This window comes from Rhodopirellula islandica (genome assembly GCF_001027925.1).
Classification (GTDB): domain Bacteria; phylum Planctomycetota; class Planctomycetia; order Pirellulales; family Pirellulaceae; genus Rhodopirellula; species Rhodopirellula islandica.
In genome coordinates this window covers 1-57,671 of the sequence record NZ_LECT01000019.1, presented here as the reverse complement: position 1 = coordinate 57,671, position 57,671 = coordinate 1, and the positions used below count along the sequence as shown (strand labels likewise).

Below are 57,671 nucleotides of genomic sequence, written 5' to 3'. Positions count from 1 at the left end.
GCGTGGGGCAAACCTTGGACGGTGTCGGAGCCGTGTCCAAACTCGCTCTCCACGATTCACTAAACGATAGCGGTCAGCTAGCTTTCTGGGCAAAAGGTAGTCTCGGCGAGGGCCTAGTTATCGCAAACGGTATTTCAATAGGTTTTCTCAATGCAAGCACTAACGACTTGATAAACACTGCAGCCGACGCACTGAAGGTCAGCCAGTATGTAACAACAACAGATCTGCCAGAACCCTCCATCACTGCATTTGAGACCCTAACCACAGACCCAGACAACTTTCGACTTGAGGTTTTCGATCCAACCAATTTTTCGGAGTCCATTGATGTGCTATTGCAGGTAGTTTCTGATGGCTCAGTAAAAAGCAGTGCTTCTTATACATTGAGGTACACTTCCGAAAACCGTTACAGAGGTGATGTTCTCAGGCTCGTAAGTAATGGGGTGGACGACGAGGCGAGTGGCGATCAAACAATTTTGGTGGAGCTCGGTGACACAATTCAGCTGATGTACCATAGTGCTCTAGGGAAGGAAGTTGCGACCTCGATTGAGGTTGGTAGGCCGGCTGGAGAAGATCATCGAAAGGCGATTCGTGAGGTTCGTGTGCGCCCTGTTACATTTTGCTCGGAAAGCGTGCCACCGGAGACTTGTGCCGCAGATCCATCAAGTAGGTTCTACGACAATGCAAGAATACTAGAAGAGTTGCAGATGGCAAATATTGCCTGGGCGCAAGCAAACATACGCTTCGTTAACGTTGAAGGTGGAGTCTTCACGAACGACAATATTGAATTGGCGACGGCGTCTGATTCGATTTCCGAGATGCTTGAATTTGGGATCCCTGATTTCGGCGAATCGTATCAGTCATTCGTGAGAGAGTTGGTGGACGCTGACAGTGATACTGTTGATGTCTTTTTTGTGGGTGACATTTTGAGCATCAATAGCGTCAACACGACTCCCGCATTTACCACGCCGGGTGACCCGTATGTCATTGTTGGAAAAGCAGCAAAGAGCACGATTTTGAACCAGCGAGAGCCGGATCTTTTTTTCGCTTTAGCGCACGAGCTCGGCCATTCATTGAGTCTCCCGCATTTCGATTCTGAAATTGACCCCATTGGTTTACCGAATAACAACTTGATGCTAGAGGAGATAGGCTTTGTAAATACCGTGGCTGGCGTTGAGAATGCGCGTCGGCTTACGCCCAAGCAGGTGTCGGATGCTCGTGAACACAGTTTCCCGGTTGAGCTTTTTCAGGGTCGGCAACCAGCATTGAGGGTGTCTTTGATCAATTCAGAAAGAGTGATTTCGTTGGAAACTGCTTCTTCACTTTGGCTAGGTAATGATAGCAGCAGCGCGCTGCCATCGGTTAGCTCGAGCTTTTTTTCCTCTGATACTCGGGCTCTGAACTCAAATACAACATGGCAATTCAGGGGCAATGCGAGTGTTGTTGATACTACCGTTCGGCTGGATGAGCATCCGCAGTTGATCTCAGGTGCGAGTCGCGATTACGCGATTGATCCGGACCGAGGCACGTTCACGTTTCGGGTCCATGATCTGTTTCTGGAGGACAACGGCGTCGATCAGGCTCCCGATGCTTTCGAGGCGGCTTTGCATCTTGATTCGGGTGCGTTTGTCAGTCCGATCACCGATCTTGCCAACACGGATGCTCTGTTCAATATCCAAGCCGACGGCAGCTTCTTCGCTGGGGCTGGCGTCACGGTGAGTGGCGACGTTCTATCGCCGGGCGTTTTGGATCTGACTCAGCCGATTGAGGTTTCGGTCGACGTGAGTGGCTTGCCTACTGATGCAATCGCTACGCTCTCGTTCGACTTGCTCGGATTTGGCGTCGCCCGAAGTACCGTCCAAATCGATGTGCTCGATGCCAATTCAATCCCAGGCAATTCGATCGGCGGGTTCGTTTACCTGGACGCCAACGACAACGGGCTCTTCGATACCGGCGAACAGCCGATCAGCGGTGTGACGGTCGAGCTGTCTGGGTCGGAGTCTCGCACGATGACCACGCTCGCGGACGGTTCGTATTCGTTCCTGGGACTCAGTGACGGCACCTACACGGTCACCCAAACCCAGCCCGCTGGTTTCGACGACGGCAAGGATACGCAGGGCACGCCGGTGCTTGGCACGGTCCAGAATGATCAGTTCGTCAGTTTGGTTCTGGCCGGAAATAACGTCGAAGCGTCTGGCTATAACTTCGGCGAATTGCCGATCGTGGTTGCTCCCAACAACTCGATCAGTGGAGTCGTCTACGTCGATGCCAACAGCAACGGCGTCTTTGACAATGGCGAACCCACCATCGGTGGCGTCGAGATCAATCTGTCCGGCGACGCGACTCGCACGTTCACGACGGAATCCAACGGTGTCTATCAATTCACCGCTCTGGCCGACGGAACCTACACCGTCACGCAAACGCAACCGGCCGGATTCAACGACGGGCAAGAATCAGCGGGAACACCGATCCTCGGAACCGTTGAGAACGACCGATTCGTCGACATGACTCTTAGTGGGAATGACGTCCAAGCGACGGGCTACAACTTCGGCGAGCTGTTTATCCCTGGTAACTCGATCGCCGGGACCGCTTACGTCGACGCAAACGAAAACGGAGTCTTTGATTCCGGTGACCTACCAATCGAAGGCGTGTTGGTTTCATTGAGCGGCACCGAATCCAGGACCATGACAACCGACTCCACCGGGGCGTATCGATTCTCGGATCTACCCGACGGTACCTACACGGTGGCACAGACCCAGCCAACCGAATTCAACGACGGGGCGGACACGCAGGGCACGCCGACGCTCGGAACCGTGGAAAACGACCGATTCATCGATCTTGTCCTGACGGGCAATGATGTTCAGGCCATCGGCTACAACTTCGGCGAACTCGCCATCGCCCCCTTGCCCAACAATTCGATCTCGGGATTCGTTTACGTCGATGCCGATGACGATGGCGTCTTTGACACCAATGAACAGCCCATCAGCGGCGTGACGATCATCCTGTCTGGTGAAAAATCAAGAACCGTCACGACCAACGCCAACGGTGCCTACTCGTTCACATCGCTACCTGATGGCACTTACCGCATCCAGCATGTTCAGCCACCAGGGTTTGAGGACGGCAAGGAAACACAAGGAACACCACTTCTTGGTTCGCTCGCAAATGGAACGTTTGCCGATTTGGTTTTGAGTGGCAACGACGTTCAAGCGGTCGGGTACAACTTCGGCGAACGCCCCATCGTGATCGCGCCCAATAATTCGATCAGCGGGTTCGTCTACGTCGACGCGAATGAGAATGGCTTGTTTGATGGCGGCGAAGTACCCATCAGCGGCGTCACCATCCGTCTCACCGGCTCGGCAGATCGAACGGTCACCACCGCCAACGATGGCTCCTACGCATTTACGTCGCTGGCGGATGGCACCTACACGGTGACCCAGACGCAGCCCGCCGGATTTGACGATGGCATCGAAACTCCAGGGACACCGGTTCTCGGAACCATCGGTCCGGATAGTTTCCAAGCCCTTGTCCTGTCCGGGAACAACGTCCAAGCGACCGGCTACAACTTCGGCCAGTTCCAGATTGTTGTGCCACCGAATAACTCGATCGCTGGATTCGTGTATATCGATGAAGACGACGACGGAGTATTCGACCCCGACGAAGTACCGATCAGTGGAGCTACCATCTCGCTGACTGGCCCGGTTAATCGCAGCTTCACGACTAGCACCGACGGAAGCTATCTGTTTGAATCGCTTCCCGACGGAACGTATTCGGTCATCCAAACGCAAGTCGCTGGTTTCGATGACGGGAAAGACACCCAGGGCCAGCCTTTGCTGGGGACCGTCGAGAATGACCGATTCGTTGGCTTGGGTTTGTCCGGCGGCATCGACGCGCGGAACTTTAACTTTGGCGAGCGCGAGACTGTGATCGCACAGAACAGCTCAATCGCTGGCTTCGTGTATCTCGACGCCAACAACAACGGGAGTTTTGACAGTGAAGAGTCGGGCATTAGCGGAGTCGTGATCGATTTGCTTGGCCCGGAAAACCGAACGATGGTAACTGATAGCACGGGGGCGTACCGCTTCGCGAGCCTTCCCGATGGCACCTATACCGTCCGCGAAACGCAACCAAGCAGCTTTGACGATGGACGCGAATCGCAAGGGACGCCGGCCCTCGGAACCGTTGCCAACGATGAGTTCGCTGGACTGGTTCTCTCGGGCGGCAACACGGTCGCGATTGGCTACAACTTCGGGGAGGTGCCGCTCAACAACTCGCAGAGCATCATTTCTGGCCGTGTCTACATTGATCTCAATCGAAACGGTCAGTTCGATAGCGAGCCAGGCTTGCGAGCCGTTGAGATCCAACTGACGGGACCGGTTTCGCGAACCGTTTTGACGGATCAGTTCGGTAGCTATTCGTTCGGCGATCTTCCCGAAGGAACCTACAGCCTGTTCCAGGTCCAACCGGTAACCTACGACGATGGCATGGAATCTCTCGGCAGCCAGGGTGGCGAAGTCCTGCCCGACGGCTTTCGATCGATCGTTGTCGATGGTCGTAACAGCGCGGTGGAATACAACTTCGGTGAGTTCCTGCGTCCTCAGCCATCACGAAATTCGATCGGCGGGATCGTCTACCTGGACATCAATAACAATGGCCAGCGAGACGCACCCGAACTCGTCTTACCGAATGTTCAGATCACTCTGACCGGCCCAGTCACAAGCACCACCGTCACAACACCCGATGGGACCTATTCGTTCATCGGACTACCGGACGGCGTCTACACCGTCACCCAAACACACCCTTCAGACTTTCTCGACGGTATTGACGCAATCGGAATCCCCGGCAACGGAACCCTGGCCAACGATTCGATTTCCAACATCCTTCTGGAGGACAATGCGGTCGCGCTGAACTACAACTTCGGCGAGCGTGGTTTACTCAATCCAACCAAGCGGGACTTCCTCGCATCAACCCCGTCACCCGAAGCAACGATCCAGCGACTAATGGGCGGCCTCACTTCGGCAGCGGTCTTCGCCGGCAGCTCCGAGGACTTGCGAATGCATAACCCGCATTCGCCATACGACGTCACCTACGACGGTCGTGTCTCCGCACTTGATGCACTGCGTGTCATCAACCGCTTGAATATCATGGACGCGTCTACCGCAAGCGGCGAGCAGCCATTGCGGGGGACGAATCAGGTCTACGCAGATGTGAACGGCGACGACCGAGTCAGCGCGTTGGATGCGCTCTTGATCATCAATGAGTTGAATCGTCAGTCAGCACGTCGATTCGCCGAAGGTGAAAGCACAGTCCCTTCCGCCTCTCCTGAATCAATCTCTGGCGTTGAGGTCACGCTTGACATCGACCTCAGCAGAGCGGCTAAGACTTCAATCGAGATTCGAGACGAAGAACTGTTCGGCGGGAGCGATTCCAGTATCTTTACTCCCCAAATTTCCCCCGTACCAACCACGCATTTCGAATCTGATCCGTACGACGCAACGGCGAGTGCCGCAAGTATCGACACAGTGATGTCGGAAGACTACTCAAGCGATTTTTCCGAACTAAACCTGCTGGACGAAGATTCTGGGTTGGAAGCGGACATCAATTAGGCCAAATCTCAGGACCGGTTTGTCAGGTCAGAAACCAAGAGGCTCATTTTGCCGCTGCTAACCAGTGACGCGCCGAGCCCCACAAAAAGACAAAACGTTCTCCGGTTAACACTCCACCATTAGCCAACGGTTCCAAATTTCACGAGTGTCACGACCGCAAAACCCTTTGGCCGAACCCAACGGACTGTAGCCCCTTTGAACACAATGCGTTAGAGCGTTCACCAAACCGAAGCTCTTTCCGGAGAGCGTTGGGTTCGAGGAGCCTTTTCGGGTATCCGCGAACAGCGAGTGCCCGTGATTTAACGCCAAAGGCCAATGCAACTGCTGGCCTACCCTGTCAGGTCTCTTTAACGCAAACCGGCGATGCAGAGAGAGACTCCGAGACCGCTCTCTATTCATCGTCTTCTGGATCGGCTGAGATGGCTTCGAGATAGCGGATTCGCAAATCTTTCAGCGAGCGCTCTTTCTCGCCTTCGACCAGGAAAAAGTACCAACCATTGACAGCCACACGGCCGGTGATCGCCTTGCCAGCAAGTGATGGACTCGAGAAGAACTGGTTATTCCATTCGATGCGCCCGTCGGAGAGAACCACGGCGACCTGATCGCGAAATTTCTTCGATCGGGGGACCAACTTGGCACCGGGCTTGAGAAACTCAGCACTCACCAAGTCGCTCAATTCGACACGGTGACGTGGGCGGACTGTTTCGGCGGCAAAGCCTGACTTGTATCCCTCCGGCGTTGGCCAGGCTTCGATGATTCGATTGGCAAGTTCCTCCGACCGAGCACGAATCGTTGACTCGGTCCATTCGGTTTCTGAACCCTTCCGCAATTCCCGGTTCATTACCAATACGTCGTGCATTTCCAAACCTTGGCGCTTGCCACCATCGCTAGTCCACGGACCGTTGGAAACCTTCGAGTTCAATCGCGAAGTCAGTAGTGTCAAATTGCCAAGCGTGTGGATCAACGCTTCTCTCTCGCCTTCTGCACGCGGTCCCGCTGGAAGTGGCCAATGAGTGGCCCACTTTTGCGGCATGACGTGTTCAATGGCGAGCTTGCTACGGGCAACTCTTTCGCCGCCTAATCCGGATTTGCCATTGGTCCAGCCGCGAAGATGATCTTCGACAGCTTCCAGCACCATCCGCAAACGACCGCGACCGAGTCGTCGATAGCCCGGTAGCACTTTCAGCTGCTCCAAAACCTCTCCGTCGTCAGGCCAATATCGACTGTTACTTTTCTGCGAAAGCAAGAACTGCTCGATCGCATCACCGATCTTCTCACGGTCCGATGATCCGAGCTCGCGGATTAGTTCGGCGATCAGTTTGTTGTAGCTTTTGGTGGTTGACCGGATCAGCATTCGCCGACCGTTGCGGGCACCAGTTCGCGACTGACGGCATGCTTGAAGATGTAGGCAATGTTGCGGGTCTGGCAGTTGGAGTAGCTGCGACTGTTGCCAGAGGCGACGAAGAGGTCACGTATCGCAGAGAGCTTCCGTGGTCCGAACTCTGCCGCAGGCGTGTTTCCGTACTCATCATCGAGCAGGTTGCAGAGGTTCAGCATCCGGTTCAGGTGCGACTTGTTGTTTGTGTACTTCTTCTCGGCGTACTCCCGGAACTCTGCGGTGACACACTCCACGGTCAGAACGGTCTCTTTCTGCTGAGTCGGGACATCATCGGGCATCCGAAGTCCGTTCTCGTTGTATGTCTGCAAGAGCGACAGGTAACGCGCGCGGCTCTCCGGTGAATTGTGCTGACCCAAGTAAAACGTCTTGCCACTGAGCGTGACGACGGCCTGACCGGAAACGTGGAACCGGTATTCCGGCATTGCCTTTTTGGGGCGTCCCATGGTGCGTTCCTCATTCAAAAAAGAGTTTTTGGGTATGGATTACCTAAAACTCGGTGGAAATGAGTCGCACGCCAAAAGGCGGTAACACCGTAAATGGTGATTCGACAAAGACTTACAAGGCTGTTTTCAGTACCCCCGACAGGATTTGAACCTGTGACCTGCGCGTTAGGAATGCGCTGCTCTATCCAGCTGAGCTACGAGGGCGAGTGGGTGACAATTTGCTGCTTGAGTCTACGTTGCTGACCGCGGGGCTGGAAGATCGTTTGGAAACCAACAGGACGCTGGTGCCCGTTGTCATGGGAAGCAAATGGTGGGACGTGAGAGTTCAATGATATCCTCTTCGATCGAGAGCATCGACTCGATTTCCAGACTGCCGTAGCGTGAAAAACCGGTGTGGACGACGAGGTTGTCCGTCATCTGGGCCACTCCGTCGTGGTGCGTATGACCACACAGGACAACGTGCTTGCGCTTGGGGGCTTGTTCGGCCGCGGTTCGAAGAACTCGGCCGAGTTGCCCGCAGACGAAGAAGGGGGCCCAGTTGTCGTCGGTCGTTTGGCCTTCGTACCAACACGCTTCGCGGAATGGCGGCACGTGCGTGGCGATCAAGACTTGCGTGATCTCATCGGGCAGATTGCGGAGCTTTTCAGCGATCCGGTCCGCGGCGGCTCTGCCCTCGGCGTTCAGCAAGGACTGCCAACTATCCGGGTTGCTGGTGCGAAAGTCTTCGATCAGTTGGAAGTCGTTCAGACGCACAATGGAGCCTGCGTAATCGCCCTCCGTCGCATCGCCCCAGCCATCGTCACCGATCAAAACCGTGGATGCGTTGAGCGTCACGGCAGGGTGATCGGTGAGGTAGGTCAGCTGTGGAACGTCACGGCACAGAGCGATCAGATCACGCCGCGTGGACGCGATCGATTTGCCGTAGAAATCATGGTTGCCGAGCACGAAATGAATCGGCCGATTCAGAGTTTCGGCCAGGCATCGCAATTGGTAGGCAACATCGTCTCCCTCGGACAAATCGCCCGTGATCAGAATCGCGTCGGGATCCAGGTCCAGCAGCTTTGCAGTCCACGACTGCCAAACATCCAGTTTGGCATGGTCAAAGTGTGGGTCGGTGATCCACGCGATTCGGCGAAGAGGCTGATTCAAGGAGACGTTGCAACGACTTGGGAAAGACGAAACCTCAGGCGGTGGCGGTGGCACCAGCGGCTTCGGCCAAGGCTTCCGCTTTGTCAGTCTTTTCCCAAGTGAAGCCATCGCCTTCGCGACCGAAGTGGCCACCGGCAGTGGTTTCAACGAACACGGGACGACGCAGTTGCAAGTGATCGATGATGCCACCGGGAGTCAACGGGAAGTGCTCTCGGATCAGTTCGCAAAGTTTGGCGTCGTCGATCGTGCCGGTGCCTTCGGTGTCCACGTGAACGCTGACAGGTTCGGTCACTCCGATCGCGTAAGCCAGTTGAACTTCGCAGCGTTCAGCAAGGCCTGCGGCGACAATGTTCTTGGCAACGTAGCGAGCCATGTAGGCAGCACTGCGGTCGACCTTGGTCGAGTCCTTGCCACTGAAGGCACCACCACCGTGACGGCCCCAGCCGCCGTAGGTGTCGACGATGATCTTGCGACCGGTCAAACCGCAGTCGCCGTGAGGTCCACCGATGATGAATTTGCCGGTTGGGTTGATGTGGTACTTGATGTCGCCCTTGTCCAGCTCGGCAGGGATGGATGGTTTGACGACGTTTTCGATCACGAACTTTTCGATTTCATCGTGCGAAACGTCGGGGCCGTGTTGAGCGCTGACGACGACGGCTTCGATGCGAACCGGGCGATTGCCTTCGTACTCGACCGTGACTTGGCTTTTGTTGTCAGGACGCAACCAGTCGACTTCTTTATTGAAGCGAGCTTCGGTGATGCGGTTGATGATGCGGTGCGACAACGCGATCGGCAGGGGCATCAATTCAGGCGTGTCTTTGCAGGCGTAGCCGAACATCAGGCCTTGGTCGCCCGCACCGATGTCTTTGCCCGAGGCTTCGTCGGAGTTCACGCCTTGCGCGATGTCGGGGCTTTGGGCGTCCAAGCGGATTTGCACTTCGCAGGTTTTGCCATCGATTCCGATGTCGGGATCGTCGTAGCCAACGGCGACGATGGTGTCGCGAACAATTTTTTCGTAGTCGACGTCAGCTTTGGAAGAGATTTCACCGGCGATGACGGCCAACCCGGTGGTGACCAGCGTTTCGCAAGCGACACGGCTGTTGGGATCTTGGGCCAACAGTGCATCCAAGATGCTGTCGGAAATTCGGTCCGCCAGCTTGTCGGGGTGGCCCATGCTGACCGATTCACTGGTGAAAAGAAAACGGCCTGATTCGTTACTCACTACACTGATCTCCGGGAAAACAGACGAAAATGATCGCCGTTGGAAATTGGTTTCCTCCCGCGACGTGCCCCATAGCGTAAAGTCTGGTCACGACGGCGCAAAGCGGCACAAATAACGGAAAAGAATCGCTCCTGAGCTGCCATGGCTTCCTCACGTCCTCACGAACCGAACACGAACGCCGGGGATTCCGACGGACCAGGATCCAATCGTCCGCGCGGCAGTCGTGTCCCGGGCAACCTGCCTGCCGTCGAGACACCGTGGCAGCGGCCGACCGTCTCGACTTGGCCGCTGGTTGGTTCCTGTTTGGTTCACCTGATTTTGATTGGCTCGATTTTTGGCTGGGTGCAATCTCGATCGGCGGGGACGATCGACCAGCCGACGACCAGTGTCGGTGTGGCGATGGCCTACCGGATGCCGGACCGAACGCTTTATGTCACCGAAGATTCAGCGGAAGAGTCTGACGCCGCGACCGCAAACCCCTCGGATCGACCAGTCGACGAACGATCCAAGTCCGTCGATTCGACCGATGCGGAGCAGTCTCAGTCGAGTGCTTCGCCCGCGTCGGCACCGCCTGCGGGCTTTGTGCCGCCCGTGGATTTGGACGGTTTGTTTGCCGAGATGACGCGTCGCGGTGTGGCAGCGGGCGAGTCCGAGGGGACCGGCGTCGAAGGCGTGCTGCAGTTTGGCGACGGCAAGACCGCGGATCAGTTGGGCACCGGTGAATTGGTTCCCGGTACGACACGCGCAGGCGAAGGGGCTGGTCAAACGACCACCTCCGTGTTTGGTGTTTCGGGATCCGGCAGCGCGTTTGTGTATGTGTTCGACCACAGCGAGAGCATGTCCGCTTCCGGTGGAAAGCCTTTGCGAGCGGCCAAGCAAGAATTGATTCGAAGTTTGCAAACGTTGAGTGAGCGCCAGCAGTTTCAGGTCATCTTTTACAATGATCGCCCCAAGGCGTTTTCACCCGATGGGCAGTCCAGCGGTTTGGTTTTGGGTGAAGAAGGCAATCGCAAACTGGCCGAGGCGTTTGTCCAGCGGACGGTGGCGATCGGCGGCACCGAGCACCAGTTGGCATTGCGGATGGCGTTGCGATTGGCGCCGGACGCGATCTTTTTTTTGACCGATGCGTCAATTCAAACGATGAACGCGGAACAGATGGCGGACATCCGCCGGAGAGCGGAGCAAGCCGGCACGGTGATCCATGCGATCCAGTTCGGCTCGGGCCCGGAGCCCGCGAATTCGTTCATGAAAGAAATCGCACGTCAGAATCGCGGCGGGTATCGCTACTTGGATGTGATCTCAGGCGGCTGAGGGAATCGTTTTCCAATCCGCTTCCGAGGTCGTGCAGCCGAGTAGAACAGTTGTCCTCAACTGTTCCGTCGGGCAGCCTTCCATCGCCAAGCCTCATCGCACCCAAGTCCCCTTTCAAACGTTCGCGTCACACTGCTCGACGAAACCAACCCGTCACGCAAACATCTTGGGACAAATGTTCTACTCTGAAAGGACATTCAGGCCCCCTGTTCGCGCAGAGGTCGTGCCGTTTACTGAGACCGCGTTTTGGCGGGTTTCTGCATTGGAACACCTCTCCTGAAACGAAGTTTGGGGGGGAGCGACGCCGTTCAGGCGTACGCGAGGGAGGAGGCTGAGCAGGGGAAACGGCGCGGATGGCCCTCCCCCGGAAATCTCGCTGAACGCTCGTTTTCCGACCCCTCCCAACTTCGTCGGGCGGGGTTCTTAAGCAACGCGTGAACAACAAGCGACGATGTTAGCGGTGTGGCGCAAGTCGCTCGGTGAGGAACCGGAGGGCTCGCGCCCTTCCGCTACGTCACTTGTTGTTCATGTGGTGCTAAGGCGCTACTGGCACGATGCTTAAAAGCTGCACGACCTCTGCGCGGGCGGGGTTATTAAGGCGTTGTGAGGGGCTTGGAATGTGGCTGGCACCTTGTGCCATTATCAACAGGCTGGTTTGCAGGAGACCGAAGTCTGGCGACTCCGGCTACGGTTTGATGGGGGGCGAAATCGGGCTAACCAGAGTGAGAGCGGGGCCGCTTCTAGCGCCAGTTCGGGCGGATTTCACCGGCACCTGCTTCTTCGGCGTCCAGGCGTGCTTGGGGAATGATGCGTCGAAACTCGGAGGCTGAGCCGCGAATCGAGGCTCCCATCAGCAGCAATCCCAGGCGGACCTCCTCACGCTTTCTCAGGGGAGCCTCGATCACACCGGGGGCCAAGGATTCCGCCTTGCCACGCAGGAAAACGGTCACGTTGTTCAGTCCATCGCCCAGTCGTTTGCCCGCGTCTCCCCCGACCACAATCGTGCCGCCCAGGGCTCCGGCACCGGTGTCATCGCCGACGCTTCCACGAACAAAGATGCTGCCGCCACGCATTGCCGCACCGACGCGGTCGCCTGCCGAGCCGTAGACGGCCAGGGTTCCGCCGGTCATCGCCGATCCCAATCCGCAGCCCGCATTGCCAGTGATCAGGACCACACCGCGTCTCATTCCGTCGCCTGCGCCGTGGCCGACGTTGCCGTCCAGGCGAACGTCCGCATCGCGACAAAACGCGAACGCGTAGTCACCGAGGTCGCCAGCGGCCTGGAAACGCAGCGGCGTTTCGCAACGCATCATGGCAGAGTGCTGGCCATGCAGGCCGGTCAACTCGACCAGTGGCGCGGGAGCCTCTGGGTCGGTTTGACAGGGAATCGATTGCATGGCCGATCGCAATTCGGCATCGGACAGGTTGGAAATGTCCCAAGAATGATCGGGCTGATGGGGTTCCTTCGTCACGTCACGCTCCATGGGTGGCAATCGCTCGGACGATTTGTTGTAACCGGTTGGCGGCCCGCTCGCACACCTCCAAGACATCCGCGTGATCCGCGGTCACCGGGGCGTCAGGCAGCGCGAGGTTGGTGACGACTGAAATTCCCAGTGTACGAACGCCCGCCGAGGAGGCACACAGGATCTCTGGGACGGTGCTCATGCCGACCAAGTCCGCTCCCAGGCCCCGCATCATCCGGCACTCGGCCCGCGTTTCGTAGTTCGGCCCGCTGACGGCCAGGTACATCCCGCGGCGAAGTCGGAACCCGTGTTTGCGAGCGGTTTGGTGAGCGATTTGATCCAGTTGTGGATCGCAGGTGCTCAGGTGTCGGCGGAACCAACCCGTCGCGGAGGCTTGTTCGGGCGCCGGGCATTCGGCCGCCTGAAACAGGGTCGGCGGTGCTCCCAGTTTGCCATCCAACCAACTGCTGTGTTCGTCGAGCAGGACGAGATCGCCGACTGAAAAACCGGGATTCAGCCCGCCTGCCGCACAGCTGACGACCAGTTCGCTGATTCCGATGCCCGCCATCAGAGCGACGGGCCGAGTGACGTCTGGCAGCGAGTGTCCCTCGTAAACGTGCAGTCGGCCGGCCATCGCGATGATTGGCCGCGACGCCAAGTGCCCCACAATGAATTCGCCTCGATGCCCGGCAGCAGTGGACGCGGCCAGCCCTGGAATCTCGCCGTAGGGGATGACAGTGGGGGATTCGATCGCATCGGCGAGTCCCCCCAATCCGCTGCCCAGCACGACTCCCAGGGGCGGTTTAGAAGATTCAGTCAGAACCGGGGATTTCGCTCGCAGAGCCGCCAGCGATTCGGAGAAATCGGGAGGCGAGTGGGGGACGGCGGAATGGTTGAAGTTGGCGGGCAAAATCGTTTCAAAAATCCAATGTCAGGGAAGATCCGTACGCAAAGACGAGCAAAGATTGCGCCTGATTCGTTTTGGGGTTCCCGATCGGGGCCACCTTTGCGATATTTCCGTTCGATTTCTTGGCGAGATTCGAAACGGATGTCCGGGCGATTCCCGGTATTGCCAGTCTACACCCCCCAACAATTTTTGACGATTCGTCGGCCACCCTCCAAATCCACCCGGAATTTCTGCGACATCCATGTCAGTGGTGTCGACGGGCGTGCTTGGAACCGCCGCATTGGTCGCGCTTAGGTGAAGTATTATGAATTTGGAGAAAATCAGAAACATTGGTATCAGTGCCCACATTGACTCGGGCAAGACCACTCTGAGCGAACGGATCCTGTTTTACAGCGGTCGGATTCACAAGATCGAAGATGTTCGTGGTGGTGGTGACGGCGCGACGATGGATCACATGGAACTGGAAAAAGAACGTGGGATCACGATCACCAGTGCCGCGACCAGCGTGACGCACAAGGGTTATCACATCAACTTGATCGACACGCCCGGCCACGTTGACTTCACCGTCGAAGTGGAACGTTCGCTGCGTGTTCTCGATGGTGCGGTGTTGGTTCTTTGCAGTGTCGGTGGTGTGCAAAGCCAGTCGATCACCGTTGACCGTCAAATGAAGCGATACCAAATTCCTCGCTTGGCGTTCATCAACAAGATGGACCGCACCGGTGCCAACCCCCGACGCGTGGTTGAGCAACTGCGCGAGAAACTTGGTGCCGATGCCTTCCTGGCTCAGATTCCAATCGGTGCGGAAGAAAACTTCCGTGGCGTCGTCGACCTGATCGAAATGGTGGCCTACACGTTCGAAGGCGACCAAGGCGAAAAGGTTGTCACTGGCGAAATCCCAGCGGACTTGAAAGACGAAGCGGAAGAGTCACGCGTCGCGATGTTGGATTCGTTGTCCAACTACAGCGATGAAGTGATGGAATTGTTGCTCAGTGAAGAAGAAGTGCCCAAGGACATGATCTACAAGGTCATGCGTCAGGCCGTCCTGAACGGTGCGACCCCAGTCTACATGGGCAGTGCGTACAAGAACAAAGGTGTTCAGCCCTTGCTCGACGCCGTCACCGAGTACTTGCCCAGCCCGCTGGATCGTGAAATTTACGGTCGCGACCCTTCCGACGAAGACAAGAAGATCGAATTGGCTCCCGATCCGGAAAAGCCTTTCGTCGGAATGGCCTTCAAGATCGCCGAAGATCCGTTTGGTCAGTTGACCTTCATGCGTATCTACCAAGGCACGATCAAGAAGGGCGAGGCCTACACGAACCAACGTTCGACCAAGAAAGAACGGTTCAGCCGGATCGTGCGAATGCACAGTGAAAAACGAGAGGAAATTGACGAAGCCAGCGCCGGCGACATCATCGCCGTGATGGGCATCGACTGTGCCTCCGGGGACACTTATTGCAGCGAGCGCGATTACGCGACGTTGGAATCGATGTTCGTGCCAGAGCCCGTTATCAAGATCGCCGTCAACCCACTCAACCGTGGCGATGGCGACAAGATGAGCAAGGCGTTGCAACGCTTCCGCAAGGAAGACCCAACGTTCAGCGTTTACACCGATGAAGAAACCAACGAGATCTTGATCTCGGGCATGGGTGAGTTGCACCTGGAAATCTACATCGAACGCATTCGTCGTGAATACGGCGTCGAAATCGAAGTCGGTGCTCCCAAGGTTTCTTACCGCGAAAGCCCGACCAAAGAAGTCGACTTCAACTACAAGCACAAGAAGCAAACCGGTGGTTCAGGTCAGTACGCTCACATCGTTGGCAAGCTGATCCCGATCGAATCGGAAAGCGAAGACAGCTTCGAGTTCGAAGAAAAGGTCGTTGGTGGACGGATTCCAAAGCAGTACATCCCGGCTGTTGAAAAAGGCTTCCGCGATATCCTGGGGAAAGGCCCAATCGCTGAGTATCCCGTCGTGGGAACCCGCATCGAGCTGCTCGACGGTAGCTACCACGATGTTGACTCCAGCGAAAAAGCCTTTTACACGGCTGCTCAAGGTTGCTTCCGCGAGTACTTCAAGCAAGCTGCTCCGAAGTTGCTCGAGCCGATCATGAGCGTGGAAATCGAAGTGCCAGAAGACTTCCAAGGAACCGTGACTGGTGACGTGATTCGTCGTCGTGGTCTGATGACCAGCAACGATACCAACGAAGGCATGACCGTCATCCGTGCAGAAGTTCCTTTGGCAGAAACCTTTGGTTACGCCACTGACCTTCGCAGCATGACTCAAGGTCAAGGAACGTTCACGATGGAATTGGCGGCCTACCGTCAGACCCCGTCGAACATCCAAGAAGAGATCATTGCGGAACGCAAGAAAGAAGAATTGGCCGGCGCTCGCTAAGCCACCCTGCCAGTTCAAATGAACCGAAAACCACGCAACTCACGTTGCGTGGTTTTTTTGTGCGCGAGATCAGTCGCTGCTTTTTGCGTTCCCGATCGGGAGTGGCGACCAAACGGTTACTCACCGATGATTTTGACGAGGATTCGCTTTCGACGTCGCCCATCAAACTCGTAGTAGAAGATGTGCTCCCAAGGCCCGAGGTGAAGCTCGCCTTCGGTGATTGCCACGACAACCTCGCGTCCCATGATCTGGCGCTTGTGGTGTGCGTCGGCGTTGTCTTCGCCCGTTCGATTGTGCAGGTAGCCGCCCGAGGCCGGCTCCGTGCCGGCGTTGAATGGAACCAGTTCCTCAAGCCAACGTTCATAGTCAGCGTGCAATCCGGATTCATTGTCGTTGATGAAGACGCTGGCGGTGATGTGCATGGCGTTGACCAACACCATGCCTTCTTGGATGCCGCTCTCTCGAACCAGTTGGTCGACTTCCCGGTGGATCGAAACAATTCCGCGACGGTTGGGGATTTCCATCCACAGTTCTTTGGTCAATGACTTCAACGTTGGACTCCGGGCATCGTTCGAGGGGCAAAGGTTTCTGAGGAAGGCGAACTCAATTCGCGACACGACGTTCGCGAAATGGTTGCGGGTTCCGAATGACATTCATGTTTCACCGATGATTTTATGAGATGATGGTCCGGAACGCGATTCGTTGCTTTCGCGTGGACGTGTCTTTGCAACCAACTTCACCATGCAGCGCCAGCCATCGCGATGGCCGGTTCGCATGGAATCCTTGAACTGTTTGAGTCTCGCCCCGTGTTTGGAAAAAGATGGACGTCCGGTTTATTGCTGTTGCTGGGGACCTTTTCGGTGACCGTTTCGAATCTTCGCGCGGAGGACCTTCGGCCGTTGGAAACAGATGTCTCCAGCGCCGAAGCAACCCAGCGTTTGGCTGAGATGGTGTTGAGTCGAGACGAGCATTTTCGCTGGGAGATCCGTGATCGTGGGAACTTCGGTGGGTGCGACTACGTCGTGGTGCATCTGGTCTCCCAAGCGTGGCAAGGAGTTCCTTGGCAACACGAACTGTACATTTTGAATCCGCCGGAGGTGGATCCGAATGAATCCAACGCGTTGATGCTGATCAGCGGTGGGTCTTGGAAATCCGAGTGGGGATCAGATGGTCCGATGGAAGTCAAAGTGCCTCGCGAGGCGGTTGTGCTGGCGAGTTTGGCGATGGAGGTGAAGACACCGGTTGCGATCCTGAAACAGGTTCCCTTTCAACCGATGTTTGATGGGCTGAAGGAAGACGCTTTGATTTCGCTCACCTTTCAAAAGTTTTTCGAAACGAAAGATCCCGAGTGGCCGTTGTTGCCGGTGATGGCGCGTTCCGCTTCGGCGGCCATGGACGCGGTCGTCGGAGCAACCAAGGAGGAATGGGGTTTATCGCTGGATGGATTCACGGTGACCGGAGCGAGCAAACGTGGATGGACGACTTACTTGGTGGGTGCGACGGACCCGCGCGTCAAGGCGATCGCCCCGATGGTCATCGACATGTTGAATCTGAATGTGCAAATGAAACACCAGATCGAAGCTTGGGGAGCCTACTCGCCTCAGATCAAGGACTACACGCAGCGTGGTCTTCAGGAAATGATGTCCACGCCAAGCGGGAAAACGTTGATGCAACTGGTGGATCCCTATGAGCACCGGGCGGCCTTGGAGATGCCGAAGCTCGTGTTGCTGGGAAGCAATGATCCCTATTGGCCTGCCGATTCAGCGCAGCATTACTTCGACGATCTGCCCGGTTCCAAGTGGCTGCTGAACATTCCGAACAATGGGCACGGGTTGAATGACATCTCAAGAATGGTGGGGGGCGTTTCGGCGCTGCATCGATCGGTCTGCCAAGACAACGTCATGCCGGATTGGAAGACGCGTTCGGAACCGACGCCTGAGGGGGTGAAAATCATTGCGACGAGTGATCAAACCCCGACCAAGGTGATGGTTTGGACCACGACCTCGCCCACACGTGACCTCCGATCCTCGCATTGGAAGTCGACGCCCTTGAAGACGGATGAGAATGGGATCTGGAGTGCGCAAGTCAATTCGCCAAGCTCCGGGGCCGAGGCAGCCTTCATGGAGGCACAGTACGAAACGGGCGGCACCTTCCCGCTGTCATTGACCTCGCAGATTTACGTGGTGGAGTGAGTCTTCGCTTGTCACGCAGTTAAGCACCACGTGAACAACAAGTGACGTAGCGGAAGGGCGCGAGCCCTCCGGTTCCTCACCGGGCGGCTTGCGCCACACCGCTAACATCGTCACTTGTTGTTCACGCGTTGCTAGTGGTCTGTCAGGACTTGTTTTTAGGGTAGTGGACGAGGCCACGAGTCCTGAACTGGCGTAAAATCCAAGGACTCGTGGCCTCGCCCACTACGATCAACCCTAACTTTTAACTTTGACGGACCACTAGCTCACTTTGCCAAACGAGTCTTCAAGAACGATTGATACTCTGGGCGTCCACGCCACTCTTCGAAGAACGCTTCGTATCGCGAATCGCTGGACCAGTACTTCGATTCCGGATGGTCCGGGTCGACACGTTGCTCGGGATAGTCCAACCCCGCCACGCTGTCATCGACCGACGCGTTCCATTCCGCCAACCACTCGCTCAATCGCGACGCAATTTCTGGGTAGTCTCCGGTCACGTCTTTGCTTTCGCTGACATCGTCGTCCAGTTGATACAACTGTTCGCTGACCACCGATTTCCCCTTCTGCTTTCGCGTTTCGCGAATCAGCTTCCACTGGTTGTCGACCACGGCTGACTTGCCACGAAACCGAAACCCGATCGGCTTTTCGCGACGAACCATGGCGGTCTCGCCATCGCCCTGAATCACTGGCAGCAAACTGATTCCATCGACAGGCGTGGTCAGTGAGTCACCGGGCAATCCCAGCAAATCCACCAGCGTCGGCGCAATATCGGTCGCACAAGCTGGAACCCGACTGACGCGTCCAGCCTGAATCTGATCGGGCCAGTGCAACACACACGGCACGCGCAGCCCACCCTCGTAGAGCTGTGACTTGTGACCTCGCAGCGGAGCCGTTGTCGATGGTTCGATGCCTGGCAAACCACCGTTGTCACTGCAGAACCAAATCAACGTGTTGTCCAGCACACGCAACCGTTCCAAACCTGCTCTCAGAGTTCCCAAACTCCGATCCATGGCCACCAATTCGCCATAGTGATTGCGAGAGTCTTCATCCATGCCATCGATGATCTGCTGCAACCTTGCCTTTTCATCTTCGTCCTTGCCCGCATCGACCAATGCTTGCATGTCTTCATCGGATGCCACAAACGGACTGTGCGGGGTGCCATACCAAACCACCGCGAAAAACGGTTGCTGAGACCGCGCCGATCGAGACGCGAAATCCAACGCTTCTTCCACGATCACTTCGGACGAGTCGCCTTCGAAGGCTTCAAACTTGCCACGCCGACTCATCAAGGGGTTGCGATCAAAGAAGTTGGTCACCGACAACCACACATCAAACCCAAACCGACCGGGATGAAAGCGATCCTCGCCTAGGATCGGAACTCCCGGTCCGCGAAGACCATTGAGATGCCACTTTCCAAAGTGCCCGGTGACATAGCCCGCCTTCCGAATCGCAGTTGCGATGGATCGTTCCTGATGTCGCAGTGCGTGACCATGCGAAGGCACACCGGTCCGCTCGGGCGAACGCCCCGTCAGCACGCTCGCTCGGGTTGGCGAGCAAACTGCGGAGGCCGCGTAGAACCGATCCAGACGCAAACCACCCGCTGCCAAGCGATCCAGTTCAGGTGTCTTCAGCAAGGGGTGTTCAAAGTATCCCGTCTGCGCGTACCCCAAGTCGTCCGCCATCACCAAGATGACATTGGGACGATCGGGCTCGTCGCCAGAGACACTTTGCCCCAGCACCGTGCCACCGACCATCATCACGATGCCACACAACAACCCGCCCAGTCTCAACGACATGCCTGTTCTCCCAAGAAGCAACTGCGTCCGCCTATCTCACCGGCTCAAACAACGAAATCAGTCGACCATCATAGGCTCAACCTCACTCGCTTTCTCGATCCAAGTCTCATACTTTTCTCGCATCGGCGCCACTTGCGATAGAAGCCCTTCTTTTAAGTAGACGTCAGCCGGCAGCTCGTCGTGAGCAATCCACCAAGAGGCGTACGTGGATCCAAACTCTCTGAAGACTGTGACCAAAACTTCTCTTTCTTTGCACGACCGAAGTCTCGTGCGCGAAACACGACGAATGGGAAATTGCCATCAAATCTCGCATCGGCTGATGTCCTGCCAAAGTTTCTCGCCAAGCCCACGCAAACGAAGGCATCTTTTTCCAAAGCCGACACGTCGAGTAAAAAATCTTGGAGAATCCCCTTCGCTTTTTCGACCCGCTTTTCATTCTGAACAAGATCTTCCGAGATTGGCTCGTCGCCCGCGAGCTGCCCACAGAGGCCAAGCCAAGAAACCAAGACGCAGAGCAAAAAACTCCAAGAGCAATTCATAACGTTTCCCCACGATTGAATAAGTTCAATACAGTGCATCAGACACCGTCGTTCTGCACTTAGTCACGTCATCAAAATTCATCACACGGTTGCTTCAATCCGAAACCTTATGCAGGTGATCATTCAGAGGCAATATTCTCGTCGCGACTCGGACGTTGAGCATTCAAAAAGGCAAGCACTCGACGAAGTGAATCCCCCTCAAAGAATCGCTTGCCGCCGTGGCCGGCACCCTCGTGCTGAATCAGCTCCACTTCGAGACCGAGGGCCTCGTACAACTCAACCATCCGTTCGCTTTGATCCAACAGCACCGTCTTGTCTGCTGTTCCGTGAAAGATCAATAGCGGTGGGTCGTCGGAGGACACGTGGGTCGCCGGGCTGGCCAGTCGCTCCATCGACTCGGCAACCTTCCCGTCTTTGCCGCCCAGCAACGCGTAGCTGCCGGAGAGATCAGTGTACGCTCGCTCGGGTTGAGTCTTCCCACGCAGAACAAAATCAGACGGGCCGAAATAATCGATGACGGCCTGCACGCGAGAGGACTGCTCGAGGTTTCCGCCCACTTCACCTTCCAACTCAGCCACATCGCCGGACGTGCCCAGCAACAACGCCAGGTGCCCGCCAGCGGAACTTCCCGCGACCGCGATCCAGTCCGCGTTGTAGCCATAGCGTTTCGAATTGGCTCGCAACCATCGAATCGCCGCTTTGCAATCGTGAACCTGAGCCGGGAAAATGGCCTCTTTCGAGAAGCGGTAACTCAGGCTGGCCAGTGCGTACCCGTTCTCGGTCACCTGCATCAGCTTCGGATTGCGTCGCGAACCATTCCGCCACCCACCGCCGTGAATCCAAACGACAAGCGGCGGAGCCTCTGACGTCGCCGGAACAAACAAGTCCAACTGAAGCGGGCGATCTCCCTCCTCGCCGGGAACCTCCGCATACACCAAGTCACGGAACACCGAGACACGATGCACCTCGTGGGAGTCTTTTTCCTCGGCAAAACCCGCCTTCTGCAACATCAGTGAACACACGACAATGAGCAACCATGAACTTTGAATGCGTTTCATTTTCGCGTTCCTGACGGAGATCGAGGTGGATGAGGCTCATTGCCGACATCAGCGGAAAATCATTCTACCCGCGTCCCGAGTTCACTTGGTGTTCCACCACCCGATCCATTTCGCCACTCGACAACGCACTCCAATCGCCCCTTCCAACCAACAGGCCCTTCGTTGAACGACACACAATACGAACCATGGTTGATTCGGCCCGACCTGGAATTCCTCAACCACGGGTCCTTCGGCGCCACACCGCGCTGCGTGCTCGAAAACCAACGGCATTGGCAAAACCTCTTGGAAGAAGACCCAATTGAGTTCCTAGCACCGGAAAGGTCGCTGCTGCCCAAACTCGACGTCGTTCGCCAAACGGTTGCCCAAGAGATTCACGCGACTCCCCATGACATCGCGTTTGTTCGCAATGCCACCGAAGGAGTCAACGCCGTCGTGCGTTCGTGGCCATTGCAATCCGGCGATGAGATCCTGGTGACCAACCATGGGTACAACGCCTGCATCAACGCGGTCAGCCAAGCCGCTGATTCCGCCGGCGCGTCGGTGGTCACCGCGAACATTCCGTTCCCCATTCGCCATCCCAAAGAAGTGGTGCAGGCGATCGAGCAAAGCATCACCCCCCAGACCGCCTGGATGTTGATCGATCATGTGACCAGCCCCACCGGGATCGTCCTGCCAGTTGCCGAGCTGATCGAACTGGCTCACTCCAACAACATTCGCGTGATGGTCGATGGGGCTCACGCCCCTGGAATGCTGCCGCTGAACCTCGACCAACTGCAACCCGACTACTACACCGCCAATCATCACAAGTGGTGGTGTGGTCCGAAGGTGTCTGGATTCCTCTCCGTCCAAGAAGACTTCCAAGACGAAGTGCTGCCTCCCATCATCAGCCACGGCGCGAACACGGAAGGCTACGGGCCAAGCCAATTCCAAAGCCAATTCAATTGGCCCGGAACCTTTGACCCGTCACCGTTGCTGGCCCTCCCCACCGCGATCGACTTTCTCGCAAGTTTGTATCCAACGGACGCCCCCAACCGGTTGGCGGGACTAATGAAACACAACCATGAACTGGTGGTGGCGGGCCGACGCGTGCTCTTGGAGAAACTCAACCTTGCCGAGCCAGCCCCTGAATCCATGCTTGGAAGTCTCGCGACGATTCCGATTCCAGCTTGGACGAATCACTCGCCCGCTCAAGTCCAAGCAGTCCGAAATTCTCTGCGAGCTGACCATCGCTTTGAACTGCCCGTGTTCCGGTTTGATGCAGCCAATGTCTGCCTGCGGATCTCGGCGCAAGCCTACAACACGCTGGAACAATACGAACGTCTCGCCGATGCGGTGGCCAAACTCTCGTAGAGGCCCGCTACCCGGCCAATCGTTGCTCGGATTGCGACGCGTCGGAGGTCGTGGGCATCGCCAGAATCGAAGGACCGTCCTGGTCGCTTCGTTCGATCTGCTTGGACTGACGCCGAGCCTTCACGCGACGAAGCACAAAGTGCATGCCGAGCGGGACACAAACTGCGATGAGGGTCGCCAACGACATCTTCAACAACGGCGACGCCGACGGCAGCCCATGCTTGACCGCGATGTGAACGAGCACCAGCACGGGATGATGCAACAAGTAGATCGCGAAAGAAGCCGTCGCCAATTGCTGAGTGATCGGGTCCAGTCGCTTCACCCATCGGCACGCCAATCCAATCAATGAAAACGCAACCCCCGTGGCACCCGCAACGGTCAACAATGCGAGGCACAACCAAGTCGAGGAACTGATCACAACCGGGAAAGCGGAGGCTTGCTCGGTGTCACTGACCGTTGGCTGTTCCAGCACCCAGATCCCAAGCATCGTGGCAGCGACGCAAACCATCGCACTGGGACACCAAGCTCGACCGGCGAACCGAGTCAGACCTTGCATGTCAGGATCAGCGTGTGCAATCAACACTCCCATCGCAAAGGCGCACCCGCTGTACAGCCACTTGGAAGGCACCGGCAAGAACGCGTGTTGGAATCCCCAAACGACTTCGGGACGAACACAAAGCACAGCCACACCCACCGCGATCACCAGCGGCATGCCGATCCGAAAAACACGCTTCGGATCCGTCTGTTGCAGCCACTTCCAGGCACCCGCCAAAACGGCGATGTAAAGAATCAGGTACTGCAAGAACCACAGATGAGACAGCCCCCAAAGGTGCTGGTCTTGCCCTTCGGAGAATTTCAACGATCGCATTTGACGGGGCGTGATCACACCATCCGCCAACCAGCCCAACAACCATGCGTAGAGGTCGACGGGGATCAAAAACACAACCGCCAAAACGAAGGGCCAACCCAATCGTCGTGTCCTGGATTTCAACGTCGCCAGTGGACCTCGCGAGGCCATGCTGCGTACAGCCAAGAACCCAGCCATCACCAAGAAGATCGGCATGATGACAATCTCGATCGCCCACATCAGCGCCGTGAGCCCCGAATGCGGGGTATCGGTGGTCGCCCAAGTCAGTCCTGGGACGTCCGGATTGGAATAAGGCACACAGGCATGCAGCACCACAACGCCAATGGCCGCCCACGCCCGCACGGCATCCAGGCCGAGCAGGTTGGTATTCTTGGGAGCCGATTCGGCAGAATCCGCTTGATTCAGACGAAGATGAGTCGCACGCATGTCCTTTCAATAACGAATTCTCGTTCGCGAACGCCAGACGAGTCAGCTCGAAACCCGCCCGTGCAACTTGCCGTGAAACTCAATCACCAACCAACGGCAGCCGAACTCAAGCGAACTGACGCAGGCACTCAAAACAAACTCCCTCCAATCCTCTTCAACAGGAACCCTCATGCCGGAGTTGCCGGAAGTCGAAACGATGTGCCGCGGGATCGCCCCAATCATCGGGCGCGAGATTGAGCGGGTTGAAGTTCCGCCGTGTCACTGCCGACCGATGACGATCGAACCCTCGATCGCCAGCATTCACCGACAACTGCGAGGCCGCCCGGTTCAGGCAATCGAGCGTCGCGGCAAACGAGTGATGCTGTGCTTCGACAATCGGTCGCGACTCGTCATCGAACCTCGGATGACAGGCCTGGTGCTGCTGGCCGACCCACCGGATCCAGACCACTTGCGACTGCGGATCCAGTTTCGCCCGCCATCGATTCCATCCGCGGACGCTCCCACGGAATTGCTGCTCTGGGACCGTCGCGGGCTGGGGACGATCCGCTGGATGAGCGAACAGGACTACCTTGAAAAAGTCGATTCGCGTCTGGGACCGGACGCCATGCGCATCACCGCAGAGGAATTGCGTCAGAACTTGGCGGCCTCACGTCGCCCCATCAAAGTGGCCTTGCTGGATCAATCCGCCGTCGCCGGGATTGGCAACCTGTACGCGGCCGAAATCCTGTTCTTAGCCGGCGTGGATCCCCGCACACGTTGCGACCGACTGACAAAACCACAGTGGGAACGCATCCATCCTGCAATCACGTTGGTGCTGCAAGACGCGATCAACCACGAAGGCAGCACGCTGAGCGACGGGACGTATCGCAATGCCCTGAACGACCCCGGCAACTATCAAAACATGCACCGGGTCTACGATCGCGAACACCTGGGGTGCCCGCGATGCGAGGGCGGGGTGATCCGGCGAATCGTCCAAGCTCAACGGGCAACGTTTTTTTGCCCGGGATGCCAACGCAAAAGCGGTCGGCACCCCAGCGTTTCCATGCCAGACAACTGTCGAGACTGACCTCCGTAAGTCATTTGAACCCGAAAACCCGCAAGCAGGCTGTCGGTTGGTCGGTTCGACTCTTCATGTGAGCCGTTTGGGCGTTGGCCCCGGTTCAGTGGCGTTGGAACTGAGGCGAATCCTAAGCGGCTCACGAAATGAACCGCCCGTGAGCCCTCTGGTCAGGCATCGATCAATTGTCGATGCAGGTTTCCAGGAACCGTGCCAAGCGATGGAAATCCGAGTTCTGCTCGATGAAGCGAACCTTGGTGACCAGCGTTTGCGGGTCAACCAATTCTTCAAACGGCACAAAGTGCAAATCAAATTGGCCGGAAACGGAAACCATCACGCCGTTGAGTTTCTCTTCCACGAGCGCTCGGTAGGCACCGACGCCGAGTTGCGATCCCAACATGACATCGTAAGCGTGTGGTGGTGCACAACGAGATTCGTATCCCATTTGCAATCCGTTCACCTTGCGAGTCCGACCGGTGCGTTCGTTGTAGCGAGCGGCCAACAAGCGGGACATCAGCGCTGAAAGGTTCACCAACGAGATGTTGATGTGACCGTGATCATCGCGAGTGACGCCTTCGAGATACTTCGCGGGTAGGTACTCCGCCATGCCTTCCGCGATCACGATCGTGCCGTATTGGCGGCCTTCCCGTTCGCGAGCCAGCATCATGTCGACCATCCGATCGATCACACGATCCATCGCCATGATCTTGCGAGTCTCGCCAGTCTCTTGATTGACGACTTCTTCTTCCGCCAGTGCTCCGATGATGTCTTCCACGCTGAGCACCATGCTGGCTTCACCGGCAATCGCGGCACCGTACGCCAGCCAACCGGCACTGCGGCCCATCGCTTCGCACAAGAAGTACGCACGACCAGCCGCCGCGTCGTAGTTCAAGTTACGGATTTCTTCGGCCAAGGTTTCCACGGCGGTGAAGAATCCAAACGTGAAATCAATGCCTGAGTAATCGTTGTCGATCGTTTTGGGCAGATGAACCACCGGGAAACGACGTGCCTCGCCGGGCAGGTTGTCTTGGAACATTTTGAGTTTGTTCGCGGTTTTCAGTGTGTCGTCGCCGCCGATCGAGATCAACGCGTCGACTTCCAACGAACACAGGCCTTCATACACGCGGCGAAGCGGCGCGACCAACTCGGGATCTTTCAGATGCTCGGGGCTGCTGACGTGTTTGCCGGGGTTGGTCCGAGCCGTTCCGATCATGATCCCACGGCTGCTGCGAGCGTGGGTCAGCGAATCGTGCGTGAACCGCATGTAATCGGTGCCTTCTTGCAACGGCCCCGCCGCGGTGTACTCCGCCAAACGGCTGTAACCGTGCTTGATGCCGAAGACCTGAGCACCTTCTTCCAGGAACGAAAACGCAGCGGTACTGATGACCGCGTTGGCGGCGGGAGCGGGTCCGCCAGCGAACAAGATCGCGACGCGTTTGATATCCAAATTGTGATGAGCGAGCTCAGCCACGATGACACTGCCTGGTGAAGAGGAATTTCCGAAGACAATCGCGTTGCGATCGAGAGCCCAGATTCTAAGCATCCACTCCGTTTCGCCAAGACGCCTGCCAATCCGACAGGTCGTGTGCCGATTTCAAGGTTCGTTTCGCCTGACGCTGATCATCACCTTCCCTTTTGGTGGCCTGACGAATCGGTGTGCATTTGGGAGGGATAGGAAAGCTTTGCCCCATCGCTTTGGTCGTGTCTCTGAAGGCGTGAAACAGACGCCCTGGGGGCTGTGACATTCTCCACCGGTGATCGCAGCGTTGGGCTGGAAACAGGTGGGATGGTGGGGATTGCGACGGCGCGCCTTCTTTCCCGGAGGGAATGCAGAGGGTAGCCGGCGGTCGAGCGAAGCGAACACCGCCGGGATGCCCCCCGATCACACGGTTGACCCCGAAGGGGTCGAAGACTTTGACGGCCGAGCTTTCTGCGACTCCCTTCGGGGCCGACGCCGCGATCTTTTGTCGCTGTCCGGTGGTTTTCGCTTTGCTCGACCACCGGCTACCGTCTGTGACCACTTCGTGGCCTCACTCGCGAACGCGAGCCCCTGTGAAACACGAGCAAAATGCGACCACCTTGATTGGACCGCTTACCACCGATTCGCCAGGCCTCCCTTTTGGGAGGGTCAACCGAAGCGAAGCGAGGGTTCAGCATCGGATCCCGCGGGTAACCCCAACCGGCCCGAAGCGATCCGTTCCCTGCTAGGCCGCGGCTCGTTTGCTCGTGTCGGAAGCGAGATTTTCAGCGTCCCGAAGCGTCTCTGTTGGAACGATCGCCTCGGCCTTCCCCCCCACTGAGTCCCCTGTTTCGCCAGCCGACGATTCCGAGGTCGGTGGAACGGGTCGATTCTTGCCGCGGCGCGAGCCAGCTTTCTTGCTGCACAGGCGCTCACAACGTGCTGCTTCTTCGGGATCCATGCGATGCTCCATGACTCGCAAGGATTCTGCCACCTTCTCTCTCAGGTCGTCGATGGACTGCCCAGGAGCCGGAAAGATCGGGTCGCCAAACAACGCGTCCACCCGAGTGAACGGCAACAGAATCTGCATTCGATCCCATGCTTTGGGCATGATCCAACGTCGCCGGGGAATCAGCACCACGGGGACGATCGGCACGTCGGCTTTGATCGCCACCATCGCAATCCCTTTTTGCACGACCCCACGAGGCCCGCGCGGCCCATCGACCGCGATCACGCTTGGATTGCCATCCTTCACGTGGCGGATCATCTTGGTCAGCGCCGTGGCGCCCCCCTTTTCTCCCACTCCGCTGCTGCCACGAATCGGCACACATCCGTTGCCTCGAAGCAACGGCATCAACAAATCCCCGTCACGGGAACGAGACACCATCGCCCCCACTTTGGGCGCGGACAATGACAAGGCAGCTAACTGATGAGCATGCAGAATCGCAAGCGCGTACTGCTTGCCGGTTCGCTGCACCAAGCGTTCACGTTGGTCATTGCGAACACGTATTCGAAACGTGAGTCGAAACAACCTGAACGTCACAGCGATGCCTGCTCCGATCACTGGATTCACGAGTGGTGGGACTTTCATCGAGGGAGTAGGAAAAAACAGACAACGACGTAGGACAACCAAAGGAAACGCCACCACGGAAGGACTTCCCTTCGATGGCAAACATTGCCGAAGCGATCACAGCGCTGGCAACTCAGTCAGCGAACTCGTTCCAGTTCACTTGTTTGTAAACGACTCGGTGGCCCATGGCCTGATCAATCTGACGCTGGGCAGCGTCATCAATGCCCTCGGACCAAGTCGATTCAATGTTCAGGTTTGCTTTCATGACCGGTTCGCCATCAGCGCCATTCCGGTCAATCGTCAAGTTTGTTTTCACGCCAATCAGCGATTGCTTCCACAGTTCATCGTTCAATCGCATCCGACCAAACGGTGGCAAACCGCGAGGGCGAGCGATGTTCAGACGGCAGGCCCAATCAACCAACTGAGCATTGGCAACTGCCATGGCAGGCGACGGAGGCACAACACCCTCCACTTCATAGCGAACACCCGGGTACGTCATCTGATAGCGATGGTTGCCGAGCGATCTCACCCTGGCATTCATCCCCAGTCGTTCCCGACGCTTTGGATCCGTGACCGTCGCGTCCGCACGAGCAGTCAACTGAGTCAACACGTCCATCGAAACGGAGCAACGCGTCTTGGTTTGCTGATCCAACAAAACAATCACTGACTGGTTCAGATCAAACACCGTCAGAAACCGAGGATCCGATTCCGACACGCTGTAGATCACACCGTCATGGAAGATGTTCTGGTGGACCGAGTTCGGATTTCGCTCACCCGCGAAATAGATCTTGGTGGTGAGGGTGAAGTTCGGCGAACCAGCCTGCTCGGACTTTTCACCGAGACGACTGGCCAAACGGAAATCCTGGGCCATGGCTTGTCCGCTGGTCAGCAGCATCCCAAGGACAGGCACCAGCAAACCGCCGAACACCCACGCGATCCCGCTGACCGAGGACTTCGATTTCCGCGCAAGCGGCAACCGAGGCCGAACGAAAGTCGGCAATTGACCAATACGGGCGGAAATAGAAAGCATCGCGGGACCCATCCAATTCATTTTGGGCATCGAATTCGTGCCTAGAACAGGGAATAGTCGACCGCAGCGGGGGGCGTCCAGACCGGTTTGTAATTCTTGACCTCCGCTTGTAACACCTACTGCCCAATCTTGCACTCACCCGAAACCCAAAACCGTCTCACAGAATGTAAACCACCACCACACAGAGACTTACGGAAAAGAATCTCGATTCACGGTCCCGTTTGGCATCCCCGTTGCATTACTCCCCCATCACAACCGCGGGTCGCAACGATCCGCTCTTCATAAACGACTCTCTTCTGGGGCAAAGGAAACTGCCATGTTGGTTCTCACTCGAAAAATCGACGAACAAATCGTGATCGGCGACAACATCAAGATCACCGTCATTAAAGTCCGGAACAACCAAGTCCGGCTTGGCATCTCGGCACCTCGCGACATTCGTGTCCTGCGAGGCGAACTGGAACCGAAAGAAAGCGAAGCCACCGAGACAACCGACACTCAACTGGTGGTCGACTTGGACCTGAACGACGAAGCCACCCAGGCACTGCTCAAAACGACCGAAGATATCGAAGCCACCTACCGCCCCGCCGCTGCAAAGAAACCAGCTCAGTCCCCCGCCTCGATCGCCAAGCGTCCGCAACCATCGGCCGTCGAACGGACGCCCCCCCCATCCTCACTGGCAGGAAAGGGTTCCTCCAACCGAGTTGGGCACATGTTGCCTTCGGAAAACACCGCGAACCGCATGACCGCTGCAATCGATGCAACCGACACGGTTTCACAAAAGTCCCCTGACTCAGAACTCCGTGTCTACAGTGGCAAGGTCAGTCGTCGGACAGGCGAAGGGTCGCTCAAACGCAGTCCTTTGGCCGGTTATTTCACCGCCCCCTGAAATCGAACCGGGGCAAACGCCCCCCATGCAGCCCGAAAGCAACACGTGTTCTTTTTTGCCTCATCGTCAAACGTGACCTAGGAAATGGAGTAATCCTCACGAAACACCCTGCTTCGGAATCGCACCATGATGCCCGCTGCTTCGATCCTGCTTGTCGACGACGACCATCACTTGGCAACCTCGCTGGGTGAATGGCTAGCCGATGAAGGTTTCGAAATCCATCTGGCTGGCACGCTCGAACACGCACGCCAACAACTCAAACAACACGCGTTCGAATTGGTGATCACCGACTTACGATTGGGCGGTGACGATGGAATGACGTTGGTGAAGGACATCAAACGCCACCACTGCGAAACTCCGGTTCTGGTGATGACCGGCTACGCGACTCCCAACACTGCGGTGGAAGCCGTCCGCGCTGGGGCAGTGGACTTGCTGACCAAACCGGTCATCGATGACGAATTGTTGCTCGCCATCGATCGCGCCATGAACCAACGCCAGATTGAGGCGGAGAACGAAACTCTGCGTCGACAACTCGATCAACGCAGTGGACTCGAAAACATCCTCAGCCATGACTACCGAATGATGAAAATCTTCGATGTCATCGACAGTGTCGCGGATGCCAAGGCATCGATTTTGATCACGGGCGAAAACGGCACGGGGAAAAGCATGATCGCCCGTGCCATTCACAACCGCTGCAACCGACGCAGTGGCCCCTTCATCGAAGTCGCTTGCGGTGCGTTGCCTGACACCTTGCTCGAAAGCGAATTGTTCGGTCACGTTGCGGGCGCCTACACCGGCGCCAACACCGACCGCCGAGGCAAGTTTGAACTCGCCGACGGCGGAACGTTGTTCCTCGACGAGATCGCAACGGCAACACCAGCCATGCAGGTCAAATTGCTTCGCGTTCTCCAAGAACTCCAGTTCGAACCACTCGGTGGCATGGAGACACGCAGCGTCGACACACGCGTCATCTTGGCAACCAACGAAAACCTGGATCAAGCCGTCGCTGATGGCTCGTTCCGTCAAGATTTGTACTACCGAATCAACGTCGTGAACATCGTCTTGCCGTCGCTTCGAGAGCGACCGGGCGACGTTCCTCTGCTGGTCGACCACTTCCTGCGCGAAGCCGCTGAAACTGCTGGCCGAGAGGTCGATGGTTTTGACCGCGAAGCGATGAAGACCCTGCAATCCTATGCTTGGCCCGGCAACGTTCGCCAACTTGAAAACGTGGTTGAGCGAGCCGTTTTGCTCGCCACCGATCGCGTCCTCACCAAGGATGACTTGCCACCCGACGTGCTCGGAACCTCCGCCAACCAACATGCCTCCATCGGCAGCGTCGGGCATTCGCCGGGTGTGACCGCGTCGAGCGGCCCCTCCTCCTTCAACCCAGCCATTCTCGATGGCTGCAGTCTGCGAGAAGCGCTTGAAGGTCCTGAGCGGGAGATCATTCTCCATTCGCTTCGACGCCACAACTGGAACCGAGCTGCCACCGCGGACGAGCTTGAAATCAATCGAACAACGCTCTACAAAAAAATGAAACGCCTGGGCCTCGACGACCCGCGTCTCCAATACGCCAACCATTGATCCCCCCATGCCCTCTGCCGCTCCAGTTGCACTCACGATCGCTGGCTCGGATCCGTCTGGCGGGGCGGGATTGCAAGCCGACTTGAAGACGTTCCACACGCTGGGCGTGTACGGTTGCAGCGTGGTGACACTGCTCACAGCACAGAACACGCTGGGAGTCCAAGGCATTCAGATGGTTCCCACTGATTTTGCCAGGACACAATGGGCCAGTGTCTCCAGCGATCTGCCTTTGGCTGCCATCAAAACAGGCGCACTGGGCAACGCCGAAATGATCGAGGCAGTCGCGGATTGCCTGGACTCCGCCTCCAGCCCTGTGGTCATCGATCCCGTGATGATCAGCAAACATGGTCATGCCATCATCGACGACGATGCGGTCGACAAGCTGATCGAAAGGCTGTTTCCGCTGGCGGATCTCGTGACCCCCAATTCCTTTGAGGCCGAACGCTTGGTGGGCCACACGGTCCGCAGCGAAGAGGACCTTGTCAACGTCGCCGCAAAACTGCTTGCATTGGGACCGCGCGCGGTCTTGGTCAAAGCTCACTTGAGCGACGAATCAGTCGACTGCTTGGCCGATGCCAGCGGTGTTCAATTGCTGCGTTCACCGCGACTGGAATCCAATCGCACCCACGGCAGCGGGTGCGTGTTGTCCGCAGCCATCACGGCACGCCTCGCTCAAGGCGAGGACTTGCACAACGCCGTGCAAACCGCTCGATCGTTTGTCCACAACGCGATTCGCAATGCCCCCCAACTCGGCGCAGGCATCTCGCCGCTGGGGCTCCTCACGCCGATCAACTGATCCCAGATCGGGCAAGGGGCGGGACGGATGCTTGCACCGTTCCTGGGACGTTGTCCCAGGCTACAGGCTGTTGATCGAGTGCATTTCGCGGATTGAGCGATCAGCCGACGGGCGCTAGCCTGGGCTGTTCAATCTTTGGGGTTGCAGTGTTTCTGGTGTGCGCAAGTTTCTGTCTCGCATCGACAAGTCACCTCTCCCTCAGCTTTGCTGGGGGAGAGCCCAGCGATAGCCCACAATTACCGAAGACGAACCGAACCCGATAGCGTGCACACCAACAGGGCGAGGCAGCAAGGAATGCTCATGCGTTTGAATCCGTTGAATGGAGTTTCATGACGCCCGCCGTTCCAATCACGACGAGCACCTGTCCAGCTAAAACGCCTGAGGTGCACCGGGTTGCGAGATCCCTGGCTGCCCAGGGTGCTCCCCTTTCATCATCAGGTACGTCGTGGCGAACATCACACCGATGAAGGGGGCAGCAAACAAGAGCCCAACCAACAACGCCAACGCACCGGCAATGAAAATCACAATGGTGGCAATCCCAAGGACCAATGAGGTCACCCAGTTCAATTTGCCAACCTCAAACGCCTTCGAAAAGGATTCAAACACGCCACACTGGCGATCGACAATGAAGTAGTAGTAGGGCCACAGCAGAAGCATGAAGATCAGACCAGGAAGGATCAACAACAGCATGCCAAACATCGCTCCCATCATGTACAGAATCGTGCCCCCCACCACCGCCAAAAACTTGTCCCCTCCACTGAACAGCGTGCCAAGTTCAGCAGGCTGAAAACGGGCGGTGGCCAAGCAAATTCGCGCCATCCCAATCCCAATGAAGGTGTTGACGCAACTTCCCAACAAGCTCACCACCAGCGACAACACCACGAACTCCATGCGATTGTTGTTGTCCGCAGCCGAATCCAAGATGGACGTGATGATGTTGAAAAGGAAGGAGACCGCACCAACCACCACAGTTGCCCCCACCAAGACGCCCACATTGCGTTTGAAGGCCTGCCACGTGTGCGAGAAAATCTCTCCGAAATCAGTCGCTGTCGGCTGATAACCACCCGCCGCGACGCTGGTGGAGGTGTGGGACGTCACCGGCGATGCGTAGGGATTGGACGGCGATGCGGCAGGCGGTTCGTTGAATTCCGATTTGAAAGCACCAAACGGATCATCGCTGGGTGTGGGAGCCGACGGTCCGGGAATGGGCTGGATGCTTTGACACGTGGGACAACGCGCCGACTTGCCTGCCGATTCGTCACCCACACGCAACACAGCGTTGCACGAAGAACAATTGAATTGAATCGCCATGAGATGCCTTCGATGCGGAGCATTTGCAGAAAGGGATTCCTGCAGTGTAACGATCTCCGCCCCCGCTGTGCGAAGGGACGCTCCCCCACTGCTATCTTTTCGCAGTCCAGTCCGGATTGCCGTATCGCTGCGTCACAATTTGTTCGGCAGCTTCCAGCTCCGTCGACTCCAGCGATCCGGACTGCCAATCGATTCCAAAGATCGTCTCCAAACGCCGCTTCAAACCGCGAATGAATGCTTCGAGGTTCAACTGCCGGCCAGCCAACTGCTGCATCCCCGGCAAGACATCCGCGTGACGCGAAACACTCCATAGCAAACTGCCGTGCTGCAGCAACGCGCCCTTGGTTCTGCGTTGTGCACTGCCAAGCACCTTGTAGCCACTGACGATCAAATCCTCGTCGGTGCGACGTTGGAAGCAGAGAAATGGCTCATCTCCTTTGCTCGCCTTCGCAGGCACTGCCGCATCGGCTTCCGATCGCGAAACCGCGCTCGTCCCCAAGGTTCGAAACGGTTTCGCGTCGACACCCAAGAGTTTGAGCTCGTCCGCGATCGCTTCGTGCACGTTGCGATACGTTGCTTCCCGAGCTCCGGTGTCCGACACGTTCATCGGCAAGGTCAACGACAGCGTCAGCTCAGCATGATGCAGAATGGCACCACCACCCGTGGACCGGCGAACCAGATCCACGTCGCCGTCCGCTCCCAGAGCGATGCCGGTTCGCTCCGCCCAAGCCTTTGCCTCGGCCAGCGGTTGAAAGTACCCGAGCGACAACGTCGGCCGTTTCCACCCGTAAAATCGCAGCGTCGGTGGTGCTCCCATGGCAACGCTGTTCAACAACGCTTCATCGATCGCCATGTTCGCAGCCGCATCGTGCTGCGCCAGCTCGATCAATCGCCCACGAACGGAGGGAACGCCACTCACGTCGCCGATTCGCCCGCCGCATCGGTCCATTTCAAAACCGGACGCCGAGCTGCCGTCACATCATCGGGACGACTGATTCGCGTCGAGTGGGGAGCATCATGAATCAACTCTTCGCCTTCTTCCGTGATCCGGAAGAGAGCCTCCACGAACGCATCCAGCGTTTGCTTGCTTTCCGTTTCAGTTGGCTCCACCATCACGGCTTCATCCACCACCAACGGGAAGTACACCGTGGGAGCGTGGAATCCGTAGTCCAAAATCCGCTTGGCGATGTCCATCGCGGACAGATGCTTTTCTTTTTTCAACCGGGAAGCCGAGGCAACGAACTCGTGCATGCAACGATTGCCATGCGGCACGTCGAGGAAATGCTTGACCTTGCTGAGCAAGTAGTTGGCACCAAGAACAGCGTCTTCGCTGACATGCCGCAAGCCATCCCCACCGTAAGTCCGCAGGTAGATGTACGCCCGCACCAACACGCCGGTGTTGCCAAAGAAGCTACGCACACGTCCGATCGAATCACCGGAAGGCGATGTCAGATGATAGGTGTAACGATCGTCGTCACTCGTCGCATTTTCGTTTTCGACGCGAGTCACGATCGGCCCCGGCAAATACTTGGCCAAGAAGTCACGAACGCAAATCGGGCCTGCACCAGGACCGCCACCGCCGTGAGGTCCGGAGAAAGTCTTGTGTGGGTTGTAATGCATCAAATCCGCGCCGAAGTCACCTGGCCGAGTGATGCCCAAGATCGCGTTCATGTTGGCACCGTCCAAGTAGATCAACGCTCCGGCATCGTGAACCAGTTGGTTGATCTCTTCGATCTGGCTATCAAACAATCCCAGCGTGTTCGGATTGGTCAGCATGAACACGGCGGTCTTGTCATCGAGCTTGGCTTTGAGATCTTCCAGGTCCACCAAACCATTCGCGTTGCTCTTGACCGTCTTGGTTTTGAAACCGGCCATCTGAGCGCTGGCGGGGTTGGTCCCGTGAGCCGAGTCGGCGGTCAAAACCACGCTTCGGTCGCTGCCCTGTTCACGGAAGTAAGCCGCCGCGACCAACAATGCCGCCAACTCACCATGCGCCCCTGCAGCAGGCTGCATCGACACGCCTGGCAAACCGCTGATCTCAGCGAACATGCCCTGCAGTTCGTACAACAACTCCAGCAACCCTTGCAGGCCCGACTCATGTTGCAGTGGGTGCACGTTCAGGAACCCTGGCAACGACGCGATGCGTTCGTTGCGTTTCGGGTTGTACTTCATCGTGCACGAACCCAACGGGTAAAAGTGCGTGTCGACGCTCATGTTCAGCGTCGACAAACAAACGAAGTGACGCACCACGTCGCCTTCGGCCAACTCGGGAAGCGGGGGAGGCGTTTCGGCGAGCGATTCTGCTGTGAACAAATCGTCCACATTCACCGAAGGCACGTCCAAATCACCAAGTCGGTGAGCTCGTCGTCCAGCACGGCTGAGTTCAAACAGAAGCTGAGTCGATTGTTGGTTTCGCATGGTTGCGTGAATAAAAGAGAGAACTTCGTAGAATCAAACCGTGGCCATCGAGGGAGCTTCGCAGAGCACATTGGCCCAACGATCAATCTCCACTCGCGAACGTTTTTCGGTCACCGCGACCAAGAAACACTGCTCGTATCGCGACGGCAAAGCAACCGCGGGCTCCGAGGCTTCCGAACCACCGACGCACATCGGCGTCATGTCGATCCCTGCCAACAAACCTTGTTCACGGGCATGAGCCAACAATCCAGCCACGTCCGCACCGAGATCTCGCACGACAAACTCTTTCAGCGAGGGACCTTCGCCGACCACTTCAAATCGTTCCGATTTCGCGATCACTTCTTTGGCATAAGCCGTTTTCGCGATGCAGTGATCCGCAGTCTCTTTCAAACCTTCTGGGCCGAGCAACGACAGGTGCACGGTCGCTCGCAAGGCCAACAGCGTTTGGTTGCTGCAAATGTTGCTGGTCGCTTTTTCGCGGCGAATGTGTTGCTCGCGAGTCTGCAGCGTCAACACCCAGCAGCGTTTCCCACGACGGTCAGTCGTTTGTCCCGCAATCCGGCCAGGCAAGCGACGCACCAACTCATCTCGGCACGCCATGATGCCCAGGTAAGGGCCGCCGTAGGCCAGCGGGTTGCCCAAGCTTTGTCCTTCGGCGATGGCAATGTCGACGCCCATGTCACCGGGACGCTTCAGTCGACCGAGGCTAACCGGATCGAACACTTGAATCGTCAGTGCCCCGGCTTCTTTGGCCGCGGCAGCGATCTCGGAAACCGATTCGAGTTGACCGACAAAGTTCGGATGCTGGATCAGCACGCAAGCGGTTTTGTCATCGATCGCATCGATCATGGGCTTGGAGTGCCCATTCTCATCCGACGGAACCACCACCAACTCAGCGTCGATGTTCTTGAGGTAAGCCACCAGGATGTCACGGTACTGTGGATGAACCACATCGGTCGTGATGACCTTGTTGCGGCCGCGTTGCATCGACAAAGCCATCAAGACCGCTTCCGTCGCAGCGGACCCACCGTCGTACAGACTGGCGTTGCTGACACCCAACCCAGTCAACTGCGTGACCAAGGTTTCGTACTCAAACATCACCTGCAAATTGCCTTGGCTGACTTCGGCTTGGTACGGCGTGTAAGAGGTGTAGTACTCCCCTCGCGACGCAATTTCATCCACGGCGGCAGGGATGAAGTGGTCGTACGCACCGCCACCCAAGAAGCACACGTGCGAATCAGCCGAAGCGTTGCGTGCTGCCAACCGCGTCATCTCGGCGGTCAGCGCCAACTCGTTGCATGCGGGCGGCAAATTCAAGGGACGTTTCAAACGAACCGCTTCGGGCACCTGATCGTTGATGATCTCATCGATGCTTTCAGCACCAATCGATTTCAACATTTCACGGCGGTCTTCGTCGGTGTGAAAGAGATAACTCATTCGATCAACCTGCTTCGGAGCACTGTTTTTGATAAGCGGCAAAGTCCATCAACGAATCAGGCAGATCCGCTGACAATTTCACTTTTAGAATCCATCCAAAGTCGAACGCGTCGTCGTTCAAGTTGTCCAAGTTGTCAGGCAGATCGGAGTGAACTGCGACGACTTCACCAGCCACCGGGCTGTACAGAGGGCTAACCGCTTTGACGGATTCGACTTCACCGAATTCTTCGCCAATTTCAAGTTCTCGTCCGACTTCGGGGAGGTCCATGTAGACCAAGTCGTTGAGTTGCTCGACGGCGAACGCTGAGATACCGATCGTTGCGAACTTGTCGCCGCCTTCTTCTTGGACGTCCACCCACTCATGGGTCTCGGCATAACGCAGGGTCGAAGGGTCTCGTGCCATCAGAGGCTCCTAACGAATCAATGAAAAATGAAAGGAAAAAGTGAATCAATGAATGATACGGCCAACGATTGCCAACGCTAGGTTGCCTTGGCATTCGTCAAACAACGCACCACGGAAATCAGGATGCAGCGACCGGACGTTTGTAAAACGGCAATTTGGTCGGCAACGCTTCGGTGGTCTTGCCACGAATGTCGATTTGGAAGCTCGCGTCTTTCGCGTGCTTGGCATCAATCGTCGCCATCGCGATCGGAACACCCAATGTGGGTGATGGACCACCGCTGGTGACTTTCCCGATCGTTTCGCCATCCGCTGTCAGCACGGCACAGCCTTCTCGGGCAGGACGTTTTCCAGTCGGCAGCAATCCAATTCGGCAACGCGTCCGGCCTTGATCGACAACGGCCTGCAAAGCTTGATCGCCGATGAAGTGCCGGTCTTTCAGGTTGCAACCAAACTTCAAACCAGCGGTGATCGGATCAATCGTTTCGTCCAGTTCATGCCCGTAGAGTGGCATCCCGGCTTCCATTCGCAGCGTGTCGCGAGCGCCCAAACCAGCGGGTTTGAAACCAGCTTCACGACCGGCGAGCAAGACGTTTTCCCAAACCCGTTGGGCTTCTTCCGCGCGGACGATCAATTCCAAACCGTCCTCACCGGTGTACCCGGTCCGACTGACGATGACAGGCTTTGCGAATTGGTCGGTGATGAACGCGCTGTAATTTTTTAGGCGAGAGGGATCGATCGTGAACAGTTTCTTGCAAACTTCGATCGCCATCGGTCCCTGAACCGCGATCATCGCGGTCAACTCCGTCCGATCCGACATCGTCACGGTGGGAAAGTCGGCCAGGTGAGGCTCGAACCACTTCAGGATCTTTTCCCGGTTGGATGCGTTGACAACCAACAGGTGAAAACGTCGTTCCGATGGGGTTTGCAAGAACGAAACCAACACATCGTCCAGCACGCCGCCTTCTGCGTTGCAGACCATGCCGTAGCGAACCTGGCCAGGCACCATGTCGGTCACTCGGCGAGTCAGCATGTGGTCGAGAAACTCAGCCGCATGATCACCGTCGAAACGCAGGCGGCCCATGTGCGACACATCAAACAGAGCGGCCGAATTTCGACACGCTTGGTGTTCCGCGACGATGCCCTCGTACTGAATCGGCATCGAGTAGCCGGCGAAGGGAACCATCTTGGCCCCCGCCTCGCGGTGCCACGCGTCCAACGGTGTTTGCAGACAGTCCGCTGGGGTGGAAGGATTTTCCACAGGATCGTTGGTGGATGAAGTTGTCATATAAAAACGCTCGACAACGCAGGCAAAAACGAACCTCATCGGGAGGGTCCCCTCTCAACTGGCACAACACCAGCCAGCCGGAACCCTGGACAAGGACGAAACACTCGGATGAAAAAGATCAATGTTGGTGCCGAGTGTAAACAACAAAAGCCGGACCTGGCACCCGCCCGGTCCGGCTTCAGTCATTTTTTGTAGATCGATCGCAGCCGAACTGCGACAAGATCACTCTGCTGGCTGCTGGACCGCCGCAAAGTCACCCGCGATGGCCATCACCAAGCCATCGAGATCCACGTATTTTTTCAGAGCGGCATTCACCGAGTCGACGGTGGCCGCCTGAATTTGCGCTTCGTGTTCGGCCACAAATGCCATCGTGCGATCGTTGAAGACCGATTTGACCAGCATGCTAGCCAGCTTCGAATCACCCGTTCGGCCAATCCGTTCGGCTTGCAAATAAGCCCCCTTGGCTTGCTCCAACTCCTCTTCGGTGACCCCCTCTTCCAGCAATCGATCGACCTCTTCACGAATCACGCGAAGCAATTTGTCTTTGTTGGCCGGGTTGGTGATCGCGTACAGCGTGAAGCTGACCTTCTCATCCACCGCAAAATTCGCGGCCGTCAATCCGCTGCGGACACCGTACGACAACCCTTCTTGCTGACGCACCCGATTGGCCAAACGGCTGCTCAGCGATCCGCCGCCCAAAATGAAGTTCCCCAGCACCAGCGACGCGTACTCAGGATCCGAATCTGCCAGCTTGTATTGCTGGCCGCTGTACAACAACGCGTTGGATTTGTCCGGCGTTTCGATCGTCACCATCGCACCCGGAATGTCAGGCTGCGCCGGCGTCACAATCCGCTCGAATGGCTGCTCGGTCTCCCAACCTTCCAAGATCGCTCGAAACTTCTCCAGCGTGGGCTCGACCTCGATGTTGCCAACGACGGCCAGCTCACCGGCTTGGTTGCCAAGGTACTCGTCATGCAACTGACGAATTTGCTCGATCGTCGTTCCTTCGTACATGGCAATCTCTTCGTCGATCGTCATGACATAGCGAATGTCATCCCTGCTGTACGGCGAAAGCATTTGCTGAACCCGGCGAGGTGCCAACGCATTGGGTTCGGTCTTGTTCTTTTCCAAACCGGTGACGACCTGACGTCGCATCACTTCCAGCTCCGATGGCTCCAGGCGAGGTGAACGGAAGATCTTGCCCAGCAACTCAATCACTTCCGGCAAAAACTCTTGCTTGGTTTGCACCTGAACCTGCAACACGCCCTTCAAACTGTAGATCTGAACTTCGGCACGCAACCGAGTCCACTCGTCCTGCAACTGTTGGTAGTCGAGGTTTTCGGTCCCGCGAGCCATCATCATGCCCAACAGTTCAACCGCCCCCAGTTTGTCCTTGAGCGATTCAGGCGTCCCGAACCGCAGGGTCATCAAAACCGAAACCGAATCACCGCGAGTCTTCTTGGGCAGGACGGCGTACTCAATCCCGCCAGCCAATTTCCCGCGTTGCACTCGCTCTTCAATCGCCTCCGGATCGGGATCAAAACGTTCTCCCGCAGCCACCGCAGCGCGGCCCTTGTAGTCCTTCAACAAGGCGACCAAATCAGGCGATTCGGGCACGCTGACGCGATCTGACTCGGCCGATGGAATGAACAATCCCACGGTGCGATTGTTCCGTTTCAGATAGCGACTGGCCACTTCGCGGACTTGATCAACCGTCAAAGCTTCCACCGCGTCGCGGTACAAGAAATACAAACGCCAATCGCCTTGGGCCGCCCAGTCACTGAGCGAGACTGCGATCTTGTCGGTGTTGGCCGACTCCAATTCGCGAGACTTCAACATCTGCTGCTTGGCACGTTCGACTTCCTCTTCCGTGATTGGATGGTCGGCCCAATCGTTTTCCATCAACTCAATCAACTTGGCACGGGCCTGCTCGATGGACTGCTCCGCCGGGACTTCCGCCATTGTCATCAACAAACCAGGCTCGCGAAAACCAAATGACATCGCGAACACGCTGCTGGCAATTTCCGTTTCAACCATTTCCTTGTACAAGCGACCGCTCGGTTCATCCCCCAAAACGTTCGTGAGCGCCTTCACCGCGGCATAATCCGGATGACTGCCGGCGGGGATGTGATACGCGGCGCCGACGACTTGCACGTCGCCAACTCGTCGCAACACAACCGTCCGCTCCCCGTCTTTGGGTGGCTCGACCGTGTAGGTTTCGTCGATCGGCGTGCTCGGAACCGGTAGGCTGCCAAACGCGTCATTGACCGATTTCAAGGCGTGATCGACATCGAAATTGCCCGCGATGATGACCATCACGTTGTCGGGGCGATAATACTTGCGATAGAACTGGCGCAGTTTGACAACCGGCACCCGTTCGATGTCACTGCGGTTGCCAATCGTCGATTTGCCATAGTTGTGCCAATCAAATGCGGCCGATTCGATTCGCTGCATCAGGACTCGCATGGGCGAGTTCTCTCCTCGCTCGAACTCGTTGCGAACCACGGTCATTTCGCTTTCGAGGTCCTCGCCTTTGATGTTGCTGTTGAGCAATCGGTCGGCTTCTAAATTCAAGGCGAATTCGAGATTGTCTTCGCTAGCCGGCAATGTTTCGTAGTAATTGGTACGGTCCATCCAAGTCGTGCCGTTGAACCGCGCCCCGCGATCCTGCAACGCCTTGGGAACCTCCGGATGCGTGGGAGTGCCCTTGAACAACATGTGCTCGAGCAAGTGCGCCATCCCGGCTTCGCCGTAGCCTTCGTGACGCGAGCCAACGAACACGGTCATGTTGACCGTCACGACCTCTTTGCTCTCATCGGGAAAGAGCAAAACCTTCACGCCGTTGGGCAGCGTGTACTCGCTGATCCCCTCGACTTCATGGAGTTTCGATGGCACGGACGAATCCTTTTTTGCCGTGTCTTCGGCAGAACTGAGGTTGGGAATCAAACAGAGAGCAGCGACCAAGCTACCCAGCCAAATGGCGGGCGCACTTCGACCGAAGCGGCACGGAACCGCCGCCACATCCAGGTGTGAAAGCATTGCGAAATTCATCCGATCGTCTCGTTGGAGTGATGTGTGAGCTGAGGGACGCCCGAATTGTAACGGCGAGGCGACGACTGTGTCCCCCCGGGGTCGCCGTGATCGACGCCAAACTTCACACTGTGCGCTCCCAACGCCATTCACGGACAGCCCCCATGAACGATTCGCAACCCACCCCCTCCGAGCAACCACCCAAGCGAGATTTGTATCCCAACGAACTCGCCGAGCAAAATCACAACCGCCAGCCCCGAGCAGACCTGCCATGGCACGTCGCGTTTGACCTCAATGAGGTCGAAGCGGGCCTCGCTGAACGCCTGGCCGCCGCGCCCGACACCGAATCCTTTGCTCGGGAAGCCTTGGTCGGTGATCGAATTCTCGCCGTGATTTTCCACGCCGGCCAGTGGTACGCGATGGACGGCATCTGCACCCACCAAGGCGGCCCGCTCGCGGAAGGTCATGTGGCGGACGGCTGCGTGACCTGCCCCTGGCATGGATGGCAATACGAACTGGAGACCGGAACCCAAACGACCAGCCGCCAACCGCTGCAAGCGGTGTTTCCGATCCGACAAAACGGGACGGCAATCGAAGTCCAACTGCCGTGACGCACAATCGCGTTGCAGCCTCCTATCGTTGCCAGAGAATCAGCGGCAGCTCCAGCGGCACCGCGACACCTTCGTGCTGGGGCAGAATCCGGGCGGTGTAGTCGTTCGCGGGTCGGGTGCTCGGCACCGACAACTCGTAAACAAGATGACTCGCTTGGTCGTCGACCTGACGGTTCATCAACAACCGTTCCGGCTCGCCGTCTTGAATCGCATCGGCGAACATCTCCACTCGGATGCACCCAGCTTCCAAACCGCCGGGATCCACCTGCACCACAAAATGATGCTCGCTCTCGCTCGATGTGACCGCGACATCCACAAACCGAATCGAAGACCATCTCTCCATCAACGCATGCTTCCAATTCACCAGATTGGTGCCTGCCACGCCGCCAAGCTTGGTTCGTGACTGAATGCGATTCGCGGCTGGAATGTAAATCTTCTCGGTGTACTCGCAGACCGTTCGCACGGCTGAAAACCGCGGCGTCAGACGTGCCATGCTTTCCCGCATTCTCGCCAGCCAACGCGAAGGGATCCCCAGTTCGTTGCGGTCGTAGTACTCCGGCACAACCTCGTTTTCGAGCAGCTCATAAAGCTGGTTGGCCTCGATCGCATCCCACTGCGGATCGTCCCCATGCTCTTTCCCATCGCCAATCGCCCAACCCACATCAGGTGAATACGCTTCGGCCCACCAGCCATCCAGCTCAGACAGATTCAGGCCCCCATTCACCAACACTTTCATTCCGCTGGTGCCGCTCGCTTCCCAAGGCCGACGCGGCGTGTTCAGCCACACATCGACCCCGCGCACCAAATGCTGCGTCAGCAACATGTCATAGTCGCTGATGAAAATCACGTGCGGACGTACTTCGGCGCGACGGATGAACTGAATCCACTGACGAATCAGATCCTGTCCCGCCTGATCAGCTGGGTGAGCTTTGCCGGCGATGATCAACTGCACGGGACGTTCCGAATTCGACAACAATCTCAACAGGCGATCGGGTTCATGCAGCAACAAATTCGGGCGTTTGTAAGTTGCGAACCGGCGCGCAAAACCGAGCGTCAAGGCAGCGGGGTCAAACAGGTGACGGGCCGCTTCGATGTCCTCTGGCGATGCTCCCGAGCCGGCCAGTTGCCGCGACAATCGGGACCTGGCGTAGTCCACCAATGCGTGAGTCGATGCCAGCCGAAATCCCCACAATTGCTCATCGGTTACCGCCCGCATGTCTTGCTCGAGCGTGTCCGTTGTGCCCCGCCATCGACACTGGCCACAGGCCTTCGTCCACAGGGCATCCGCGGGCGCAGAATCCCAAGTCGGCACGTGCACCCCATTGGTCACATGCGTGATTGGCACTTCCTCTTCGGGCCAATGCGGGAACAAAGGCTCAAACAACTGACGACTGACTTCACCATGCAAGCGGCTGACCCCGTTCACGGCACCGCTGCCGCGCACCGCCAGGTACGCCATGTTGAAAGGTTCCGAATCATCGTCGGCATCGAGGCGTCCCAATGCGAGCAGCTCGCGGACGCCGATGCCCAATTGCTCACGAGCATAACGACCAAGATACTGTTCGATCCGACGCGGATCAAAACGATCGAACCCGGCAGCCACCGCCGTGTGGGTCGTGAACAGATTCCCGGCTCGAGTGATCGCCAGGGACGCATCAAACGCCTGCCCCGACTCGTCCATGAAATCGCGAGCCCGTTCCAAGACAGCAAAAGCGGCATGCCCTTCGTTGAGGTGACAAACATCCGGTGCGACCCCCACCGCTTTCAACAGTCGCCATCCGCCGATGCCCAAGACCATCTCTTGCATCAACCGCAGTTCCGGCCCGCCACCATACAACTCACTGGTGATGCTGCGGTACACCGGCAGATTGGCAGGATCGTTGCTATCGAGCAGGTACAGCTTGACTCGTCCGACATTCGCTTTCCAAGCGCGCAACCAAACGGAGTGACCGGGCAAACTGATCTTCAGCCGCAACCATTCGCCATCGTCGGTTCGCAGCGGAGACACGGGAAGCTGCCCCGGATCGTTGTAGGGATACAAAGCTTGCTGGGCGCCGTCCGCATCGATGGCTTGGCGAAAGTAGCCTTGCTGATACAGCAGCCCAATGCCGGTCGCAGGAACGCCCAAATCACTGGCCGCTTTGAGCTGGTCACCCGCAACGTTGCCCAGCCCTCCCGAATAGATCGGCAGTGCCTCGCTAAGCATGTATTCCATGCTGAAGTAAGCCACGCTTTTCAACGCCGACTCGGCATGGAATTGCTGGAACCAACCGGGGGCTTCCGCCGCGTCGCGGCGGACTTTCACCAACTGGTTGACTCGTTCGCGAAACTCGGGATTCGAAAGCTGCTTTTCAATCCGTTCATGAGAAGCCGCTTGCAGCACCACCCAGGGATTCTGAGTCGCTTCCCAAAGCTCCGCGTCGAGCGTCCGCCAAATTTCATCGGTCGCATGGTTCCAGGTTGAACGCAGGTCGAGCGAGAGCTCTGCCAACAGGTCAAACCCATCGATGTCCGTTGGCAACTGGTCATGCAAAGAAGGCATGTTCATCCATCTTCTCGTTGAGTTTGTGCTCGCTATTTCCCCGGGCGATCCAGCCCGCCACTTTGCTCACTTTCCGAAGGAGCAACGGAGGATCTCAACGCAACTCCAATGCCGTGAGGTCAGACCATCCACCGAACAACAGAGAGACAACATCCTTTTTCCCCAACAGAACCAACCAGTGCGATCGCATTCGCACAACCTGGACGTGTTCGCACACTCTTGGTCATTCGAATGGAGCAAACAGGCAACTCCGGCAAAACCTCGCCACCGGAATGAGGACAAGGCTTTGACAGGCAAGTCTCATCCCACCCGGCACCAACACATCACAGCGGAGACTTTCCGACGGATGGCACCGAGCCGAACCACCAGCCACCTACCCACTGCGATCTCCGGCACTCTGGCACGGGGATCGCAAACATGCAGTGGACCGTCTGTCCAGACACGCTGCCTCGAGCAGCGATCCGAGTTCACTTCAACCCGCCAACGGAGTTCCCCCGATGTCCAGCCTGATGAAAGCGTTCGTGATGCAAGGCATTGATCGCGTCGAGTTCGTCGACAAACCCATTCCTACCCCGGGCCCCAATGACGCCATTGTCAAAACCACCCGAGCCCTGGTGTGCACCTCCGACGTGCACACCGTCAAAGGTGCAATTGGAGATCGAAGCGGTCTGACACTCGGTCATGAAGCGGTGGGCATCGTCACCAAACTTGGCAGTGAAGTTCGCGGTTTCCGCGAAGGTGATCGTGTGGCGGTCAATGCGATCACGCCCTGCTTTCAGTGCGAAAACTGTCAACGCGGCTACTCTTCGCAATGCGGCGAGATGCTTGGCGGTTGGAAGTACGCGAACATCAAAGACGGCAGTTTCGCAGAGTACTTTCACGTCAACGACGCCAAAGCGAATTTGACTCCAATTCCCGATTCGATCTCCGATGACACCGCCGTCTACGCTTGCGACATGATGTCGACTGGGTTCATGGGAGCCGAACATGCCAACATCCCCTTGGGAGGCACCGTGGCGATCTTTGCCCAAGGTCCTGTGGGTTTGATGGCAACCGTTGGTGCTCGGTTGCTGGGGGCAGGGTTGGTCATCGGAGTCGACGGGATGGAGAAACGCCTCGAACTTTCTCGGCACTTCGGCGCTGACGTTGTCCTGAACTTCAACCAAGTCGATCCAGTGGAAGAAATTCGCAAACTGACCGGAGGTGTCGGCGTCGACTCCGCGATCGAGTGCCTCGGGGCTCAGCTCACCTTTGAGTCCTGTATCAAGGCAACCCGGCCGGGCGCAACGATCTCAGTCGCGGGTTACTTTGGACACGGCGACAGCGTCAACATCCCACGCCTGGAATGGGGCGTCGGCATGAGTGACAAAGTCATTCGGACGGGACTGTGCCCCGGCGGAAACGTCCGCATGTCGCGACTGCTTCGCCTGCTGGAAACTGGACGTGTCGATCCATCGCCTTTGACGACGCATTCATTCGACTTTGACGAGGTTGGAAAAGCCCTGCACATGATGGAAACCAAAGAAGACGGCATGCTCAAACCGTTGATCCGGTTCTGATCCCGCCCATTCTGCTCCATCCCTCACCGTTGACGAGCCTCGCAGGATTAAACGGACTCGCCGCGTCCCACCTCGGCCCGCGGAGGTCGTGCAGTTGTGAAGTGCCGGGCTGGTAGCGTCTTGCGAACCCCGTCCGCGCAGGAGGTCGTGCAGTTTTGAAGTACCGTGTTGCCAAGCGTTTATTACCACCCTCCCTTGGGACGTTCGAAAAACAAATGGTGGCGGGCGTCTGGGTATCGCCCCGGATGGGGCCGTCGTGGGAGTTGGGGGCGTCCCTCGCTCACGCTTCGGGTTGTGATTGGTGGTTGCTCCAGAAACCCGCCAAAATGCAGCACCAAAAAACGGCACGACGTCCAGGATCGAGGGTGGTCCTTGGAACGCACCATCACCCTCTCGAACAGCGGGTTTGGCTCACGCCTTTGCAGGCGACGTCCCACCAACGCGAAACCAATCGATCGCATGATGCTGATCGCTGGCGGAGAAGAATTTGACCTCTGCACTGGTGAAGTACTGGCCGATCTTCGCCATGGCGATTTCCCATTTCTTATCACCGACGATCGCGATCCGATTCAGGTCGCCATGGTGCTTGAAACCGAACTTGAGGTCGTCCCAAAACGCCCCCACTTCCCAGCCGTCGACGTGCTCCATGACAAACATCAGGTTGATTTTGCCATGTTCTTCAATCGCTTTTTCAACGCGAGGCAGGAAGGTCTCGTAGTCTTCCGTCGTCAACAATCCAGAAGCCTGGATCTCGATCATGTTCGTTGCTGGATCTTGAATGATTTGAACAGCCATTTTGTTTTCCTTGTGTGGTTGGCTCTTGGGGACGTCCCATCGCCCCGCGACTGGCAAGCGGCTCATCAATGACGACCGGCAAGCGATGGCAAAGAGGGCAAGCGACGTGCCGCTGGGGACCGCAGGCGGCCAAAAGCGACCTGCTTGGGAGAAGATGCTCTGACATCGTTGACCTTGCGGACTGGAACGATTGCGGTGATTCGCGTTGTAACGATCCTGCCGGTTCCTCCTTGCTCGACCGGCCAGTTAAGACCTTCCTAGCGGGTGTGACGAAAACAGGGAATGTCGTGAACAGTCGTTGAGATCCGGCCCTGCCGTTTGCAGCCGAACGACTTCCACACCCGATTTGTGTTGTCCAGGGCTTCCAGAATGCATTCACGATTCCAAACTGCCATGGCTGTCTTGTTGGTCAACGCGATCGGTTGCGCCGGGTCGGGCACGCACCGATTGGCTGACACCACCACCGTCAGCAATCCCCTTGCGGCAGCGCATTCACCGAGCGAGACAAGCGTTCCCGCGAACCTGTCGCCACCTGTCAGCCTGGCTAGCTTCACAGACGTCGAGGCGAATCTGGAGCTGAACGACATGGAAATGGCGGAGGAACCAACACCGCCCCCCGTCGTGCTGGACAGCATCGAACTGAATTCCACCGGTGGCGAATCGCTGCCAGAAGCCTGGGCAATGGCAGTCGCAGTGGATCAGAAACTGCAATCCAAAGCCAATGTGACCGGGGCCGCCGTCTACGCTCACGAGGCAGCGAAGTCGGCCCGAAACCCTTCCCTGAGAACGTTCAATTCTTACACCGCCCTGGATCGAGAACCTGGAATTGGGGTCGACGTTCCTGGACTGGCCTTCCTCGGTTTCAGTTCCCTGCCGATCGGAGAAAAGGATTTCTTTTCATCCGCCACTTTCGCGTCAGTCCCCGTTTACACGAGTGGGCGGATTAGCAGCACCATTGACGCCACCTGCGCCAATGTGCACGCGTCGCGTTTCGACCAACGCTCCGAACGGCACGACTTAAAAATGGAGGTGGCCGAAGCGTTTGTGAATGTCTTGAAGGCGGCCAAACTCGTCGAAGTCGCTCGGATCAGCGTCGTCACGCTGGAGAAGCATTTGGTGGATGTCCAGGATTTATTTGGAGAAGGTGTGGTCGCCAACAGCGATGTCTTGGCCGTCAAAACCACCCTTTCCGAGGCTCGCGACAAGCACCTGCAAGCGACCAATGGGCTCGATCTCGCACGCGCAGCCTACAATCGCTATGTCGGACGACCGCTGGACGCACCGGTGACACTCGCCGAGATTTCGAATTCGCAACCCATGAATTCGGAATTCGAGGCGGTTGGACTGCCGGCCGATGCTGGGCCCAATGAATTGATTGCAACGGCACTGGCACAACGATCTGAATTGCAGGCAGTCGCCCACAAATCAAACGCACTTCGTCATCAAGCAAAGCGTGAACTGGCGGCTTTGGGACCTCAGGTGGGTGCCGCGGGCGGATTCAGTTTTCTTGAAAATGAAAACCTCACGCACGAAGGATTTTGGTCCGCTTCTCTATTGGCTGAATGGACCCTTTTTGATGGCGGAGTCGCTCGCAACAAAGCCGCCGCACTCCGACAGCAGGCCTCCGCGTTGGCTCGGCTCAAACAAGACCTGGAAAGCCGCATCGCATTGCAAGTCAAGCAGTCCTGGCTCAATCTACAAAACGCGAACGACCGTATCCTGGTCGCCGAAACATCCGTTGAACAGGCGGAAGAAAACCTTCAGTCAGCCCTGGACCGCTACCGCCAAGGAGTCGGCACCAACACCGAAGCCTTGGACGCTCAGACGTTGTTGGCGCAAAGTCGCAACAGCTATTTCTCGGCGAAGTATGACGCCGCCCTCGCTCGCGTGATGCTCGACCGAGCAACCGGCAATCTGTAAGCAGATCGGCAGGAGTCTTTCTGCATTCGAACTGTTTCGGTTAGCGTTGTTGCCCCCATGTGCAACCGGGGCCGACGCTGGGCTACTAAATGTTTGGTGTTGTGGAGCCTATTCGTTTGCGCAAGTTTTCATCTGAAATGTCCTGGCTCCCCTCGCCCCGACCTGCTCAGGAGGCATCGGCTCTGCGGAAGCTTGTGCAAATACGCTCGCTGCCCCCTGCCCGGCAGTGCGATGTCGTCACACCAGCAGTCTGGTCCCGTCGGATATCAAGTCCGTCTCTCGTGCGACCGTGCCTTTGGGCACCTTGGATGACAATGGCACACCCTGTGCTTTGAGGCGTCTGCTGTTTGTCGTCCACGAACAAAGGCAGAGCGAATCGAGTTTGCAATTTCGTTTGAAGTGACGGCGATCTTCTTCATGATCAGGATCCGTCACGATGGCGAAGTTATTCAAACGATTGTCCATGCTCTTGTTGCTCGCGGCATGCGTGGTGGGAGGCTACTTCGCCTGGGATCGCTGGGGACGGGTGGAACCGCTGCCCGATGGACTGGTTCAAGCAAACGGCCGCATCGAAGGCGACCACGTCACCGTCGCCAGCAAGTTCGCCGGCAAGGTTCACGAACTACTTGCTCGCGAAGGCGACAGTGTTCAAGCCGGACAGGTTTTGGCTCGCTTGGACAGCCAGCAGGTCCAGGCCAAACTACGACAAGCCGAGCAGGCCGTCCAAGCCGCACAGGCTCAGTACCGAGCGGCCCAATCAGGGCTCGAGTTGCTCGAAAGTGAAGTGCCATTGATGATTGAAACGGCGGAGGCATCGCTGGAGCATGCCAAGGCGGTCGTTGCAAAAGCGAAAGCCGCCGAGCAGCAATCGGCTCGCGACGCCAAGCGATTCACTGAACTTGCGTCTCGTGGAACCATCGACCAACGCAAGGGCGAAGAAGCTGAACTCGCTTGGACGGTCGCCAAGAACGATGTGCGCGTGGCCGAGACCGCTTTGACGCAAGCCGAAAAGCAACTGGCCGAAGCAAACCTGGGCGACCGTCGCGTTCAGGCCAAACGGCAAGAACTCGAAGCACTCGCCGCCCAAGTGGCGGGCGCAGAAGCCGTTCGAGACGAAGCCCAAAGTGTCCTCGATGACTTGACCATCACCGCCCCCGCGGACGGCGTCATCACCACGCGCGTCGTTGACATTGGTGAGATCGTCGCCGCTGGTTCCCCCTTGTTCGACCTCGTGAATCTCGACCGCCTGTACCTGAAGGTCTACGTGCCTGAAGTCGAAATCGGACGGGTGCGTTTGGAATTGCCCGCACGGATCCACACCGACGCCTACCCCGAAACGCCATTTCCAGCCACTGTCCGCTACGTTTCGAGCCGGGCTGAATTCACCCCCAAGGAAGTGCAAACGCCTGATGAACGCGTGAAGCTGGTCTACGCCGTCAAGCTGTACTTGGATGAGAACCCCGATCATCGACTGACGCCCGGTTTGCCAGCCGATGCCGTGGTGCGATGGAAGGAGGACACGCCATGGGCCAACCCCCAATGGTAGACGCCGGCCGCAGTCACTCCGCCGACACCACCTCGTCACCTGCTTCCGAACCGATCGTTCGCGTCACAGAATTCCGCAAGACCTATGGTCGTACAATCGCCGTCGATGGCATCGACCTGGAAATCAGTCGCGGAGAGATCTACGGCCTGATAGGTCCCGATGGTGCCGGTAAGAGCAGTCTGATGAAAGCCATCGCAGGTGTCCTCACCTACGACAGCGGAACACTCGAAGTTTTTGGAACCCAGGTTGATTCAGAACAATCCGCGGAAACGATCAAAGATCGAATTGGCTTGATGCCACAAGGCCTGGGGCTGAACCTTTACGCCGACCTGACCATCGAAGAAAACGTGGACTTCTTCGGTCAAATCCGACTGGTTCCCAAAGAGATTCTGGAGCAACGCAAGAAACGCTTGCTCGAGATGACCCGGCTCGACAAATTTCGCGATCGGGCGATGAAGAATCTCTCGGGAGGAATGAAGCAAAAGCTAGGGCTGGTCTGTTGCCTGATCCACCATCCCCAACTCGTGGTGCTGGACGAACCGACGACGGGAGTCGACCCGGTCTCACGCCGAGATTTCTGGAGCATTCTTGCTCAACTGCTGCGAGAAGAACAAATCACAGCGTTGGTTTCCACCGCCTACATGGACGAAGCAACGCGATTCCATCACGCCGCACTGTTGTTCGACGGGAAGGTGCTCGCTCGGGGTGAACCGGACGAGATCGCAGCGCTCGTTCCAGGCCGAATTGTGCAGGCCAAGGCCGAACCACAAGCGGAATCGCTGGGGATCCTCAAACAGACGTTCCCGCAATCCGAAGCGGTTGGACCGTGGCTCCGCGTGTTCGTCGACGACGCTGACGATGAACAGGCCAAACAGGCCGTCACGTCTCGGATTGAAAAGTTCTCACCACATGAAATGCATGTTGCGGAACCGGATCTGGAAGACGTGTTCATTGCCTTGCTGCGGCGACGTGGACTCACGGACAACGATGACGTGCAAACAGCGTCTTCGACTTCCAACACAAACGCCCGACACGCGGACGGACTCGCCATCGAAGCGAACGAACTGGTGCGAGAATTCGGTTCTTTCCGAGCCGTCGATCGCGTCAACTTCCGCGTCGAACAGGGTGAGATCTTTGGACTGCTGGGTGCCAACGGCGCGGGCAAAACAACGGTCATCAAGATGCTGACGGGTCTGCTGCCGCCGACGGCAGGAACGGGCCGCGTTGCCGGTGCCGAAATGCGCCGCGCGGGTCAGGCGATCAAAGAACGCATTGGCTACATGTCCCAGGCGTTCTCGTTGTACCAGGACCTGAGCGTCGTCGAGAACATTCGCTTGTACGCAGGGATCTACGGACTCTCTCGACGCCGGGCACGTGAGCGGACCGAATGGATCATCGACATGGCTGGACTGTCGGGTCGTGAAAACTCGCTCTCGGGAAGCCTGCCGATGGGCGTGCGTCAACGACTGGCCATCGGCTGTGCTTTGGTTCACCGTCCGCAAGTCCTGTTTCTCGATGAACCAACATCCGGAGTCGACCCGATCGGAAGACGGCGTTTGTGGGACATCATATTTGACCTGTCTCGCAACGAAGGCGTGGCGATTCTTGTCACCACACACTACATGAGCGAAGCGGAACACTGCGACCACATTGCGATGATGTACGCCGGACGCGTCTTTGCCGACGCTTCGCCGAGCGAACTCAAAGCGAGCTTGCGAAACGAATCGGGCCAACTGCTTGAAGTCACCACGGACAATCCGTTGGCCGCCCTCGAAGTCCTCGAATCAGAAGGGTTTCCAGGGGTGTCTTTGTTCGGCAAACGCATTCACTTCCTCGCGTCGGATCCAGCGGTCGCCGAACAGCGAGTCAGGGACGCTTTGAAGCAGTCCAACATTGAGGTGCTGTCGGTGTTGGAACAACCGCTGACGATGGAAGACGTGTTTGTGAACCGCGTCCTTGCCCTTGAAAAAGCCGACGCGAGAGCAAACGGGGAAACGCAATGAATCTGCGTCGCGTCGCCGCCGTGGCATCCAAAGAATGGCGAGAGATCGTGCGAGACCGCATGTTTCTCGCGCTCACGTTCCTGGTGCCAGTCTCGTTGATGCTCGTCGTTGGGTATGGCCTCTCACTGGACGTCGAAGACATCCCACTCGCGATTGTGGATCGTGACGGGACAAACCTGAGCCGCGAATATGCTTACCGCTACATCGACTCACGCTACTTTGATTTCAAGGGGTACGCGCTCGACGTGCACGACCTGTCGCCTCTGTTAGCGGACAACAAAATCCGTGCTGCCATCATTCTCCCGGAGAACTTCCAAAAGGAACTTCTTGGTGGCCGGCCGGTGGTGGTGCAAACCCTGATCGACGGGACGTTTCCGTTTCGTGCCCAAACGACCAAGGGGTACGTGCTGGCGATGAACACCTCGTTCTCCAGCGAAGTGCTGGCATCGTATATCTCCAAACGCCGCGGAATCCCATTGGCGCAAGCCGCCACGTCCATCCGTCCGGTCACCTTGGAAGCGAGGTATCTCTACAACCAAAGCATGAAAAGCGATTGGGCGATTGCCCCGCGGCTGATCATGGTCATCTTGATGATGACGCCCCCGTTCTACACGGCACTCGGAATCGTTCGCGAAAAAGAACGCGGGTCGATCTACAACATCTATTCATCGACTGTCACAAGACTCGAATTCCTGATTGGGAAACTGATTCCCTATGTGGGCATTTCCTCCGCCAATGCGGTGATTCTCTGGCTGATCGCGACCCAGCTCTTTGGTGCTCCCTTCAAAGGCAGCCTGTTGTTCTTCATCCCGGCAACGCTGCTGTACATCATTTGCACCACCGGTCTGGGATTGGTTGTCTCCGTCCTGGTGCGAACCCAAGTGGCCGCCATGGTGGTGACCTTCATCGTCACGGTCATCCCTTCCATCCTCTATTCGGGAGTGATCGTGCCGATTTCATCGCTCAGTCCAACGGCACAAATGACCGCCCATGGACTGCCGGCGATGTACTACACCAACATCATCGTCGGCACCTTCATGAAAGGGGTGGGACTGCGTGAGCTATGGCCTGATGTTCTGGTCCTGGCGTTCTACGCAGCTGGGCTGATGACAATCGGATATCGAATGTTCCACAAAAGGCCCAGCACATGAGTCCCGAAACTCGAACAGCAGGAGAACGACGTCCGCAGCACGCGGCTGACGAACCAGAGGCTCGCCCCCGTCGCGGCCGAGCATTCGTTGTGTGGTGGAACCGCATGCGAGTGATGACGATCAAAGAGTACCTGCAGCTCTACCGCGATCGAATTTTGATTGTGTTCATGCTGTACGCCTTCACGCTGGAAGTCTTCCTGGCCGGATCAGGAGTCAGCATGCAATTGCAGAATGGAGCCTTGCAGATCCACGATTCCGATCACAGCTTCGCGTCGCGAGAACTGATCCATCGCTTTCGCCCGCCTCAATTCAGCATCGATGGCGAAGTTCTCAATCACGGCGAGAGCATTGATTTGCTCGACCGCGGGGAAGCGATGATGGTGCTCGATATCCCGCCGCAGTTTCAGGAATCCCTCTTGGCCGGCGAAACCACCAGCGTGCAATTGCAGATCGACACTTCGAACCCCGTCCTGGGATTTTTGGCGACCAGCTATGGTGAGCAGATTGTCGGGCAATATGGACTGGAGGCCGCGATGCAGCGAGAAGGCATCGGCCTGAACGAACAAGCTGCGCCGATCATCCACGAAGAACATCGTGTTTGGTACAACGCCAATCAGGACGACGCGTGGTTCATGTCCGTCGTGGAGATGCTCAATGTCATCACGATGTTTGCGATCCTGCTGCCGGCCTCTGCGATGGCCCGTGAGAAAGAACGCGGCACCGTTGAACAACTCTTGGTTTCACCGCTGTCGACGTTTCAAATGATGTTTCCCAAGGTGCTCGCCATGACCAGTGTGATCCTGGTGGGCACCATGATCACGATTCATCTGATCTTGCAACCCTTCTTTGGCGTCCCTTTTCGCGGCAGCCTGACGCTGTTCATGGCAGTGACCGCGATTTATGTTTTCACGACCGCTGGGATCGGAATGCTGCTGGCGACCATCGCCAGGAACTTGGCCCAAGTCGGCATGCTGACCGCCTTGATCTTCATCCCCATGGTCTTCCTCTCAGGAGCATGGACGCCGCCCGAGAACATGCCGCCGGTGCTTCGCGCTGTCAGCGCCATCGCGCCGCTGCATCACTACATCGACGCCAGCCTCGGCATCATGCTCAAAGGGTCCGGCATTGGGTTATTGTGGGATTCGATCCTCGCCATTGCTCTGTTCGGAGCTGCCATCTACGGGATGAGCATGGGGTACTTCCGCCGCCAATTCGGGTGAGCAATGACCGTGCATTGCTCCGGCTGAGACCTGATCACGCGAACCGTTGCGGGCAACGGCTCTACGCTGGCAGACCAGCGATCGTTTTTTCGATTCGTGCTGTCACCTTGGCTTGGCCCAGAACCGCCAGCGTTTCAAACATGCCGAATCCGCTGGCCGCTCCCGTCGTCGCGACTCGCAAGGCGTGAATGATTTGGCCGATCTTGATGCCTTCCGATTCGCAGAATGACTTCACCGTGGTTTCCACGCTGGCCGCGTCAAACTCGGTCGCTGCTTTCAAAGTCTCGTTCAGCTTCGCAAGCAACTCCTTCGCGCCATCGGCCTTGACCAAACGTTTCTCGTACGCCTTTTCGTCGATGGCATAGTCGTCCACGAAGCAGTAGTCGAAATCGATGATGTCGCCGGCCATCTTCAAACGATCACCGGCAGCAGCCAGAACCTCGTTCAACGTTTCATCGGAATCACCTTCGGCAACAAAGCCAGCGGCGACCGCAAACGGGCGAACCAACTCGGCTCGTTTCTCGTCGGACAATGCCGCGAACGCATCGCCTTCGAACGATTGCAATTTGGCAGGGTCGAATGAAGCAGGAGCCTTGTTGACTCGGTCCAGAGTGAACTTCTCGATCATTTCCGCGACCGTGAACTTTTCGGTTTCGCCGTCCAGCGACCAACCCAGCAACAACAGGTAGTTGAGCAACGCATCGGGCAAGAATCCGATTTCACGATAGAAATCGACCAGCACGGGATTGAACGTGTCCGCGTCGATTTGCATGTTGCAACGCTCGGCAATCTTTTCGCCGTGAGCCAGCAACACTGCGAAGTCGCGGTTCTTCTTGTACTTGTCGAGTTTTCGCTTGCTCAACTTGGCAGATCCACCGGGCTCAGCCACATAGGGCAGGTGAGCGTAGATCGGCAGGTCATACCCGAGGGATTGAGCGATGAAGACTTGGCGAGCCGTGTTGGGCAGGTGTTCCGCGGCCCGAACGACGTGCGTGATCTTCAGTTCGTGATCATCGACGACGCTGGCCAGGTGATACAGCGGGCTGCCGTCAGCACGCGCGATCACATGGTCTTGTTCCGACGCCCATTCCACGACGACTTCGCCGCGGATCAAATCTTGGATCACGCATTGTCCTTCGCGGGGCATCTTCAGACGCAGGACGCCTTGGCGACCTTCGGCTTCGAACTTGGCCGCGGCCGCTTCGTCTTCCGCCATCCAGCGGCGATCGTAGACAAATGCCTCGCCGGCTTTTTGAGCTTCTTCGCGCAGTGCCTGCAACTCATCGGGCTTGGCAAAATCACGGTAGGCGTGACCGTCGGCGAGCAGCTTCTCAGCCGCGGCTCGGTACAAATCGCCTCGCTGTGATTGGAAGTAGGGACCGTGGGGGCCGCCGACATCGGGGCCTTCGTCCCAGTCCATCCCGAGCCAACGAAAACCGTCCAGGATCGGTTTCAGGGCCGCCTCGACATTGCGTCCCGCGTCCGTGTCGTCGATTCGCAGGATGAATTGCCCGCCAGCCTGTTTCGCGAGCAGCCAATTGAAAAGTGCGGTACGGACGCCGCCGATGTGCAAGTATCCGGTCGGGCTGGGGGCAAATCGCGTGCGAATCATGGTCGATCAACAGTGGAGATGGAAAGGTGAGTGGGCCGAACAAGCGGGTTCAAACCCTGGAGCGTTTGATGCATCCAACGCTCAGCGACAATGCTAGCAGGCGGCCGAACCTTTCCTAACCCACCAACCAAAATCATGCCAGCCACCTCCACGGCTCGACCGACTCCAAAGCCGCTACGCAAGAATGATTGGGTTTCACCTTGTGAGCCGTTTGGGCGTTCGCCTGGGCTGCGAAATGTTTGATGTTGGCGTTCGGATAGCGAATGCAATTTTTCTTCCGGCTTGCTGTCTTTCTTCATCCCGGTAGGGATGTCAGATGGTAGCCGGGAGTTGC

At 57.2% G+C, this 57,671-nt stretch carries 40 protein-coding genes and 1 tRNA gene (1 of these 41 running past the window's edge); 16 read left to right on the top strand and 25 right to left on the bottom strand.

Annotated features, from left to right (window positions below; translation table 11 throughout):
- On the top strand, positions 1 to 5,600 hold the 3' portion of the coding sequence (locus tag RISK_RS10525; RefSeq protein ID WP_236696197.1) for an SdrD B-like domain-containing protein. It extends 19,054 nt beyond the left edge of the window; the window shows 5,600 of its 24,654 coding nt (coding positions 19,055-24,654); the start codon falls outside the window, past its left edge; the stop codon is at positions 5,598 to 5,600.
- Positions 5,601 to 5,991: 391 nt separating this feature from the next.
- Here RISK_RS10525 and RISK_RS10520 read toward each other — a convergent pair whose 3' ends face one another.
- From RISK_RS10520 to metK, 5 genes are all read right to left on the bottom strand, one after another.
- Positions 5,992 to 6,954, bottom strand: a complete 963-nt coding sequence (locus RISK_RS10520) for a GmrSD restriction endonuclease domain-containing protein (RefSeq protein ID WP_053061137.1) — start codon at positions 6,952 to 6,954, stop codon at positions 5,992 to 5,994.
- Positions 6,948 to 7,442 carry a hypothetical protein gene (locus RISK_RS10515; RefSeq protein ID WP_053061136.1) on the bottom strand — a complete coding sequence of 165 codons (495 nt, stop codon included), beginning with the start codon at positions 7,440 to 7,442 and terminating at the stop codon, positions 6,948 to 6,950. The genes RISK_RS10520 and RISK_RS10515 overlap by 7 nt, the downstream gene beginning before the upstream one ends.
- A gap of 130 nt (positions 7,443 to 7,572) precedes the next feature.
- Positions 7,573 to 7,646 (bottom strand) — tRNA-Arg (locus tag RISK_RS10510).
- A gap of 90 nt (positions 7,647 to 7,736) precedes the next feature.
- A complete protein-coding gene (locus RISK_RS10505; protein WP_047814249.1) occupies positions 7,737 to 8,591 on the bottom strand; it encodes a metallophosphoesterase family protein in 855 nt (284 codons plus the stop codon).
- A gap of 34 nt (positions 8,592 to 8,625) precedes the next feature.
- Positions 8,626 to 9,813: a methionine adenosyltransferase gene (gene metK, locus RISK_RS10500; RefSeq protein WP_047814248.1), complete on the bottom strand. Its 1,188-nt coding sequence runs from the start codon at positions 9,811 to 9,813 to the stop codon at positions 8,626 to 8,628.
- 141 nt (positions 9,814 to 9,954) lie between these two features.
- Between metK and RISK_RS10495 the strand changes: the two genes are divergently transcribed.
- Positions 9,955 to 11,124, top strand: coding sequence for a vWA domain-containing protein (locus tag RISK_RS10495; RefSeq protein ID WP_047814247.1), 1,170 nt, complete (start codon positions 9,955 to 9,957; stop codon positions 11,122 to 11,124).
- A 740-nt stretch (positions 11,125 to 11,864) separates the two neighbouring features.
- On the opposite strand, the gene RISK_RS10490 is transcribed toward RISK_RS10495, so the two are convergent.
- Both RISK_RS10490 and RISK_RS10485 read right to left on the bottom strand, forming a co-directional pair.
- Positions 11,865 to 12,596, bottom strand: a complete 732-nt coding sequence (locus RISK_RS10490) for a tributyrin esterase (RefSeq protein WP_047814287.1) — start codon at positions 12,594 to 12,596, stop codon at positions 11,865 to 11,867.
- Position 12,597: 1 nt separating this feature from the next.
- Entirely contained in the window at positions 12,598 to 13,497 is a 900-nt protein-coding gene (locus RISK_RS10485; protein ID WP_047814246.1) for a purine-nucleoside phosphorylase, read from the bottom strand.
- A 301-nt stretch (positions 13,498 to 13,798) separates the two neighbouring features.
- On the opposite strand from RISK_RS10485, the gene fusA reads away from it, so the two are divergent.
- Positions 13,799 to 15,886, top strand: a complete 2,088-nt coding sequence (fusA, locus tag RISK_RS10480; protein ID WP_047814245.1) for an elongation factor G — start codon at positions 13,799 to 13,801, stop codon at positions 15,884 to 15,886.
- A 116-nt stretch (positions 15,887 to 16,002) separates the two neighbouring features.
- Here the strand turns inward: fusA and RISK_RS10475 are convergent, their stop codons facing one another.
- Positions 16,003 to 16,437, bottom strand: coding sequence for a secondary thiamine-phosphate synthase enzyme YjbQ (locus RISK_RS10475; RefSeq protein ID WP_047814286.1), 435 nt, complete (start codon positions 16,435 to 16,437; stop codon positions 16,003 to 16,005).
- Positions 16,438 to 16,692: 255 nt separating this feature from the next.
- Here RISK_RS10475 and RISK_RS10470 point away from each other — a divergent pair, with 255 nt between their 5' ends.
- Positions 16,693 to 18,078 carry a PhoPQ-activated pathogenicity-related family protein gene (locus RISK_RS10470; RefSeq protein WP_236696196.1) on the top strand — a complete coding sequence of 462 codons (1,386 nt, stop codon included), beginning with the start codon at positions 16,693 to 16,695 and terminating at the stop codon, positions 18,076 to 18,078.
- 263 nt (positions 18,079 to 18,341) lie between these two features.
- On the opposite strand, the gene RISK_RS10465 is transcribed toward RISK_RS10470, so the two are convergent.
- Both RISK_RS10465 and RISK_RS10455 read right to left on the bottom strand, forming a co-directional pair.
- Positions 18,342 to 19,871, bottom strand: a complete 1,530-nt coding sequence (locus tag RISK_RS10465; protein ID WP_053061135.1) for a sulfatase family protein — start codon at positions 19,869 to 19,871, stop codon at positions 18,342 to 18,344.
- Positions 19,872 to 20,529: 658 nt separating this feature from the next.
- A complete protein-coding gene (locus RISK_RS10455) occupies positions 20,530 to 21,468 on the bottom strand; it encodes an alpha/beta hydrolase (protein ID WP_047814242.1) in 939 nt (312 codons plus the stop codon).
- Positions 21,469 to 21,630: 162 nt separating this feature from the next.
- Here RISK_RS10455 and RISK_RS10450 point away from each other — a divergent pair, with 162 nt between their 5' ends.
- Complete coding sequence (locus RISK_RS10450) at positions 21,631 to 22,818, top strand: aminotransferase class V-fold PLP-dependent enzyme (RefSeq protein ID WP_047814241.1); 1,188 nt, start codon at positions 21,631 to 21,633, stop codon at positions 22,816 to 22,818.
- A gap of 7 nt (positions 22,819 to 22,825) precedes the next feature.
- Here the strand turns inward: RISK_RS10450 and RISK_RS10445 are convergent, their stop codons facing one another.
- Positions 22,826 to 24,112, bottom strand: a complete 1,287-nt coding sequence (locus RISK_RS10445) for an acyltransferase family protein (protein WP_047814240.1) — start codon at positions 24,110 to 24,112, stop codon at positions 22,826 to 22,828.
- A 169-nt stretch (positions 24,113 to 24,281) separates the two neighbouring features.
- Here RISK_RS10445 and mutM point away from each other — a divergent pair, with 169 nt between their 5' ends.
- Positions 24,282 to 25,178, top strand: a complete 897-nt coding sequence (gene mutM / locus RISK_RS10440) for a bifunctional DNA-formamidopyrimidine glycosylase/DNA-(apurinic or apyrimidinic site) lyase (protein ID WP_047814239.1) — start codon at positions 24,282 to 24,284, stop codon at positions 25,176 to 25,178.
- A 172-nt stretch (positions 25,179 to 25,350) separates the two neighbouring features.
- Here mutM and RISK_RS10435 read toward each other — a convergent pair whose 3' ends face one another.
- The 3 genes from RISK_RS10435 to RISK_RS10420 form a co-directional block, all read right to left on the bottom strand.
- Positions 25,351 to 26,640 carry a 6-phosphofructokinase gene (locus tag RISK_RS10435; protein ID WP_173442646.1) on the bottom strand — a complete coding sequence of 430 codons (1,290 nt, stop codon included), beginning with the start codon at positions 26,638 to 26,640 and terminating at the stop codon, positions 25,351 to 25,353.
- A 733-nt stretch (positions 26,641 to 27,373) separates the two neighbouring features.
- Positions 27,374 to 28,219 (bottom strand): lysophospholipid acyltransferase family protein, encoded by an 846-nt coding sequence (locus RISK_RS10425; RefSeq protein WP_236696195.1) that lies wholly within the window; start codon positions 28,217 to 28,219, stop codon positions 27,374 to 27,376.
- A 112-nt stretch (positions 28,220 to 28,331) separates the two neighbouring features.
- Positions 28,332 to 29,258 carry a hypothetical protein gene (locus RISK_RS10420; protein WP_047814236.1) on the bottom strand — a complete coding sequence of 309 codons (927 nt, stop codon included), beginning with the start codon at positions 29,256 to 29,258 and terminating at the stop codon, positions 28,332 to 28,334.
- A 286-nt stretch (positions 29,259 to 29,544) separates the two neighbouring features.
- Between RISK_RS10420 and RISK_RS10415 the strand changes: the two genes are divergently transcribed.
- The 3 genes from RISK_RS10415 to thiD all read left to right on the top strand — a co-directional run bounded on the left by RISK_RS10415 (position 29,545) and on the right by thiD (position 32,494).
- The gene (locus RISK_RS10415) at positions 29,545 to 30,114 is read left to right on the top strand and encodes a carbon storage regulator (RefSeq protein WP_047814235.1); all 570 of its coding nucleotides are present in this window, start codon (positions 29,545 to 29,547) and stop codon (positions 30,112 to 30,114) included.
- A gap of 126 nt (positions 30,115 to 30,240) precedes the next feature.
- Complete coding sequence (locus RISK_RS10410) at positions 30,241 to 31,698, top strand: sigma-54-dependent transcriptional regulator (RefSeq protein WP_047814234.1); 1,458 nt, start codon at positions 30,241 to 30,243, stop codon at positions 31,696 to 31,698.
- 7 nt (positions 31,699 to 31,705) lie between these two features.
- A complete protein-coding gene (gene thiD / locus RISK_RS10405; protein ID WP_047814233.1) occupies positions 31,706 to 32,494 on the top strand; it encodes a bifunctional hydroxymethylpyrimidine kinase/phosphomethylpyrimidine kinase in 789 nt (262 codons plus the stop codon).
- Between the two features lie 369 nt (positions 32,495 to 32,863).
- Here thiD and RISK_RS10400 read toward each other — a convergent pair whose 3' ends face one another.
- From RISK_RS10400 to RISK_RS10370, 7 genes are all read right to left on the bottom strand, one after another.
- The gene (locus tag RISK_RS10400) at positions 32,864 to 33,805 is read right to left on the bottom strand and encodes a hypothetical protein (RefSeq protein WP_083434897.1); all 942 of its coding nucleotides are present in this window, start codon (positions 33,803 to 33,805) and stop codon (positions 32,864 to 32,866) included.
- Positions 33,806 to 33,896: 91 nt separating this feature from the next.
- Positions 33,897 to 34,724, bottom strand: coding sequence for a lipoate--protein ligase family protein (locus tag RISK_RS10395; RefSeq protein ID WP_047814282.1), 828 nt, complete (start codon positions 34,722 to 34,724; stop codon positions 33,897 to 33,899).
- Positions 34,721 to 36,223, bottom strand: a complete 1,503-nt coding sequence (gene gcvPB / locus RISK_RS10390) for an aminomethyl-transferring glycine dehydrogenase subunit GcvPB (protein WP_047814232.1) — start codon at positions 36,221 to 36,223, stop codon at positions 34,721 to 34,723. Before gcvPB ends, RISK_RS10395 begins: the two co-directional genes overlap by 4 nt.
- Positions 36,224 to 36,256: 33 nt before the next feature.
- Positions 36,257 to 37,660 (bottom strand): aminomethyl-transferring glycine dehydrogenase subunit GcvPA, encoded by a 1,404-nt coding sequence (gene gcvPA / locus RISK_RS10385; RefSeq protein WP_047814231.1) that lies wholly within the window; start codon positions 37,658 to 37,660, stop codon positions 36,257 to 36,259.
- A gap of 4 nt (positions 37,661 to 37,664) precedes the next feature.
- Positions 37,665 to 38,063 (bottom strand): glycine cleavage system protein GcvH, encoded by a 399-nt coding sequence (gcvH, locus tag RISK_RS10380; protein ID WP_047814230.1) that lies wholly within the window; start codon positions 38,061 to 38,063, stop codon positions 37,665 to 37,667.
- A gap of 118 nt (positions 38,064 to 38,181) precedes the next feature.
- Complete coding sequence (gcvT, locus tag RISK_RS10375) at positions 38,182 to 39,348, bottom strand: glycine cleavage system aminomethyltransferase GcvT (RefSeq protein WP_047814229.1); 1,167 nt, start codon at positions 39,346 to 39,348, stop codon at positions 38,182 to 38,184.
- A 222-nt stretch (positions 39,349 to 39,570) separates the two neighbouring features.
- Positions 39,571 to 42,399, bottom strand: a complete 2,829-nt coding sequence (locus tag RISK_RS10370; protein WP_047814228.1) for a M16 family metallopeptidase — start codon at positions 42,397 to 42,399, stop codon at positions 39,571 to 39,573.
- Between the two features lie 143 nt (positions 42,400 to 42,542).
- Between RISK_RS10370 and RISK_RS10365 the strand changes: the two genes are divergently transcribed.
- On the top strand, positions 42,543 to 42,989 hold the full coding sequence (locus RISK_RS10365) for a Rieske (2Fe-2S) protein (RefSeq protein ID WP_047814227.1): 447 nt from the start codon (positions 42,543 to 42,545) through the stop codon (positions 42,987 to 42,989).
- Positions 42,990 to 43,011: 22 nt separating this feature from the next.
- Here the strand turns inward: RISK_RS10365 and glgP are convergent, their stop codons facing one another.
- A complete protein-coding gene (gene glgP / locus RISK_RS10360) occupies positions 43,012 to 45,537 on the bottom strand; it encodes an alpha-glucan family phosphorylase (RefSeq protein WP_047814226.1) in 2,526 nt (841 codons plus the stop codon).
- A 491-nt stretch (positions 45,538 to 46,028) separates the two neighbouring features.
- Between glgP and RISK_RS10355 the strand changes: the two genes are divergently transcribed.
- Positions 46,029 to 47,090 carry an NAD(P)-dependent alcohol dehydrogenase gene (locus RISK_RS10355; protein ID WP_201778941.1) on the top strand — a complete coding sequence of 354 codons (1,062 nt, stop codon included), beginning with the start codon at positions 46,029 to 46,031 and terminating at the stop codon, positions 47,088 to 47,090.
- 411 nt (positions 47,091 to 47,501) lie between these two features.
- Here RISK_RS10355 and RISK_RS10350 read toward each other — a convergent pair whose 3' ends face one another.
- Positions 47,502 to 47,885, bottom strand: a complete 384-nt coding sequence (locus RISK_RS10350; RefSeq protein WP_047814280.1) for a SpoIIAA family protein — start codon at positions 47,883 to 47,885, stop codon at positions 47,502 to 47,504.
- A gap of 393 nt (positions 47,886 to 48,278) precedes the next feature.
- Here RISK_RS10350 and RISK_RS10345 point away from each other — a divergent pair, with 393 nt between their 5' ends.
- The 5 genes from RISK_RS10345 to RISK_RS10320 all read left to right on the top strand — a co-directional run bounded on the left by RISK_RS10345 (position 48,279) and on the right by RISK_RS10320 (position 55,725).
- Positions 48,279 to 49,805 carry a TolC family protein gene (locus RISK_RS10345; RefSeq protein WP_160311427.1) on the top strand — a complete coding sequence of 509 codons (1,527 nt, stop codon included), beginning with the start codon at positions 48,279 to 48,281 and terminating at the stop codon, positions 49,803 to 49,805.
- 436 nt (positions 49,806 to 50,241) lie between these two features.
- A complete protein-coding gene (locus RISK_RS10335; protein ID WP_053061132.1) occupies positions 50,242 to 51,351 on the top strand; it encodes an HlyD family secretion protein in 1,110 nt (369 codons plus the stop codon).
- Complete coding sequence (locus RISK_RS10330) at positions 51,330 to 53,354, top strand: ATP-binding cassette domain-containing protein (RefSeq protein WP_201778940.1); 2,025 nt, start codon at positions 51,330 to 51,332, stop codon at positions 53,352 to 53,354. The genes RISK_RS10335 and RISK_RS10330 overlap by 22 nt, the downstream gene beginning before the upstream one ends.
- Positions 53,351 to 54,505, top strand: a complete 1,155-nt coding sequence (locus tag RISK_RS10325; RefSeq protein ID WP_047814224.1) for an ABC transporter permease — start codon at positions 53,351 to 53,353, stop codon at positions 54,503 to 54,505. Before RISK_RS10330 ends, RISK_RS10325 begins: the two co-directional genes overlap by 4 nt.
- Positions 54,502 to 55,725 carry an ABC transporter permease gene (locus RISK_RS10320; protein WP_083434896.1) on the top strand — a complete coding sequence of 408 codons (1,224 nt, stop codon included), beginning with the start codon at positions 54,502 to 54,504 and terminating at the stop codon, positions 55,723 to 55,725. The genes RISK_RS10325 and RISK_RS10320 overlap by 4 nt, the downstream gene beginning before the upstream one ends.
- A 61-nt stretch (positions 55,726 to 55,786) precedes the next feature.
- Here RISK_RS10320 and gltX read toward each other — a convergent pair whose 3' ends face one another.
- Positions 55,787 to 57,337 carry a glutamate--tRNA ligase gene (gene gltX, locus RISK_RS10315; protein WP_047814223.1) on the bottom strand — a complete coding sequence of 517 codons (1,551 nt, stop codon included), beginning with the start codon at positions 57,335 to 57,337 and terminating at the stop codon, positions 55,787 to 55,789.
- The coding region (locus RISK_RS33005; protein ID WP_236696193.1) for a hypothetical protein at positions 57,334 to 57,671 on the bottom strand (338 nt) is incomplete at its 5' end. The genes RISK_RS33005 and gltX, both read right to left, overlap by 4 nt.

Excerpts from the sequence above, each read along its gene's own strand:
- RISK_RS10330 (WP_201778940.1), top strand. The coding sequence starts at position 51,330 with ATGGGCCAACCCCCAATGGTAGACGCCGGCCGCAGTCACTCCGCCGAC.
- RISK_RS10350 (WP_047814280.1), bottom strand. The coding sequence starts at position 47,885 with ATGGCTGTTCAAATCATTCAAGATCCAGCAACGAACATGATCGAGATC.
- fusA (WP_047814245.1), top strand. The coding sequence starts at position 13,799 with ATGAATTTGGAGAAAATCAGAAACATTGGTATCAGTGCCCACATTGAC.
- RISK_RS10370 (WP_047814228.1), bottom strand. The coding sequence starts at position 42,399 with ATGAATTTCGCAATGCTTTCACACCTGGATGTGGCGGCGGTTCCGTGC.
- RISK_RS10325 (WP_047814224.1), top strand. The coding sequence starts at position 53,351 with ATGAATCTGCGTCGCGTCGCCGCCGTGGCATCCAAAGAATGGCGAGAG.
- thiD (WP_047814233.1), top strand. The coding sequence starts at position 31,706 with ATGCCCTCTGCCGCTCCAGTTGCACTCACGATCGCTGGCTCGGATCCG.
- RISK_RS10400 (WP_083434897.1), bottom strand. The coding sequence starts at position 33,805 with ATGGCGATTCAATTCAATTGTTCTTCGTGCAACGCTGTGTTGCGTGTG.
- gcvH (WP_047814230.1), bottom strand. The coding sequence starts at position 38,063 with ATGGCACGAGACCCTTCGACCCTGCGTTATGCCGAGACCCATGAGTGG.
- RISK_RS10335 (WP_053061132.1), top strand. The coding sequence starts at position 50,242 with ATGGCGAAGTTATTCAAACGATTGTCCATGCTCTTGTTGCTCGCGGCA.
- RISK_RS10455 (WP_047814242.1), bottom strand. The coding sequence starts at position 21,468 with ATGAAACGCATTCAAAGTTCATGGTTGCTCATTGTCGTGTGTTCACTG.
- RISK_RS10515 (WP_053061136.1), bottom strand. The coding sequence starts at position 7,442 with ATGGGACGCCCCAAAAAGGCAATGCCGGAATACCGGTTCCACGTTTCC.
- gcvPA (WP_047814231.1), bottom strand. The coding sequence starts at position 37,660 with ATGAGTTATCTCTTTCACACCGACGAAGACCGCCGTGAAATGTTGAAA.
- gcvPB (WP_047814232.1), bottom strand. The coding sequence starts at position 36,223 with ATGCGAAACCAACAATCGACTCAGCTTCTGTTTGAACTCAGCCGTGCT.
- RISK_RS10365 (WP_047814227.1), top strand. The coding sequence starts at position 42,543 with ATGAACGATTCGCAACCCACCCCCTCCGAGCAACCACCCAAGCGAGAT.
- RISK_RS10520 (WP_053061137.1), bottom strand. The coding sequence starts at position 6,954 with ATGCTGATCCGGTCAACCACCAAAAGCTACAACAAACTGATCGCCGAA.
- RISK_RS10465 (WP_053061135.1), bottom strand. The coding sequence starts at position 19,871 with ATGTCGTTGAGACTGGGCGGGTTGTTGTGTGGCATCGTGATGATGGTC.
- gcvT (WP_047814229.1), bottom strand. The coding sequence starts at position 39,348 with ATGACAACTTCATCCACCAACGATCCTGTGGAAAATCCTTCCACCCCA.
- glgP (WP_047814226.1), bottom strand. The coding sequence starts at position 45,537 with ATGAACATGCCTTCTTTGCATGACCAGTTGCCAACGGACATCGATGGG.
- RISK_RS10425 (WP_236696195.1), bottom strand. The coding sequence starts at position 28,219 with ATGAAAGTCCCACCACTCGTGAATCCAGTGATCGGAGCAGGCATCGCT.
- mutM (WP_047814239.1), top strand. The coding sequence starts at position 24,282 with ATGCCGGAGTTGCCGGAAGTCGAAACGATGTGCCGCGGGATCGCCCCA.
- RISK_RS10320 (WP_083434896.1), top strand. The coding sequence starts at position 54,502 with ATGAGTCCCGAAACTCGAACAGCAGGAGAACGACGTCCGCAGCACGCG.
- RISK_RS10420 (WP_047814236.1), bottom strand. The coding sequence starts at position 29,258 with ATGCCCAAAATGAATTGGATGGGTCCCGCGATGCTTTCTATTTCCGCC.
- RISK_RS10410 (WP_047814234.1), top strand. The coding sequence starts at position 30,241 with ATGATGCCCGCTGCTTCGATCCTGCTTGTCGACGACGACCATCACTTG.
- gltX (WP_047814223.1), bottom strand. The coding sequence starts at position 57,337 with ATGATTCGCACGCGATTTGCCCCCAGCCCGACCGGATACTTGCACATC.
- RISK_RS10495 (WP_047814247.1), top strand. The coding sequence starts at position 9,955 with ATGGCTTCCTCACGTCCTCACGAACCGAACACGAACGCCGGGGATTCC.
- RISK_RS10355 (WP_201778941.1), top strand. The coding sequence starts at position 46,029 with ATGTCCAGCCTGATGAAAGCGTTCGTGATGCAAGGCATTGATCGCGTC.
- RISK_RS10415 (WP_047814235.1), top strand. The coding sequence starts at position 29,545 with ATGTTGGTTCTCACTCGAAAAATCGACGAACAAATCGTGATCGGCGAC.
- RISK_RS10445 (WP_047814240.1), bottom strand. The coding sequence starts at position 24,112 with ATGCGTGCGACTCATCTTCGTCTGAATCAAGCGGATTCTGCCGAATCG.
- RISK_RS10345 (WP_160311427.1), top strand. The coding sequence starts at position 48,279 with ATGGCTGTCTTGTTGGTCAACGCGATCGGTTGCGCCGGGTCGGGCACG.